Consider the following 57671-nt stretch of genomic DNA (forward strand, 5'->3'; position numbering starts at 1 on the left):
CCCGCCGTGCGAATCCGTTTCATGTAATAAAGCACCTTCAGTTCCACTTCAACGTGGTTCCGAAGGTGCTTTTTGTTTGGTTCTCCATTGTTTCCCTCCGCTTTAATGAACGGGCGTCCGCTTGCCCGCTTCGCTTCGCGCGGCAGACAGCCGGCAGGCATGCCGGATCGCGGCGGTGCGCGCCAATTTGCGCAAATCCTGCTCTCCGCAGCACAAGAGCTCCGGATCGCCCGACAACTCCAGGAGCGCGCCGATGCTGGCATGTTCGGCATCGGCATCGTTGCCGAGCAAGTAATGGGCGATTTGATAGCAGTAATGCTCCAGCGATCGCAGCCGCTCCACCTTGGCAGCAAGCGTTGGACTCATAGCAAAACAACCCCCTCTTTCTGCTGACGCCCCGCCCCCGGGAGGCGCCGATATCCCAACAATAGCCGATAATTGTATCCAAGTCGTTTCAAAATCGTAACAATTTACCCGATAAATTAAATTTCTTAAAAAGAGCCGAAAGAGAAGGAATTTTATTTTAGGTGGCGAATTATCTTTTCAGAGTGGTGGAAAGTGGGACGAAGTGGGGAATTTGGGGGAAGGAGTGGACCGGCCGATGTTCATGGGCGAATATCAGCACAGCATTGACGATAAAGGCCGGCTCATCATTCCTTCCAAGTTCCGCGAATCGCTTGGCGCGCGGTTCGTCGTCACCCGCGGTCTTGACAACTGTCTGTTTGTTTATCCGATGGAAGAGTGGAGCCTTCTGGAACAAAAGCTCAAATCGCTGCCGCTTATGAAATCGGACGCTCGCGCCTTCACCCGTTTTTTCTTTTCCGGGGCGACGGAATGCGAGCTGGACAAGCAGGGCAGGATCAATGTGCCGAACCACCTGCGTGAATACGCCAAGCTGGACAAAGAGTGCATGGTGCTCGGCGTTTCAAACCGCGTTGAGATTTGGAGCAAAGAAACATGGGCACAATACTATCAACAATCGGAAGAGACGTTCAATGAAATTGCCGAGAAGTTGGTCGATTTCGATTTTAACTTCTAGTTCGCTTTCATCATCAGGGAGGGCTGCCGCGTGTTTCAGCACAAGACGGTACTCAGGGAAGAAGCGGTCGACGGCCTGGCCGTCAAGCCTGACGGTATCTACGTCGATTGTACGCTCGGGGGAGCGGGGCACAGCGAGCTGATCGCTTCGCGGCTGACATCCGAAGGACGATTGATCGCTCTCGATCAGGACGAATGGGCCCACGAGCATGCCCGCAGCCGGCTAGCCCCATATTGGGATCGCGTTACGCTCGTAAAAAGCAATTTCAGATTTCTCGAGGAGGCGCTGCGGGGCGCCGGAGTTCCGGCGAACGGCAGCGGGGTCCCGGCCGTCGACGGCGTTCTGTTCGACCTCGGCGTGTCGAGTCCGCAGCTGGACGAAGCGGAACGCGGCTTCAGCTACAATCATGATGCGCCGCTCGATATGCGGATGGACCGCTCTTCCGGATTGACGGCTTACGATATTGTGAACGGCTGGGAGGAGAAGGAGATATCCCGCATCCTCCACGTCTACGGCGAAGAGCGGTTTGCCCGATCGATCGCCCGGCGCATCGCGCAAGTCCGGGCGGCAAGGCCGGTCGCGACGACCGGGGAGCTGGCGGAATTGATCAAAGAAGCGATTCCGGCGGCGGCAAGACGGACCGGGCCGCATCCGGCCAAACGGTCGTTCCAGGCGCTGCGCATTGCGGTTAACGACGAGCTCGGCGCCGAAGCGGAAGCGCTGGAACAGGCGATCCGCTGCCTCAAGCCGGGAGGGCGCATCGCGGTCATTACGTTCCATTCGCTTGAGGATCGGATTTGCAAGCAAACCTTTGCCCGATATGCGGGGACGTGCACTTGTCCGCCGGATTTTCCGGTCTGCGTATGCGGCGGCAAAGGCGTGCTGAAACTTGTCAACCGCAAGCCGATTACCCCAAGCGAGGAAGAGCTGAAAGACAATCCGCGGGCGCGGTCGGCCAAGCTGCGCATCGCCGAAAAACGCGCCGAAGACTGACGGATATATCGATGTGTAACCAAAGAACGAGTTCATGGGAGGGGAAATGAGCCTTGGCTTACAGTAATGGAAATTTGGCGCTGCAGCCGAAACGCAAACCGGAAGACCGCGCTGTCGTAAGGGAAAAGAAGAAGATCGTCGTCAAGCGCAAATCGCTGCCGGTACAAGAGAAGCTTCTGTACTTGTTCACGGTGACGGTATGCGTGATCGTGGCCGGGGTCATCATTTTTCGTTATGCCCAAATCTATAAAATGAATTGGGAAATCAAGCAGCTGACGAATCAATATCAGGAGCTGGCTGTCGAAACGAAAGAGCTGCGCAAGCAAGTCGAAATGCTGGCCGATCCGGAACGCATTCGCGAGCAGGCGCTGGCGCAAGGGATGGTCGAAGCGGATCAGGCCGGCATTCCCGTCAAGCCGGATTCGGAGTCCGAGACCGCAGCATCCGCCGAATAGGTGACCGGCTATGAACAAACGGATCAAATTGCGCTCGCTGTTTGTCGGAGGGATCATCACCCTCCTTTTTGTTATTCTGCTCGGCCGCGTTTATTTCGTACAGGTCGTCAAAGCCGATTTCTGGTTCGAGAAAGCGCGCGAGACGTGGGCGGCATACGATCATCTCGAGCATAAGCGGGGCACGATTACCGACCGTCAAGGACGGGTGCTGGCGATGGACGCGCTGGCCTATACGGTGGCGGTCAACCCCCAAGTGATCAACAAGCTGGGCATCGCGGACGAGGTCGTCGCCCGGTTGCATGACATTTTGGGCAAGTCCGAGAAGGAGCTTCGCGATCTGGTAACGGCAAAGCGCAAGAACGGGACGTATTATGCGCAGCGCGAAATCCGCCCGGAGGGCTGGAAGATCGACAAGGCGCTCAGCGATCAGGTGGCCGCTTTCCGGGATGAGCTGAAGGCGAGGCTGAAGGAGCAGAACGTCGGCATCTATCTATTGAGCGGCCAGAAGCGGTTTTATCCGAAAAAAACGCTGGCGTCGCATCTGCTCGGCTTCGTCAACAAGGAAGGAAACGCCGTATACGGACTCGAAGCGAGCTTTGACGACGTCATCGGCGGCGAAGACGGGGCCATCAAATATCAGCGGGACGGCAAGCAGGTGCAGCTCGCGCAAGGGGAAGTGGAATACAAGCCGGCCCGAGATGGGAAAAATATTACATTGACGATCGATTCGGAAATTCAGCATTATGTGGAGGAAGCGATCGGCGAGGCGCAGCGGGAATATAATCCGAAAAGCATCACGGCGATCGCCGTCGATCCGAACACGATGGAAATATTGGCGCTGGCGAATACGCCGAACTATGATCCGAATACGTATTGGTCCGCGAAAACCGCCAATTTCTACAACCATGCGATCCAATCGCTGTACGAGCCGGGCTCGACATTCAAAATCGTCACGCTGGCGAGCGCCGTGCAGGAAGGACTGTTCAATCCGAACGCGACGTTCATGTCCGGTAACATCCGTATCGGCAAGGATTCGGTTAAAGATCACAACGGAGTGGGCTGGGGCGAAATTTCGTACCTGGACGGGGTCAAGCATTCCAGCAACGTGGCGTTCGTCAAGCTCGGCCAGGCGCTCGGACCGGAGAAGCTTCGCGACTACATCACGGCTTTCGGCTTCGGCCAGAAGACAGGCATCCAGCTGCCGGCGGAAGTCGCCGGGAGCGTAAATTTCAGAAGCAACATTCCGATCGAGGTCGCGACCGTCACGTTCGGACAAGGGGTCGCGGTAACGCCGATCCAGCAAGTCGCCGCGGTCGCCGCGGTGGCGAACGGCGGCAAGCTGCTGCAGCCGCAGCTCATCAAACAAATCGAGGACCCGGTGACGAAGCAGGTGACGAAGGTCGAGCCGAAAGTGGTGCGGCAGGTCATCTCGCCGGAGACGTCGCGCAAGGTCGGCGAATATTTGGAACAGGTCGTCTCCGACCAGAAGATCGGAACGGGCCGGAACGCCTATATCGAGGGCTACCGCATCGCGGGGAAAACCGGTACCGCCCAGAAGTGGGACAACGCGAAACGAGGATACTCGAATGACAAATACGTCGTATCCTTTATCGGTTACGCGCCGGTCGAAAATCCGAAAGTGCTGCTCTACGTTCTTCTGGACGAACCGGACGTGCCGTACGCGGGCGGCGGCTCCGTCGCGGCGCCGATCTTCAAGTCGATCATGCAGAAGACGCTGCGCTACCTCGGCATTCCGCCGAAGCTGTCGGACGCTGCGGTGAAGGATGCGAGCCAGGACGCGACCGTCGAAGTGCCCGATGTAACGGGCAAGGCGGTCAACACGGCGAAGAGCGAACTCAGGCAGCTGGCGCTGAGCTACGAGACGGTCGGCAAAGGCGGCAAGGTGCTGCAGCAAATTCCGCAGGCCGGCGCCGTCATCCAGCCGTCCCAGCGCATCTATCTCGTGACCGAATCGCGCGACAAGCTGGCGGTTCCGAATATGCGGGGACTATCCTTGCGGGACGCGATGGAAATCTGCTCCCTGCTCGGCATTCGCATCGTCGCCGAAGGCGAAGGATATGTCGTATCGCAAATGGTAGCGAAGCAAAACGGAGAACGCGTCGTGAAAATCGTCCTGAAGCCGTCCGCGCCGTCCGCCGGCGAAGAGAACCGGAACGGGACGGATGGCGCAAAGAAAGAGACGGACGAACCGGCAGAATGAACGCAAGGCGGCCGTCGGCCGGCGTTCTTGTGCCGCGCATGTCCGGACCCGGGCTTGTTCTAACCCCCACTTGTCCCGAATAGGCTGAGAATAACGGTTAATCGGAAACGACCGCTTCATTCTGGCCTGGTCGGAAGGGGGAGCAAGATGAAAGTATCGAGTGTGACGTTAAGGCGCCGGCTGTTCACGGCGCTTCTGCTGGCCGGCGCGGCATTCGCGGCTTTGCTGTTCCGCCTCGGTTACGTCCAGCTTTGGATCGGGGAGGAGCTGTCCGCGAAAGCCGAAGAGTCGTGGCGCCGGGAAGTGCCTTTCGCGGCCAAACGCGGAGAAATTCTGGATCGAAACGGAATCCGCCTGGCCTACAATATCAGCTCGCCGTCCGTCATGGCCATCCCGGTGCAAATCAAGGAGCCGGAGCGAACGGCGCGGGAGCTGGCAAGCGTGCTCGGCATGACCGAAGACAAGCTTTACAAGCTGCTCACGAAGAAGGAAAGCATCGTCAGGCTGAATCCGGAAGGGCGCAACATTACGCCGGAGAAGGCGGAGCAGGTGCGGAAGCTGGCGCTGCCGGGCATCGTCGTGGCGGAGGACAGCAAACGCTACTATCCGTTCGGCAGCCTTGCCGCCCATGTGCTCGGCTTTGCCGGCGTCGACAAGGGGCTCGCCGGCGTCGAAGCGAAATACGATTCGCTGCTGAAAGGGATAAACGGCAGCGTGTCGTATTTGGCCGACGCGGCGGGCCGGCAGATGCCGGGCTCATACGACACGTACCGGGCGCCGCGCGACGGGCTGAACCTGCAACTGACGATCGACAAGCAGATTCAGGCCGTCATGGAGCGGGAGCTGGACGCGGCGATGAGCAAGTTCAAGGCGGACCATATGATCGCGATCGCGATGGACCCGGACAACGGCGAAATTCTCGGCATGGCCAGCCGGCCGACCTACGAGCCGGACAAATTCCGCGAGGTGCCTGCCGAGGTATACAACCGCAACCTGCCGATCTGGATGACCTATGAGCCGGGATCCACCTTCAAAATCATTACGCTCTCCGCGGCGCTGGAAGAAGGCAAGGTCGATTTGAAAAACGAGCGCTTTTTCGATCCCGGTGCGATCGAGGTGGGCGGCGCCCGGCTGCGGTGCTGGAAAAAAGGCGGACACGGCAGCCAAACGTTTCTTCAGGTGGTGGAAAATTCGTGCAACCCCGGATTCGTAACGCTTGGACAGCGGCTTGGAAAAGAGAAGTTGTTCGATTACATAAAGAACTTCGGATTCGGGGCCAAAACCGGCATCGATATGGCCGGCGAAGCGACCGGCATTTTGTTCAAGCTGAACCGCGTCGGTCCGGTGGAACTGGCGACAACCGCGTTCGGCCAGGGCGTATCCGTAACGCCGATCCAGCAGATTACGGCGGTATCCGCCGCGATCAACGGCGGAACGCTGTATAAGCCTTACGTCGCCAAGGCATGGATTCATCCGGAAACCGGCGAAACGGTGAGCGAGATCGAGCCGGAGGCGGTAAGGCAGGTCATCTCCCCGGAAACGTCGAAGCAGGTGCGGGAAGCGCTCGAAAGCGTCGTCGCCAAAGGAACGGGGCGCAACGCCTTTATCGACGGCTATCGCGTCGGAGGCAAAACCGGCACGGCGCAAAAAGTGGTGAACGGCCGCTATTCGCCGAACGAGCATATCGTGTCGTTCATCGGCTTCGCCCCGGCGGACGATCCGGAAATTATCGTCTACGTCGCGGTCGACAATCCGCAGGGCATCCAGTTCGGGGGAGTCGTCGCCGCGCCGATCGTCCGGAACATTCTGGAGGACGCGCTCGACATCCTCGACGTGCCGCCCCGCAGCAACCAGCTGCCGCGTGCATACAAATATGGAGAGACGCCGATCGTTACCGTCCCGAATCTCGTGGGCAAAACCGTATCGGACATCTACGAGGATATGAACATGAATTTCAATTTGTCGTCCGCAGGCACCGGTTCGACTGTCATCCGTCAGGCGCCGGCGGCCGGCACGAGGGTGGAGCGCGGATCGACGATTCGCATCTATCTCGGCTCGGATGCCGATTTGCCCGGCGATGTTGAAAAACATGACCATGGATCATAATGGAAAATAAGGACTAACCGGTGCCGATAAATGTAAGGAGGAACCGCAGATGAAAATGGAGCAATTGGCCGGTTTGCTGCTGACGGCCCGCCTGGAGGGAGACGGGAACGTGTCCGTCTCCAGCCTGGAGACCGATTCCCGTCAGGTGAAGCCGGGGGCATTGTTCATCTGCCTGCCCGGCCATACGGTCGACGGGCACGACTTCGCCGCGGAAGCCGTGGAGCGGGGGGCGGTCGCCATCGTGGCCGAGCGCCGTCTCGATGTCGGCGTTCCGCAGCTGATCGTGCCGGAAAGCCGGCTGGCGATGGCCGTGCTGGCCGACGCATTCTACGATCACCCGAGCGACAAGATGAAGCTGATCGGCGTAACCGGTACGAACGGCAAAACGACGACAACCTACTTGATCGAGCGGATTTTGCTCGATGCCGGCCACAAAGCGGGCGTGATCGGCACGATCGAAATGCGGTACGCCGGCTTGACCGTGCCGGTGTCGGGCACGACGCCGGAGGCGCTCGAACTGCAGAAGCGGCTCGCCGACATGGCGCGGGCGGGCACCGAATATTGCGCCATGGAGGTATCGTCCCACGCCCTGGAGCAAGGGCGGGTCAAAGGCTGCAAATTCCGCACCGCGATCTTCACGAACCTGACGCAGGACCATCTCGATTATCATGTGACGATGGAGCGGTACAAGGCGGCGAAAGGGCTGCTGTTCGCCCGGCTCGGCAACGGCTACCCGGCTTCTGCGGAGGAGCGGAGCTACGCGGTGCTCAATGCCGACGACGAAGCGTCCGAAACGTTCCGGCGCCTGACGGCGGCCGAGACGATCACCTACGGCATCGACCGCGATGCGGATGTGCGCGCCTCGAATATACGCATTACGTCGCAGGGCACATCCTTCCATGTCCGGACGTTTCGCGGCGAAGCCGACGTCACGCTGCGGATGGTCGGCAAGTTCAACGTGTACAACGCGCTGGCGGCGCTGACGGCCGGTCTGATCGAAGGGCTGGAGCTCGGCGCGATCATCCGCAGTCTGGAATCGGTCCCCGGGGTGCCGGGACGGGTCGAGGCCGTTTCCGCGGGACAGCCGTTCGCCGTCATTGTCGACTACGCGCATACGCCGGACGGCCTGGAGAACGTGCTCAAGGCGGTGAAGGAATTCGCCGAAGGGCGGGTAATCTGCGTCTTCGGCTGCGGCGGCGACCGCGACCGGACGAAGCGTCCGATCATGGCCCGCATTGCAGGTCAATATGCGGATTATGTCATCGCCACGTCGGACAATCCGCGCACGGAAGACCCCGAGCGGATTCTCGACGATGTGGAAGAAGGATTCCGCTCGTCGGGCGTCGGGAAAAGCCGCTACGAGCGCATTGCCGACCGCCGTCTGGCGATTCAAAAAGCGGTTGAAATGGCAAGCCCGGGGGATGTAGTATTGATTGCGGGGAAAGGCCACGAAACGTATCAGATCGTCGGCGGCGTTACGCATCCGTTCGACGATCGGCTCGTGGCCCAAGAAGCGATAAGGGGACTGCTGACGTGATAATACGCAACATGGAACAGATCGCCCGCATGTGCGGCGGGCGATTGGATGAGCGGAGCGGCTCGGCCGTCGTTCGAGGCGTATCGATCGATTCCCGGACGATCGCGCCGGGGGAACTGTTCGTGCCGCTCGCCGGCGACCGCTTCGACGGTCACGATTACGTGGAAGCGGCTGTCCGGGCCGGCGCGGCCGGCGTGCTGTGGCGGGAAGACCGCCCGGTGCCGGAAGCGCTGCGCGCCGCCGGGACGCCGGTCGTGCGCGTCGCCGATACGTTAACCGCTCTTCAGCGTCTTGCCGGCGCCTACCGGGACGAACTCGGTCTGTTCGTCATCGGCATTACCGGCAGCAACGGCAAGACGACGACGAAAGATATGACGCATGCGCTGCTCGGAACGAAGTTCCGTACACGCAAAACCGAGGGCAATCTGAACAACCATATCGGACTGCCGCTTACGATATTGCGGCTCGGCGAAGAGACGGAGGCGGCCGTTCTGGAAATGGGGATGAGCGATTTCGGCGAGATCGAGTTGCTTGCCTCCATCGCCAAGCCCGATATCGCCGTCATTACCAATATCGGCGAGGCCCATCTTCAGCAGCTCGGCTCGCGGGAAGGCATCGCGCAGGCGAAGCTGGAGATTGCCGCCGGGCTGAAGCCGGGCGGACTTCTGCTCTACAACGGCGACGAGCCGCTGCTGCGCGAAGGGGTGAAACGGACGAAGCTCGCGGACGGCGTCCGTCTGGAAACGTTCGGCCTCGGCGAAGGCAACGACTGGACTGCGACCGACATCGAATTGTCGGCGCAGTCATCCGCTTTTGCGGTGCGTGCGCGCGGCGGCGCGTTGGCAGCGGAAGCTGCGGCGATCGGCAGACCGGCCGTCGCGGCGGCCGGCCGCCACAACGTCGCCAATGCGCTGGCCGCTGTCGCCGCCGCGCTTCACGCCGGCGTGCCGGGGGCGCGCATACGGGAAGGGTTCGCTTCCCTGAAACTGACGTCGATGCGGATCGAGCCGACCCGGGCGGCTTGCGGCGCTGTCGTGCTGAATGACGCGTACAATGCCAATCCGACGTCCGTCCGCGCAGCGATCGACCTTGTCGAGCAGCTTCAGGGCTATCGCCGCAAATGGCTCGTGCTCGGCGACATGCTGGAGCTCGGTCCGGACGAGGCGGCGCTGCACCGCGGCATCGGCGAATATGTGACGCCGCAGAAGGCGCAAGGGCTGCTGACGTACGGTCCGTTGTCCCGCCATACGGCGGAAGGCGCGGCGGACGCTTTCGCGGCTGCCGGCTTCGGCGATGCCGTGCGCCACTTCGCCGACAAATCCGAGCTTGCGGCATGGCTGAAGCGGCGGCTCGGTCCGGACGATCTCGTGCTCGTGAAAGGCTCGCGCGGCATGAAAATGGAAGAAGTCGTCCGGGCGCTGGAAGAATGACGGGGGTGAGCTGATGGACATCAAGGTCATTCTGTTAACGATCGCCGTTTCCTTTTTGCTTGCGGTTTTGCTCGGGCCTTTGTTCATCCCGCTGCTGAGGCGCCTGAAGTTCGGACAGCAGATCCGGGAAGAAGGGCCGCAGAGCCACCAGAAGAAGAAGGGAACGCCGACGATGGGCGGCATCATCATTTTGCTGGCGATTCTGTTGTCGTTCCTTCGCTTTTCCGACAAGACGGGCGACTTCTGGGTGCTGCTTGTCGCCGCTCTCGGCTTCGGACTGGTCGGGTTTCTGGACGACTACATCAAAATCGTGTTCAAGCGCTCGCTCGGATTGACGGCCAGACAGAAGCTGTTCGGCCAGTTGCTGTTCGGCATCATCGTCTGCGTATTGCTGTACCGGACAGACCACAGCACGGCCATTTCCGTGCCGGGTACGGACTGGTCGTTCGATCTGGGCTGGTTCTATTACGTTTTCGTCATCATTATCATGTTCGCTACGAGCAACTCGGTCAATTTTACCGACGGCCTCGACGGCCTGCTGGCCGGTACGAGCGCCATTGCGTTCGGGGCGTATACGATTATCGCCATGCGGATGACGGAGCATGAATCGGCGGTGTTCTCCGCGGCGATGGTCGGCGCCGTGCTCGGTTTTCTTATTTTCAACCGGCATCCGGCCAAAGTGTTTATGGGGGATTCGGGTTCGCTCGCGATCGGCGGCGGCCTGGCCGCCGTGGCGATTTTGACGAAGACGGAGCTCCTGCTGATCGTGATCGGTGGGGTTTTCGTGATCGAAATGCTGTCTGTAATTATCCAGGTCACCTCGTTCAAGCTGCGGGGCAAACGGATATTCAAGATGAGTCCGATCCATCATCATTACGAATTGTCCGGCTGGTCCGAGTGGCGGGTCGTCGTCACGTTCTGGACAGCCGGTCTTGTGCTGGCCGGTCTTGGCCTTGCGCTCGCGAAAGCAATGTAACAAACGCGATATTTGACACCAGGAACGCATTGTCGAAGGAGATGGCAGTTATGAATCATCCGGCCTCGTACAAGAACCGTCGCGTCGTCGTATTGGGGATGGCGAAAAGCGGCTTCAGCGTGGCGAGCCTGTTTTGCCGCTACGGCGCGAATGTCGTCGTGAACGACAAGAAAGACCGGGACCAGTGCCCCGAAGCGGACGAGCTGGAGAGGCTCGGCGCGACCGTCATATGCGGCGGACATCCGGACGACCTGATCACGCCCGACACGGCGCTGCTTGTCAAAAACCCCGGCATTCCATACCGCGTGCCGCCGGTTGCGAAAGCGGCGGAGCTCGGCGTAGAGACGGTGACGGAGATTGAAGTGGCGTACCATCTGTCGCCCGCGCCCATTATCGGCATTACCGGCTCGAATGCGAAGACGACGACGACGACGTGGGTCGGCCAACTGCTGGAAGCGGCCGGGATGAACCCGATCGTCGCCGGCAATATCGGCCGCCCGCTGTGCGACGCCGCTCAGGAAGCGGCGGCCGACAATTGGCTCGTCGCCGAATTGAGCAGCTTTCAGCTCAAGGGGACGGCGTCTTTCCGGCCGCGGGTCGCCGCGCTGTTGAACATTGCGGAGACGCATCTCGACTATCACGGCGATATGGACGACTACATCGCGTCCAAGATCAAGCTGTTCGCCAACCAAACGGAAGGCGATTGGGCGGTGTTGAACTGGGACGATCCGGTTTGCCGGCAGGTCGCCCAATCGGTGCGCTCGCAAGTTTTGCCGTTTTCGATTCGCGAGCGGCTGGAACGCGGCCTGTTTGCGGAGCCGCCGTATCCCGCGGACGGAGCCGCCTTGGAGGCGGAAGGCCATGCGCCCGTCAGGACGATCGTATGGCGCGACGGACGGGGCGGCGAAACGACGCTGCTGCGGGAGGACGAGCTCGGCGTGCCCGGCGCGCACAACACGGCCAATGCGATCGCTGCCGCCGCCATATGCATCGCCGCGGGTGTCAGCCCGGAGCAGCTGTCCGGGCCGATGCGGAGCTTGCGGGCGGTGGAGCACCGGCTGGAATTCGTTCGCGAGCGGAACGGAGTGAAATATTACAACGACTCCAAAGCGACGAATTGGGCGGCGACCGCGATCGCCCTGCGCTCGTTCCGGGGCGGCGTCGTTCTCATCGCCGGCGGGCTTGACCGCGGCTCCGACTATATGGAACTGCTGCCGGTGCTGCGCGAACGGGCGAAGGCGCTCGTCGCGCTGGGCGAGACGCGCGGCAAGCTGGCCCGCGTCGCAGAGCTGGCAGGTTTAGCCGCGATCAAAATCGTCGAACCTGAGAAGGACGCCGAATCGACGCTCCGCAAGGCGGTGCGCGAAGCGGCCCTTCTCGCCGAACCGGGCGATACGGTGCTGCTGTCGCCTTCCTGCGCGAGCTGGGATATGTTCGCATCCTATGAAGAACGGGGGCGCATTTTTAAAGATTCGGCGCATAACTTGTAAGTAGGGGGCTCGTCCCTACTTTCGCAGGCAAGAGGTGTCGATATCTATGGCTAAAGCCCGCTCCGCTCCCGACGTGTTCATGATCGCGTCGATCGCGCTGATACTCGCCATCGGCATAGTTATGGTGTACAGCGCCAGCGCCGTGCTCGCCTTTCACGAATTCGGCGACAAATTTTATTACGTGAAGCGTCAGCTGCTGTTCGCCGCGCTCGGCATCGGCGCGATGATATTCACGATGAACACCGATTACTGGATATGGAAAAAATGGGCCAAGCTCGGCCTGCTCGTTTGTTTCGGGCTGCTCGTCATCGTGATCGTTCCCGGCATCGGCGTCGTGCGCGGCGGCGCGCGCAGCTGGCTCGGGATCGGCTCGTTCGGCATTCAGCCGTCCGAATTCATGAAGCTGGCGATGGTCATCTTTCTCGCCAAGCTTCTCGCCGAACGGCAGCAGCAGGTCACGCAGTTCGCGCGCGGGCTGCTGCCGCCGCTCGGCCTGCTCGGCCTTGCGTTCGGACTGATCATGCTGCAGCCGGACCTCGGCACCGGCGCGGTCATGTGCGGCGCCTCGCTGCTCGTCATCTATGTGGCCGGCGCCCGCCTTTCGCATCTCGCGTCGCTCGCGGCGGTCGGGCTGGCCGGATTGGCCGGGCTTATACTGGCCGCGCCTTACCGGCTGCAGCGGATTACCGCATTTCTGGATCCGTGGCAGGACCCGCTCGGGGCCGGCTACCAGTCGATCCAGTCGCTGTATGCGATCGGGCCGGGGGGTCTTGTCGGGCTCGGCCTCGGCATGAGCAGGCAGAAATACAGCTATTTGCCGGAGCCGCAAACGGATTTCATCTTTTCGATACTGGCCGAGGAGCTGGGCTTCATCGGCGGCGCGGCCGTCATCCTGCTGTTTCTTATTCTGATATGGCGCGGCATGAAGACGGCGGTGGCGGCGCCGGATGCGTTCGGCAGCTTGCTCGCCACCGGCATCGTCGGCATTATCGGCGTGCAAGTGCTGATCAACATCGGCGTCGTGATCGGCCTGATGCCGGTTACCGGCATTACGCTGCCGCTCGTCAGCTACGGCGGATCGTCGCTTACGCTGCTGCTTACAGCGCTCGGCATTCTGCTTAATATATCCCGTTATTCGAGGTGACGTTCATGCGAATCGTATTGACCGGCGGCGGAACGGGAGGACATATCTATCCCGCCATCGCGGTCGGCAAGCAAATGATGCGCGAGCATCCGAACGCCAAGCTTCTCTATATCGGCACGGAACGGGGACTCGAAAGCCGGATCGTGCCGGAGGCGGGCATCCCGTTCGAGTCGATCGACATCACCGGCTTCAAGCGCAAGCTGTCGCTAGACAACGTGCAGACGGTGATCCGATTTCTGAAGGGCGTTCGCCGCTCGAAGGAGCTGCTCCGCCGCTTCAAGGCGGATGCCGTCGTCGGTACCGGCGGGTACGTCTGCGGCCCGGTCGTCTATGCGGCGGCCCGTCTCGGCATTCCGACGCTCATTCACGAGCAGAACGTCATCCCCGGCCTGACGAACAAGTTTCTGGCCCGGTACGCCGACTGCGTAGCCGTCAGTTTTCAGGAATCGCTCGCCCATTTCGGCAAAGCAAAACGGACCGTTCATACCGGCAATCCGTGCGCGACGCATGTTGCGGCGGCGAACCGGAACAAAGGCTACGCCGCTCTCGGCTTGCCGGAAGGAAGCCGGATCGTGCTGGTGGTCGGCGGTAGCCGGGGAGCGAAAGCGATAAACGAAGCGATGGTGGACATGGCGCCGCTGCTCGGGCGGCTGCCAGGCGTCCACTTTGTGTTTGTGACCGGAGAGACTTATTTCGAGCGAACGATGGAGCGCATCCGGCAGGTTACGCCGATCGTCGCCAATTATTTGCACGTGCATTCCTATCTGCACAATATGCCGGAGGTGCTGGCCGCCACAACGCTCGTCGTGGGACGCGCGGGCGCATCCTCGCTGGCGGAGATTACAGCGCTCGGCCTGCCGTCGATTCTCATTCCGTCGCCCAATGTGACGAACAATCACCAGGAGGCGAACGCCCGCAGTCTGGTCGAAGCGGGGGCCGCGGAGATGGTGCTGGAGAAAGATTTGCGCGGAGCGGAACTGCTCGACAGGATCGACGCCATCCTGAGCGACGAGCATCGTCTCCGTTCGATGCGGCGAGCGTCGGAGGGGCTCGGCATGCCCGATGCGGCGGAGCGGATCGCGGCGGAGCTGAACCGCCTGACGCGGCGAGGCTGATCGCGTGAGGAGCGGAAACCTGACGTGCCGGCTGCAGCGGTCTGGGCGTTTGTCACACCCGCATCGCATGCGGCATAAGATACCGTATAAATCGTGACTGCCAACCAGGCGGCCCGGTTTGACGAATCCAGACGCCGCTGGCGGCCGGACGCAAGAAGCGCTCGGATTCCGGCACAGACGAAGCAACAAGGAGGTTCGACCACATGAGGCAAACGATATCGCAACTGGAATCGCTCGGGCAAGTCATGTACGACGAACCGCTCGCGCCATATACGACATGGAAGATCGGTGGGCCCGCCGATGTTCTCTTTATTCCCGGCGGCAAAGATGAGCTGGTGTCGGCCATCCGTCTGCTTAATCGGCATGGCGTCCCGTGGACTCCGCTCGGCCGGGGCTCCAACATGCTCGTCAGCGACAAAGGGATTCGCGGCGTCGTCATCAAAACCGGGGATTCGCTTGATTACATTCGCTTTGAGGATGAACTCGTTCATGCCGGAGCGGCGTATTCCTTCATTAAATTATCCGTAATGGCGGGGAAGGAAGGGCTGACCGGACTGGAATTCGCGGGAGGAATTCCGGGCACGGTCGGCGGAGCCGTCTATATGAACGCGGGCGCCTTGGGATCGGATGTGTCACGTATTTTCCAATCAGCTGAAATTGTACTGGGAACAGGGGAATTGGTTCGATACGAAGCGGAGGATATGAAGTTCTCTTATCGTCATTCGATATTGCAAGAACAGCCGGGCATCGTCGTGGAAGCGACATTCCGGCTGGCGCGGGGGGACAGGAAGACGATCGCCGCGGCGATGGCGGCGCACAAGGCCAGACGGCTTGAGACGCAGCCGCTGCAGATGGCCAGTGCCGGAAGCGTATTCCGCAATCCGCCGAACGACTATGCCGCCCGGCTGATCGAAGCAGCAGGTCTGAAAGGCTTCCGTCACGGAGGCGCTGAAATTTCCGCGCAGCACGCCAATTTCATTGTCAACACCGGGCAAGCGACAGCTGAAGACGTTCTCGCCCTCATGACGCATATCCGGAAAACCGTGAAAGACAAATTCGGCATCGAACTGGTACCGGAAGTATTGGTGATGGGCGAACGGTAATTCGGAGGTGGTGATACATTGGATAAACTGGTGATTGAAGGCGGGAAACCACTCTCAGGAACCATTGCCATCCATGGAGCGAAAAATGCCGCATTGCCGATATTGGCTGCCAGCGTGCTGGCTTGCGGAACCGTCACAATCGACCATGTGCCCAAACTGCTGGATATCGAGGTGATGCTCGATCTGCTCCGGGAGCTGGGCTGCCGGGCTTGGCATGAAGGCGAAACCGTCGTGCTCGATACGGCGCCCGCGCATACATCCCATGTACCGGAAACGCTTATGCGCCAAATGCGCTCGTCGATCTTTCTGATGGGACCGCTGCTGGCGCGATTCGGAGAAGTACAGGTTTATCAGCCCGGAGGCTGCGCCATCGGCGAACGCAAAATCGATTTGCACCTGCAGGGGCTCGAGGCGCTCGGCGCGGAAGTGATCGAGCTGGGCAACCGGATTATTTGCCGCGCTCCCCGTTTGATCGGAAACGATATCCATCTCGCTTTCCCGAGCGTCGGCGCAACGGAAAATATTATGATGGCCGCCGTTCTGGCCGAAGGGCGGACGACGATTACGAATGCCGCGCGCGAGCCGGAAATTCAGGATTTGCAGCGATTTCTCAACAAGATGGGCGCGAAAATTATGGGCGCCGGAACCGATACGATTACGATCGAAGGCGTCAGGAAGCTTGAGCCCTGCCGTTACGAGGTTATTCCCGACCGGATCGTAACCGGCACCGTTATGGTGGCCGCCGCCGCAACCCGCGGGCAGGTGACGCTGCAGAACACCAATCCGGCCCATCTGACGTCGCTCATTCATGTGCTTCGCCGCTGTGGTGTTCAAATCGCCATCGACGGTGATATAATGAAAGTTAGCAGTTCCGCAAGGCCGAAGGCGATCGAGCGCATCGTCACGTCTCCGTATCCGGCCTTTCCGACCGATCTCCAGTCCCAGTTGATGGTGCTGCTGGCGGTCGCGGATGGAACGAGCATCATGAAGGAAACGATTTTTGAAGGCCGCTTCAAGCATGTGGAAGAATTGACCCGGATGGGGGCGGACATACGCGTCGATATGAACGCGGCTTTCATACGGGGCGTTCCGAGACTGTACGGCGCGACCGTAGAAGCGACCGATTTGCGGGCGGGGGCAGCGCTCGTCATCGCCGGTCTTGCGGCTCAGGGCCGCACGATCGTCGAACAGGTGCATCACATCGACCGCGGCTATGACCGGATCGAGCAGATGCTGTCGCGACTGGGCGCCCGTATAACGAGATATTCCGCCGTACCCGACAACCGGGTCGTTCCCGGATAACCGAAAGGCGGTTCACTCCCGGCTCCCGCCTCTTAAAGTGGGAGCGGATGTTTTTACGAAAGAAGGGACAAGCCATGTCTGAACCGATTCCGGTCCTCCGGGAGCCGGAGCGAAAGCGAAGGGGCAATCGGAAAGTACTGGCCGTGCTCCTGCTTCTGTTCGTCGTGCTGCTCGCGGTATTATTTTTCAATTCTTCTATCAGCAAAATTTCGTCTCTGGTCATAGAGGGTGAAATGTATTTGACGGCCGCGGAAATCCGGGAAGCTTCGGGGCTTGCGGTCGGGGACGCTTTCTTCGGCGCCGGAGCGGCGACGATCGAGAAACGCGTCAAAACGTTGAAGCCTGTCAAGGAGGTCGAAGTGACGAAACATTTTCCCGGCGTCGTGCGCATCGCGGTGCAGGAATACAACGCGGTGGCGTTCGAACTGTCCTCGACCGGGGAGTTGACCGCGATCTTGTCGAACGGCGCGAATATTCCGGTCGGCGGCGGCAGCATCGTTGCGGACAAGCCGGTGCTGACGGGCTGGAAACCGAACGATCCGGTCAAGGCCGAGCTATCCAGGCAGTTGGCTCGCATACCGGCCAAGGAGCTTTCGGACATATCGGAAATTACCCCGTATCCGTCGAAGGCGTATCCCGACCGGATCAAAATATATACGCGCACGCGGTTCGAAGTCGTGACGGCGGTGTCGGTGCTGAAGGACAAAATTCCGATGCTCAATGCCGTCGTCGAGACGCAGCAGCCGGGGCGCGTGACGATGCTGCTGGCCGACACCTATGAGCCTTACGAGCAGGAGACCGACGAATTAGAGACTACTCAATAGCAACAAAAAATGGTAGTATTTTATGAGTAAAGCCGCGTTTGGGCCTTTCGTTTCGACGGATTCGGAGAAATTGCCAATTACTTCATGTATGAAAAATTTGTAGAAAAAAGAGGTTTCGTCAATAACGCGTTGAATATGATAGAAATGCATTTATTTTATAACAAAGAGATGCGATTTTCATGCAAAGCGCATGATACATGCAATCGTGAAACGGGAGGTGCCGCGGGTTGAGCAACAGCGACATCATTGTCAGTTTGGACATCGGTACGTCCAAGGTTCGTGCTATTATTGGCGAAATGAAAAACGGAGCCATTAATATTATTGGAGTTGGATCTGCCGACTCGGAAGGAATACGAAAAGGAGCCATCGTGGATATCGACCAGACCGTCACATCGATACGCAAAGCCGTCGATCATGCGGAACGGATGGTCGGCATTGAAATAACGGATGTGTACGTCGGAATCCAGGGCAACCATATCGCCTTGCAAACGAACCATGGTGTAGTGGCGGTTTCCAATGAGGACCGCGAAATCGGCGAAGAAGATATCGAGCGGGTGCTGCAGGCGGCCAAGGTCGTTGCGCTTCCGCCGGAACGCGAAATTATCAATCTCGTCCCGAAGCAGTATTTGGTGGACGGGCTTGAAGGCATATCCGATCCTCGCGGCATGATCGGCGTCCGCCTCGAAGTGGAGGCGACGATCGTCACCGGAGCGAAGACGGCGATACATAATTTGATGCGCTGCGTAGAGAAGGCGGGGCTTCAAATTTCCGGCGTCATTCTGATGTCGCTCGCTTCCGGCGTCATGTCGCTCACGAAGGACGAGAAATCGATGGGAACGGTGCTGGCCGATGTGGGAGCGGGCGCCACGACGGTCGCAATCTTCGATCAGGGCAGTCTGGCGGCGACTTCGACGCTGCCGATCGGCGGGGAATACGTCACGAACGATATCGCCTACGGTCTCAGAACCCAGACGGAGCAGGCGGAGAAGATCAAGCTCAAATACGGCTGCGCGCTCGTCAGCGACGCCGCCGAAGACCAGAAGTTCAAAGTTGTGCGGATGGGCACGAATATCGAGAAGGAATTTTCGCAAGTGGATTTGGCTAACATTATTGAGCCGCGCATGCAGGAAATTTTTCATCTGATTCGGGAAGAAGTCCGGCGACTCGGATACGGGGACAAGGTGAACGGCTATGTATTAACCGGAGGAACGGTCATGCTGCCCGGAACGCTGGGACTGGCCCAGATGGAGCTGGAATCGTCGGTTCGTATCGCGGTGCCCGACTATATCGGCGTGAGAGATCCTTCTTTCAGCAGCGGTGTCGGGATTATCCAGTACGTGTCGAAGCATATGAAGCTGCGCGGCGGCGGAGGCGGTTCCAAGAAGCCGGCTGGCCGCAAGAGCGGTGCGGCAGCTGCGCCGAAGCCCGGCATATTCGAACGGCTCAAAAATATGTTTAGCGAATTCATTTGATCGGGGGAATCATAATGTTGGAATTCGATTTTGATATGGAAACGATGGCCCAAATTAAAGTAATCGGGGTGGGGGGAGGCGGCAGCAACGCGGTGAACCGGATGATCGAGAACGGCGTCAAAGGCGTCGAATTCATTACGGTCAATACGGACGCGCAGGCGCTCAATTTGTCCAAATCCGAGCACAAGCTTCAAATCGGAGACAAGCTGACCCGCGGTCTCGGGGCCGGCGCCAACCCCGAGGTCGGCAAGAAGGCGGCCGAAGAGTCTCGCGATCTGATCAGTAATACGCTGAAAGGCGCCGATATGGTGTTCGTCACCGCCGGCATGGGCGGCGGAACCGGTACGGGGGCGGCTCCCGTAATCGCCGAAATCGCCCGCGAATGCGGCGCGCTGACGGTCGGCGTCGTGACCCGTCCGTTCACGTTCGAAGGGCGGAAGCGTTCCGCTCATGCCGAGATGGGCATCGAAGCGCTGAAGGACAAAGTGGATACGCTCATTACGATCCCGAACGACCGTCTGCTCGAAATCGTCGACAAGAAGACGCCGATGCTCGAAGCGTTCCGCGAAGCGGACAACGTGCTTCGCCAGGCGGTACAGGGCATTTCCGACCTGATTGCCGTACCGGGCCTGATCAACCTCGACTTTGCCGACGTCAAGACGATTATGACCGAACGGGGCTCGGCGCTGATGGGCATCGGCATCGCCTCCGGGGAGAACCGGGCGGCGGAAGCGGCCCGCAAAGCAATTATGAGCCCGCTCCTCGAGACGTCCATCGACGGCGCCCGCGGGGTCATTATGAATATTACGGGCGGCAGCAATCTGTCGCTGTACGAAGTGAACGAAGCGGCGGAAATCGTCATTGAAGCTTCCGATCCGGAGGTCAACATGATTTTCGGCGCGATTATCGACGAAGAGATGAAGGACGAAATCAAGGTGACGGTCATCGCTACCGGCTTCGATTCCAAACCGGATCAAAGCCGTGGCCGCGTCCTCAATCAGCAGCCGGCCGAGCAGCACACGGAACAGCGCCAGTCCGCGACGAATGTGAAGCCGTTCGGCAGCCATTCGAACGACCAGCTGGACATTCCGGCTTTCCTGCGCAATCGTCCGCGCGGCTGATTGTATCTTGCGCTCGTCATTATCGAACGATATCGAAACATAACAGGGAACCCCTTTCCGAAGCCTGTACGGCAGCGGAAAGGGGTTCCCTGTTTTGCTCCGGAGACTCGACAAAAAAAGATTGCTCCTGACGGCATGATTAGACAGACTTTGAAATAGTATTTTACTATACTAGTCTCAATCGCGCTCCAGCGCTTCGGCCTGACAGGCCTGCCGGGCGCCGCTTCAGGAAGGTGAAGCGATGGCAGTATATGTTGACGTCGTGTTCGCGATGAACCTGATGATTGACGGAAGCCTTTTGCTGATGACGGCATGGATACGGGATATCCGGGCCGTCTGGTGGAAGGTGCTGGCCGCTGCGGCGATCGGAGCGTCATATGTTATGCTCATGTTCGTTCCGACGCTATCGTTTTTGTTTACGTTCGCCATCAAATTCGTACTGTCGCTGCTCATGATTTGGACGGCGTTCGGGTTTGCGAGTTTGCAATCGTTCATACGCAACGTTGCCGCATTTTATGCGGTTAATTTTGTCGCGGCGGGGGCGGTGCTCGGGGCGCACTACATGCTGCAGGGCCGTTCGGAAATTTGGCAGGGGCTCGCATTTATCGAAGGAGGCGTCCGCGCCGAACTGAAAACCGGCATCGTGTTCGTGTTATCGGCCGTTTGCATCGGTTTGTATATTTACCGTTCCGTCGTCAGAGGGAGACGCGAACGGGAACTGCTGACGGATCATCTGGCCGAGGTATCGGTATTCATCGGCGAATGCGAGCGCCGCTGCATCGGCCTGATCGATACCGGCAATCAGCTGTACGATCCGTTGACGCGGACGCCGGTGATGGTGATGGAAGCGTCGGTATGGGAAGATGAGCTTCCGGCATCGTGGCTGGGTCATATCCGCCAGTCGCAGGTGGACCGTCTTGTAGCCGGAATAAGCGATGAAAAACCGTTCAAATGGCAAGACCGGCTGCGTCTCGTTCCGTACAGAGGCGTCAACCGCGGCACGCGCTTCATGCTGGCGCTGAAGCCCGACTCGGTCTGCATCGAGCGGGACGGGCGGCGGGAGGAAAGCCGCAAGGTGCTGGTCGCTCTCGATGGCGGAACGTTGTCGGCGGATGGGGCGTACCGGGCGATCATTCATCCGTCTTTGGTGCAGCAGCTTCATAAGGCTAATTAGACCGCGGAATATTACTGGGAGGGATGGACCGCATGTTCGTCAAATGGAAATTGATCCTGCAGTTATATTATTACCGTGTTTTATTTTTATTCGGGTTAAAGAGCGAAGAAATCTATTATATCGGAGGCAGCGAGGCATTGCCGCCGCCGCTCACCCGCGAGGAAGAAGAGTATTTGCTCGAGAAGCTGCCTTCGGGCGATTCCGCGATCCGGGCGATGCTCATTGAGCGGAATTTGCGTCTTGTCGTGTATATCGCCCGCAAGTTTGAAAATACGGGCATTCATATCGAGGATCTCGTTTCCATCGGCGCGATCGGTCTGATCAAGGCGGTCAACACGTTCGATCCGGAGAAAAAAATCAAGCTGGCCACCTATGCGTCGCGGTGCATCGAAAACGAAATTTTGATGTATTTGCGCCGCAACAGCAAGACGCGCACCGAGGTGTCGTTCGACGAGCCGCTGAACATCGACTGGGACGGCAACGAATTGCTTCTGTCGGACGTGCTGGGGACGGAGAACGATACGATCTACCGCAATATCGAGGAACAGGTCGACCGGAAGCTGCTGCATAAAGCGCTCGACAAGCTGACCGAGCGCGAACGGATCATTATGGAGCTGCGTTTCGGCCTCGCCGACGGCGAAGAGAAAACGCAGAAGGATGTCGCCGACCTGCTCGGCATTTCGCAATCGTATATATCGCGGCTTGAGAAACGGATAATCAAGCGTTTGCGCAAAGAATTCAATAAAATGGTCTGAGAGCGGCGCGGCCCTTCTCCATCCGGAGGAGGGTTGCGGTATTTGTCGGACGCTGTCGGATCAGGAATAAAAAAGGGGGCCGAGGAGATAATGTACAGTAATGTTTCTCCTTGGGAGGTAATCGCGTTGACCCGAAACAAAGTCGAGATCTGCGGTGTGGATACCGCGAAGCTGCCCGTCCTGACAAACGCTGAAATGCGCGAGCTGTTCACCGCTTTGCAAACGAGAAACGAGTGGTCGGCAAGGGAGAAATTGGTTAACGGAAATTTGCGCCTTGTATTGAGCGTTATCCAGCGGTTCAACAACCGCGGCGAATTTGTGGATGACTTGTTTCAGGTAGGCTGCATCGGTCTTATGAAAGCCATCGATAACTTCGATCTCAGCCAAAATGTCAAATTTTCCACGTATGCCGTCCCGATGATTATCGGCGAGATTCGCCGCTATCTGCGCGACAACAACCCGATCCGCGTCTCGCGGAGCCTGCGCGATATCGCTTATAAGGCGCTGCAGGTGCGCGATACGTTGACGAACCAAAATTCGCGCGAGCCGACGATTTTCGAAATATCGGAGGCGCTGAACGTGCCGAAGGAAGATGTCGTGTTTGCGCTTGACGCCATTCAGGATCCGGTTTCGCTCTTCGAGCCGATATACCACGATGGCGGCGATCCGATCTACGTGATGGATCAGGTGAGCGACGAGAAGAGCAAGGATGGCACCTGGATCGAGGAAATCGCCTTGCGGGAAGCGATGCACAAGCTGGGCGAGCGGGAAAAGATGATTTTGTCGATGCGATTTTTCGAGGGGAAGACGCAGATGGAAGTGGCCGAGGAAATCGGCATTTCGCAGGCGCAAGTGTCCCGGCTGGAGAAATCGGCGATTCAGCAAATGCAGAAGCATGTCAAAATATAACCTCGCGCGGACTTGATCCGCGGCGTGCGGCAATACCGGGCGGCGCTTGCAGGCGCCGCTTTTCGCGTGCCGGAAAACATGCGGACCGCCTGCCGCTCTTTTTCAAACAAACAGGACATTTTCCCATTCGGGCTCATATATTGGTTACTAAGGGCGGAAAGGGGGAGCGGACTTGAAAATATCGGACTTTCAGGCGAAGGACGTCATTAATATCGTGGACGGCAAAAAGCTCGGGCAAATCAGCGACATCGAGCTGGATTTGCGGCACGGACGGATCGATTCGATCGTCGTTCCGCATTACACGAAGTTTTTCGGAATGTTCGGCGGCGGGACGGACGTCGTCATTCCGTGGCGCAATATTGTGAAGATCGGGACGGACGTCGTGCTTGTCCGCATAGACGACGCCAAAGCTTACCGCCAGGAGAATGAGGAGGCCGCGCAGGAAGTGTAAGGGTCGCTCTCGCGCTTGGCGTTATGGTACACTGATAGCGGAGGTGCGACGAATTGATGGAACCGTTTCGTGAGCGAACGTCGGCGAATGGACCTTCGCTTTTTTTATTATCTTCTTGGGTAAAACAATATAAAGGGCTGACCGCCGGATTTACCGGAAGGAACGGCGGCGTCAGCGGGCCGCCCTGGAACAGCCTGAACGTCGGCCTGCATGTCGGCGACCGGCCCGAAGATGCCGTCCGCAACCGGCGCATCGTCGCGGAAGCGATCGGCTGGCCGTTCGAAGCCTGGACATGCGCCGAGCAAGTGCACGGCGATCGCGTGCATGCGATCGGAGCCGACGAGAAAGGCAGCGGACGCGAATCGACGGAATCGGCGATTCCCGCCACTGACGCCATCATGACGGCGGAGCCCGGCGTGCTGCTCGTCTCCTTCTATGCCGACTGCGTTCCGCTTTATTTCTACGATCCGGAGCGGGGCGTCATCGCGCTGGCGCATGCCGGCTGGAAAGGGACGGCGCTCGAAATCGCGAGCCGGACCGTCGAGGCGATGACGTCCGTATACGGCAGCCGCCCGTCGGCGATCCGCGCGGCGATCGGGCCGTCTATCGGCGGCTGCTGCTACGAAGTGGACGAACCGGTCATCGCGCGGATGGAGCCGCTCGTCCGCTCGCTTGCCGGCATATCCGGCATATCCGGCGACCGTCCGGCAATCATACCGGCGGGAGAAGGCAAGGCGAGGCTCGACTTGAAAGAAATGAACCGACAGATTATGATAAAAGCAGGAATTATGCCGATCCATATCGAAATGTCTCAATGGTGCACAGCTTGCCGTACCGACCTTTTTTTCTCTTTCCGGGCGGAAGGGGGCCGGACGGGACGGATGGCCAGCTGGATCGGCATCGGAATGGAGTGAAACGAATTTTGACGCTGCAGGACAGACTTGACGCGGTGGAACGCCGCCTGCAGGCGGCATGCGCACGCAGCGGCAGGTCCCGGGAAGAGGTCCGGATCATTGCCGTGACCAAATATGTCGGAACCGCAACGGTCCTGGAAGCGCTGCGCTGCGGCATCCGCCACCTGGGCGAAAACCGGTGGCAGCAGGCGGAACCGAAGTGGCGGGCGATCAGCGGACCGGACGCCGCCGCCGATTATGCGGTACAAGCCGTCTGGCATTTTATCGGCTCGCTGCAATCGAACAAAGTGAAAGACGTCATCGACAAATTTACATACATTCATTCGCTGGACCGGATGTCGCTCGCTCAGGCTATCGACAGGCATGCGGCGCGTCTCGGCATCGTCGTGCCGTGCTTCGTCCAGGTGAACGTATCCGGCGAACAGTCCAAGCACGGTCTCGCTCCGGAAGAGACGGAGCATTTCCTCAAGGAGCTTGCCGCGTTCCGCTCCATTCGCCCGATCGGACTGATGACGATGGCGCCGCATGAGGAAGATCCGGAAGCGACGCGGCCCGTATTCCGGCAGCTTCGCCTCCTGCGGGACGAGCTGAATGCCCGTTCGGCAACGGCGGAGCCGTTGACGGAATTGTCCATGGGAATGTCCAACGATTTTGAAATTGCGGTCGAAGAAGGCGCAACGTGGATTCGGCTCGGTACCGTACTGGTAGGAAAAGAGGAGGTATGAAGCGATGAGCGTCATGAACCGTTTTATGAATTTTCTGGGACTGCAGGAAGAAGAGGAAATTATCGAACGCGAAAAAGAAACGGAGCCGGCCGCGTACGAACAAGAAAATGAAACGCATCCGGCCGTGCAACGTAAAAGTATGAAAGGAAGCAATATCGTCAGCATTCATGCGCAGAAGAACGTCCGCGTCATTCTGAGCGAGCCGCGTACCTATGACGAGGCGCAGGAGATTGCCGACCATCTTCGCTCGCACCGGTCGGTGATCGTCAATCTGCAGCGCGTCAGGACCGATCTCGCCGTTCGGGTTGTCGACTTTTTGAGCGGTACGGTCTATGCGCTGAACGGCAGCATTTCGAAGGTGGGACCGAATATATTCCTTTGTACTCCGGATACGGTCGAAATTCAAGGCACCATTAGCGACATGCTGGCGGATGAGAACGACTACAAAAAAATGAGGTGACCTTGAGTTGGAGGCAATCGCAACCTGGATCTGGAATCTCGAAACGATATATACCTTTATGATCATCGGCTACGTTCTTCTTTCCTGGCTCCCTAACGCCCGCGAAAGCTTCATCGGCCAGATTCTCGGGAAGCTGGTCGAGCCTTACCTCGCGCCGTTCAGGCGCTTCATTCCTCCGATCGGCGGCATGCTGGACATCTCTCCGATCGTCGCGGTGTTCGCGCTGCAGTTCGTCGCGTACGGGCTGATCGCCGTCATCGAATTCTTTATTTAACCGGCGAACGATGGTCGTCAGAAGGATACGGATATGGCAAATAAAGAAATTTACGAGCATTTTCATCCCGACGAACGGCCGTTTGTCGACCGGGCGACGGAATGGGTGGAGCGGTCCGCAGAGCGCCATGAGGTGAGGCGGACCGATTTTCTTGATCCGCGGCAGCTTTATATTCTCGAGACGATCGCGAACCGCAATCCGGACGTGCGGCTGCGGACGGACGGCGGCTACCCGGAGGCCGAGCGCAAGCGCGCTTTGATCGCTCCGGACTACCGTTCGCTGGAGGATGAGCCGGCGGGCATCGTCGTGCTCTCCGTAAGCGCCGGCGGAACGGGCGGTACAGCTACAGCCGAGCTCGACCACGGCGATTACCTGGGCGCCCTGCTCGGCCTTGGCGTCAAGCGTGACCGGATCGGCGACATTCATGTCAGGGAAGACGGAAGCCATTGCCTCGTCGCCGAAGAAATCGCCGACTACCTGAACATCCATCTCCGGCAAGTCCATCGCGTCCATGTGACGACCGAAATTTTGCCGCTTGACGCTCTCGTGCCCGTCGTGCCGAAGCTGGAGGAGCTCGCGCTCACGGTCGCTTCCATGCGCCTGGACGGAATCGCCAGCGACGTGTTCCGGGTCAGCCGCTCCAAAATAACGGACCCGATCAAAGTCGGACGGTGTCGGGTCAACTGGAAGACGGAGGAGGAGCCGTCGAAACCGCTCAAGGCGGGCGACGTGGTATCGTTCAAGGGGCTCGGCCGTTTCAAGGTGCTTGATGTCGAAGGCGTGACGAAGAAAGGGAGAATCCGCGTCAGAATCGGCAGATTTGTTTGAACGTTTGCAGGATTTTGCTTATGGATGTCGAATTGTTTGCTTTACTAAATCTTTGTTCGTCATATATTTGTTTAGGAGGTGCGCCAATGCCGCTGACGCCATTGGACATTCATAATAAGGAATTCGGACGGAGACTGCGCGGATATGACGAGGACGAAGTCAACGAGTTTCTCGATCAGGTCATCAAAGATTACGAAGCGCTGATCCGCGAGAATAAGGAACTGCAAAACCAACTGCTCGCGATGCAGGAGAAGCTGGATCATTTTGCGAATATCGAAGAAACGCTCAGCAAAACGATCATCGTGGCGCAGGAAGCGGCGGATGAAGTCAAAAACAACGCGAAGAAGGAAGCGCAGTTGATTATTAAGGAAGCGGAGAAGAACGCCGACCGGATCATTAACGAGGCGCTCGCCAAATCCCGCAAAATCGCCCTCGAGGTAGAGGAGCTGAAGAAGCAGGCGTCCATCTACCGGGCGCGTTTCCGGACGCTGGTCGAAGCCCAGCTGGAATTGCTCGGCGTCGAAAGCTGGGAAGCGCTCGAATCCGGCGCCAGAGACAAGGAAGATGCGGCGCTAAAGGTGGAGCATTCCCACAGCATGTAGCGGAAGCCGCGCGCATCGTTCCGGCAGCTGCCCGTTTGACAACGGGGGCGCGATTGCGCTATAACTATAACTGACAGCAATTTATAATGCCAATGAGATTCGTTGACGAGAAGGAGTACGCTGCGGGAGCGTTCCCCAGAGAGCCGGCGACATGCTGCAAGCCGGTGTTCGAGCCCCGGCGGAAAATCATCTCCGAGAAGCGGTGCCGAACCACGGCCGGCGAAGCGGCGGACGGAAAGCGCGCGAGGCGCATTTTCGGACAGCCGGGCGCTGTCGGCCGGTGCAAGTAAGTGCCGACGGCTTTCCCCCGTTATCGGGAACGCGAATGATGGTTCGCGACAAAGGCGCCGCGGCGCGTCTGTCATCGGTCTGGAACAGGATTGGGCCGATGCGGCGAAAACGCTGCGGAACAAGGGTGGTAACGCGAGACAACCTCGTCCCTTTACAGGGCGGGGTTTTTATTTTTTGCAGGAAAGGGTTGGATAAGGGCATGAACAGGGTAAATGTAAAAGAGAGCGCCCGCAGCCGCGAGCTGCGCGTGCTGGCCAAGTGGAAGGAGCAGAACACGTTCAAACGGTCGATCGAGAACCGCAGCGGCAAGCCGAATTTCGTCTTCTACGAAGGGCCGCCGACCGCCAACGGGGCGCCGCATATCGGCCATGTGCTCGGGCGCGTGATCAAAGATTTCATCGGCCGCTACAAGACGATGTCCGGTTACCGCGTCGTCCGCAAAGCAGGCTGGGATACGCACGGCCTGCCCGTCGAGCTCGGCGTGGAGAAGCAGCTCGGCATTTCCGGCAAGCAGGAAATCGAAAATTACGGCATCGAGGCGTTCATCAAGAAATGCAAGGACAGCGTCTTCGAATACGAGCGGCAATGGCGGGAATTGACTGAAGCGATCGCGTACTGGACCGATATGGACGATCCGTACGTCACGCTGCACAACGACTACATCGAAAGCGTCTGGCATATTCTGTCGACCATTCACGGGAAAGGGCTGTTGTACCGCGGACATCGGGTCAGCCCGTACTGTCCGTGCTGTCAGACGACGCTCAGCTCCCACGAAGTCGCGCAAGGCTATGAAGATGTCAAAGATTTGAGCGCGACGGTCAAGTTTCGGCTGAAGGATACGGGCGAAGCGGTGCTCGCCTGGACGACGACGCCGTGGACGCTGCCGGCGAACGTGGCGCTGGCCGTCCATCCGGAGCTTACGTATGTGAAGGCGCGGCAAGGGGACGAAACGTATATCGTCGCGGAAAATCTGGCCGAGCAGGTGCTCAAGGAGAACTACGAAATCGTCGGCCGCGTCAAAGGAGCGGAGCTTGCGGGCTTGCGCTACGAACCGCCGTTCAACTACGTGCCGGTCGAAGACGGACATGTCGTCATCGCCGCCGATTTCGTCAGCGACTCGAGCGGTACGGGCATCGTTCATATCGCGCCGGCGCATGGTGAAGACGACTACAAGGCGGCGCGGGCGAGCGGCATCGGCATGCTGAACGTCGTCAATTCGGCCGGACGATATGTGGACGCGGTGACCGATTTGGCGGGCCGGTTCGTGAAGGACTGCGACGTCGATATCGTGAAGATGCTGAGCGAGAAAGGGCTGCTGTTCGCGAAAGAGAAATACGAGCACAGCTATCCGTTCTGCTGGCGCTGCAAATCGCCGCTGCTCTATTATGCGACGGAAAGCTGGTTTATCAAGACGACCGCGGTGAAGGAACAACTGATTGCCAACAACAACGGCGTTGACTGGTATCCGGGGCATATCCGTGAAGGCCGCTTCGGCAAATTTCTGGAAGATCTGGTCGATTGGAACATCAGCCGCAACCGGTATTGGGGAACGCCGCTCAACGTATGGGTGTGCGACAGCTGCGGGGGCGAATGCGCGCCGGGCAGCCTGCGCGAACTGCGCGAGCGGGCGATCGGCGAAGTGCCGGCGGATCTGGAACTCCACAAGCCTTACGTCGACGAAGTGAAGCTGTCCTGTCCGCACTGCGAGGGCGGAGTCATGACGCGCACGCCGGAAGTGATCGACGTCTGGTTCGACAGCGGCTCGATGCCGTTCGCCCAGTATCATTACCCGTTCGAGAACAAGGAGCTGTTCGAGGAGCAGTATCCGGCCGACATGATCTGCGAAGGCATCGACCAGACGCGCGGATGGTTTTTCAGCCTGCTCGCCGTATCGACGCTGTACAACGGCAAGGCGCCTTACAAGGCGGTCATTTCCACCGGCCATATTCTCGACGAGAACGGCCAGAAGATGTCCAAGTCGAAAGGCAATGTCATCGATCCGTGGGAAATTATCGAAGCGTACGGCACCGACGCCTTCCGCTGGGCGCTGCTCGCCGACAGCGCGCCTTGGAACAGCAAGCGGTTCTCGAAAGCGATCGTGGCCGAAGCGAAATCGAAGGTCATTGACACGATCGTCAATACGCATGCGTTCTTCGCGCTATACGCCGACATCGACGGGTACGATCCGGCAGCCCATCCGTACGAGCCTTCGGCGAACAAGCTGGACCGCTGGATCGTGTCGCGGCTGAACTCGCTTGTCGCCGCCGTCGTCAAAGGGCTCGACGCCAACGATTTCCTGAACTCCGCCAAGGCGATCGAGCAATTTGTCGACGAGCTGAGCAACTGGTACATCCGCCGTTCCCGCGACCGCTTCTGGGGCAGCGGGCTGACCGAAGACAAACTTGCCGCATACGGCACCTTGCGGCATGTGCTGCTGACGCTTTCCCGTCTGATTGCGCCGTTCGCGCCGCTGCTCGCCGACGACGTGTACGGCAATCTCGGAGGCGGGGAGAGCGTCCATCTGGCCGACTATCCGACGGCGGACGAGTCGGCGATCGACCCGCAGCTGGAACAGGATATGGAAACCGCCCGCCGGATCGTCGAGCTGGCGCGCAACGTGCGCAACGAAACCGGCATCAAGACGCGCCAGCCGCTCGCCGAGCTGATCGTATCGCTGGACCGCGAATTCGATGTCGCGGCCTACGAGGACATTATCCGCGACGAGATCAACGTCAAGTCGATTCGCGTAGAGACGAGCGACAGCGGATTTGTCGATTTCGCGCTGAAGCTCAATCTGAAGGTTGCCGGCAAAAAGTACGGCAAACAGGTCGGTCCGATCCAGGCGCATTTGAAAGAACTGTCGCCGGAAGGCGCGCGCCGGGCCGTTCAGAACGGCGGGCTGACGTTCACGACGGCCGACGGCGAGGAGCTGTTCATTTCGCTCGATGAGCTGCTCGTCGAGAAACGGGCCAAATCCGGTTTTGCGTCGGCTTCGGGATACGGGCTGACGGCGGCGCTCAATACGGACGTTACGCCGGAGCTGGAGCAGGAAGGCTGGGTGCGCGAGGTGATCCGTGCCGTGCAGGATACGCGCAAGAAGCTCGACCTGCCGATTGAGCAGCGCGTTAAGCTGACGCTGGACGTCGACGACGAGCTGCGGTCCGCGCTCGATGCGTTCGAGCGGCTGCTGTACGACAACGTTCTGATCAGCGGTGTAACGTACGGCAAGGACGATGCGATGGAACGCGTCCGGCTTGGAGACAAAGAAATTGGAATTTTGATCCGGGCGTAAGGTTATGCTAGAAACAGCGGGAAACAGACGGGACCTTCGCGCCGTCACCCCGCCGCCCTTGCGGCGGCACCGGGCGGCGCATAGGCTCGTCTGTTTTGCCATATATCTCGAATGATGGAGGGATGTTCATGAACGAAAAGAATCGGGAGCTGGACAAGCTCCGTCAGTCGCTCGATCTGGTTGACCGGCGGCTGCAGAAGATGGCCGCAGATATGGAACGGTCGCATATTGCCGATTATGTCGATTTGCTCAACCGCCCTTTTTCGCTCCTGTGGCGGAATTTGCTGGCCGGCACGGCGCGGGGCGTCGGCATCGCGATCGGCTTTACGTTTTTCGCCGCCACGATTCTGTATGTGCTGCGCATCCTCGGCGCCTTGAACTTGCCCATTATCGGCGACTATATCGCCGATATCGTCCGCATCGTGCAGATCCAGCTGGAAGGCAAAGCTTATTGAACGCTGTTGGACGCGGACGCGGATGGCGGTCCCGGCGAGCGACGTGTCGTGTGGTGGACGGTCAAACCGCATCCCCGTCAGAGCGGAGGTTACGGCTCCTCGGAAACTTCGAGCGCGCGGTCGCCTTCGCGGCGCTCCAAATAATCGCGGTATTCGCGATTGCGGACGACGCTGATATGGCGGCCGGTAATATCGGTGGCCAAGAAGCTTTCGAGCGGCTCTACATAGCCGTCGCTTTCGTCGTTTTCGACGGACATGTCGTCATAGCTCGCGTCATTCGGATTTTCGGCCAGGGCCGGCGAATCGGAATTGCCCCATGACTCGACGATTTGCCAGGCGTCCTCGCCGTCGAAGCCGTTATAGGACGATTCCTCGTCCATGCTGCTGCGCCCGAACGGATTGTCCAGCATATCCTCTTCCGCCGGACGGCGCAAGGACACCTCCTGCCGGGGCGAATGCTTTTTGCAGTACAGCGTGTCCGGCACCGCTTCGAGCCGTTCGTAAGGAATCGCCTCCCCGCATGTCAGACAGCGGCCGTACGTCCCTTCGGATATCGCATGGAGAGCGGCGTCGATGCGGCGCAGCCGGAGATCGTCTTTTTCCAGCAAGGCGACGTCCTTGCCTCTCTCGAACATTTCCGAACCGACATCGGCCGGATGATTGTCGATCGCCGACAGCTCGCCCGTCTCTTCCCGCAGCGAATCGGCGAGGCCGTAATGATCGTTGCCCGCAAGTCTTCGCTCGGCTTCGGCTTTGGCCGCCTCGAGGCGGGAGCGCAGCTCCGCCAGCCGGGCTTCGCTTAAAGTCGTAGTCACGCGACATCACCTTCCTTTATAATCGGTTAAACGCCTTGCCGGTTTAGTTTGAGCGGACGGCCGCTTTTTCAACAATGGTCATCTATGGAAACGCGCACTGGTAGCCGGAACGGGCTTATGCTACAATAGTCGCGACAAGGGGGAAATGTGGATGAGATATTATTCGTACGGGATCGCGTTGTTCATCTTTATTGTCGATTTCATTACGAAAAAATGGATTGAAAACAACCTCGAGCTTTACGAAAAAATAAACGTTATCGGCACCTTTTTTCAAATTACATCCATTCGCAATACCGGTGCCGCCTTCAGCATTTTGGAAAATCAGCGCCTTTTCTTTTTGATCGTGACGGTAATCGTCGTCGGAGGCTTGATCTGGTACATACAGTTTAACCGCAAAACCGGCCGGCCGCTGATGATGATCGCGCTCGGGCTGGTGCTCGGAGGCGCGTGCGGCAATTTTATCGACCGGCTGTTCAAAGGGGAAGTCGTCGACTTTTTCCAATTTAATTTCGGAAGCTATACGTTTCCGATATTTAACGTAGCGGACATCGGCATCGTATGCGGCGTCATTCTCATCCTGCTGGACTCCTTCCTTACCCGCGAACCTCAAGACGGCGTCGTGTCGGCGGACGGCGGACAAGCGTCGGAACAGCAGACAGATGAAGAAGGGAACGGACAGCATGAACGGCAACAGCGATTACCATGAAGAAGAACCGTTGGAATTCGTCGTCGGGGCGGACGAAGCGGGGCAGCGTCTCGACAAATTAGCGACGGACTGCATCGCGGACGAGGCGGTATCCCGTACCCAGGTTCAGGATTGGATCAGGTCGGGCGCCGTCAAGGTGAACGGGCAGACGGTCAAGCCGAACTACCGGACGGCCGACGGCGATATCGTCGTCATTCAGCCGCCCGAACCGGAGCAGACGGCCATATTGCCCGAAGATATCCCGCTGAACGTCGTGTATGAAGACCGAGACGTCATCGTCATCGACAAGCCGCGCGGCATGGTCGTCCATCCTGCGCCCGGCCATACGTCGGGGACGGTCGTCAATGCGCTGATGCATCACTGCCGCGATCTGTCGGGCATTAACGGCCAGCTCCGGCCCGGCATCGTGCACCGGATCGACAAGGACACTTCCGGCCTGCTGATGGCGGCCAAGAACGACCGGGCCCATCTGTGGCTTGCCGCCCAGTTGAAGGCGCATACGGTATCGCGGGTGTACATTGCGCTGGCGCACGGCAATATCCCTCACGACCGGGGGACGATCGATGCGCCGATCGGCCGCGATCCGAAAAACCGGAAGCTGTTCGCCGTAACGGACCGTAACGGCAAAGATGCGGTCACCCATTTTGCCGTATTGGAGCGGTTCGGCGACTTCACGCTGCTTGAGCTGCAGCTCGAGACGGGCCGGACGCACCAGATCCGCGTCCATATGAAGCATATCGGCCACCCGCTGGCGGGCGATCCCGTATACGGTCCGTCGCGCACCGTCAAGCTCGGCGGCCAGGCGCTTCATGCGGCGACGCTCGGCTTCGTCCATCCGGCTACGGAGGAGTATCTTGAATTTTCGTCCCCCGTCCCGCCCGACATGGAGCGGGTCATAGCGGAATTGCGCAGCCGATAGCGGCGAAACCGGCTGTATGGTCTGGCGAAAAGTGCAAACTTTTTGCATTTTCCTGCATTAATGTCGGCCACGAAAGTAGGTTATCCTTATATCAGCGCGGAGCCGGGAGCCGTCCCGGCTCTATTCGTTGATTAACCACTCGACGGGAAAGGTGGAGCTTATCGTGACCAACATTAATCATCATTATCTGGAACTGCAGGGCAGCTACCTGTTCTCCGAAATCGCCAAGCGCCGCACGAAATTTGTGCAAGAACATCCGGATGCGCAAATTATTTCGCTCGGGATCGGCGACGTCACGCGCGCTTTGCCGGAAGCGGTCATTCAGGCGATGCACGCCGCCGTCGATGAAATGGCGAGACCGGAGACGTTTCGCGGATACGGACCGGAACAAGGATACGATTTTCTGATCGAGGCCATTATCGAGCACGACTACAAGGCTCGCGGCATCGATATTCAATCCAATGAAGTGTTTGTCAGCGACGGATCGAAATGCGACGTCGGCAACATTCAGGAGATTTTTAGCGCCGACAGCGTTGTGGCCGTACAGGACCCGGTGTATCCGGTCTATGTCGATACGAATGTGATGGCGGGACGATCCGGCGCATTCGACAAGACGGAAAACCGGTACACCAATATCGTCTATCTGGATTGCAACGCGGAGAACGGCTTCAAGCCTGCGCTGCCGGACCGCAAAGTCGATCTGATCTATCTGTGCTACCCGAACAATCCGACCGGCATGACGCTGAGCAAGGACGAGCTGAAGAAGTGGGTCGATTACGCGCGGGAAAACGGCTGCATCATTTTGTACGATTCGGCTTACGAAGCGTTCATCCGCGAGAAAGATGTGCCGCACAGCATATATGAAATCGAAGGCGCCAAGGAAGTGGCGATCGAATTCCGCAGCTTTTCCAAGACGGCCGGCTTCACCGGCATCCGCTGCGCGTACACGGTCGTTCCCCGCGAGCTGAAGGCGTACGACCCGCAAGGCAACGCGCATCTTGTCAACGATTTGTGGAATCGACGGCATTCGACCAAATTCAACGGTGTCTCGTATGTGACCCAGCGGGGGGCGGCCGCCATTTATTCGCCGGAAGGCAAGGCGCAGATCGCGGCGCTCGTCGATTATTATATGAGCAACGCGGCCATTATCCGCGAAGGGCTCGCTTCGCTCGGCCTTGACGTATACGGCGGCGTGAACGCGCCTTACATCTGGCTCAAAACGCCGAACGGACTCGATTCGTGGGCGTTCTTCGACAAGCTGCTGTCGGAGGCGCACATCGTCGGCACGCCGGGCGTCGGCTTCGGCCGGAGCGGACAAGGCTACTTCCGGCTGACGGCGTTCGGCAGCCGGGACAATACGGAAAAAGCGGTCGAGCGCATCCGCAAGCTGAGCCTGTAAACAAAAATACGAAAGCTTGAATAGGCCGAACCGGGAACCCGCGGTTCGGCCTATTGACATCTTTTGTCGAACATGGGATAATGCTTTTTAATAAAAGCAGTACCTTTAATTCAGTCCCGAGAGGCTGGCAAGGTAGCGTGAATAAACGATCGATCCGACGGATTCCGCAGAAGGAATGACGCCAGAGCGCGCTTGACGTGCGCCCGAAGGCGGTTCTCTGTCTGCATCCGGGTCGGTAAAGCTCCTTGCGGCACGAATCGCAAGGAGCTTTTTTTGCACGCTACGAATGAGGCGGCAGTAGCGGACACGGAAGGAGGATTGCGGCTGTGAGCACCGATAAACGCGTCATTATGGATGAAACCGCGATTCGCCGCGCGCTGACGAGAATCGCGCACGAGATCGTGGAGAAGAACAAAGGGATTGACAACTGTCTGCTGGTCGGCATCCGCACCCGGGGCATCTATCTGGCCCGGCGCATCGCCGAGCGCATCCGCGACATCGAGCAGCGCCCGGTGCAGGTCGGCGAACTGGACATTACGTCTTACCGGGACGATCGGAAAACGAAATCGTCCGCCCGCGATGCGGCGGTACTGAACGTGGAAGAGAAGCGGGTCATATTGTGCGACGACGTGCTGTATACCGGAAGGACGATACGCGCGGCGATGGACGCCATTATGGATTGCGGCCGTCCGCTGTCCATACAGCTGGCTGTGCTCGTCGACAGGGGGCATCGCGAACTGCCGATCCGTCCCGACTACGTCGGGAAAAACGTACCGACCTCCAGGCAGGAACAAATCGAAGTGTCGCTAACCGAAATAGACGATACCGACCAAGTCACGATCATTCATTGAACGGGAGGCCAGTTGAAGATGACAGCGACCAAGCTGATGCAGCGGAGCCTGTTGGGATTGAAGGACTTAAGCCGCGACGAGATCGAAGCGATACTCGATCGCGCGGCGTACTGGGAGAGCCGCCCGAACAAGATCGAGCCGGTGCTTCAAGGGAAGTTTGTGGCGAACATGTTTTTCGAAAACAGCACGCGGACGCGCTTTTCCTTCGAGATGGCGGAGAAGCGGCTGGGCGCCGAAGTGCTCAATTTCACCGCGGCGGCTTCCAGCGTGCAGAAGGGCGAGTCGATCTACGACACGGTGCGTACGCTGGAATCGATGGGCATCGACGCCGGCGTCATCCGGCTGAAGCCGATCGGCGTGCTGGCGGAGCTGGCGGAGTCGGTACGGGTGCCGCTTATCAATGCCGGCGACGGAAACAATGAGCATCCGACCCAGGCGCTGCTCGATTTGTATACGATGCGCAAACATTTCGGACGGCTGGACGGGCTGCACGTCGCGATCGTCGGCGACGTCCTGCACAGCCGGGTGGCGCGCTCGAACTTGTGGGCGCTGCATAAGTTCGGCGCCAAAGTTTCGTTCTGCGCGCCTCCGAACATGCAGGCGCCGGAGCTCGATGCGCCGTATGTGAGCTTCGACGAGGCGCTCCGGGCCGATGTCGTCATGATGCTGCGCGTGCAGCTGGAGCGGCACGAGAGCGGCATGCTGAAGTCGGCCGAGGAATATCGCGAGCATTACGGCCTGACGGCGGAGCGTGCCGGCCGGCTGGCGCCGCACGCGATTATTATGCATCCGGCGCCGGTCAACCGCAACGTGGAGATCGACGACGAGCTGGTCGAGCATCCGCAGTCGAAAATATTTGCGCAGATGGAGCACGGCGTGCCGATCCGGATGGCCGTTATCGAGCGGGCGATCCTGTAAAACAACCGGATGATCAGCCGAAAGGAGCGGAATAGATATCGTATGGCAATCTGGATTATAAACGGCAATGTATGGAATGACGAGGCGGAGCGGCTGGAGAGGAAACATATCCGCGTTGACGGCGGCATCGTGACGAATATCGAAGACGGGGAAACGGCGCCCGATACGGCCGGCTGCGAAGTGATCGATGCGGGCGGCAAGCTCGTTTCGGCCGGTTTCATCGATATGCACGTTCATTTGCGCGACCCGGGATTCGAATACAAGGAAGATATCGCCTCCGGGACGCAATCGGCGGCCAGAGGCGGGTTTACGACGATCGCCTGCATGCCGAATACCCGTCCGGTGACGGATACGCCGGAGACGGTTCAATATATTAAAGACAAGGCGAAGCGCGAAGGGGCCGTACGGGTGCTTCCTTACGCGGCGATTACGAAGAACGAGCTGGGACGCGAGCTGACCGATTTCGCCGCCCTGAAGGAAGCCGGCGCGATCGGCTTTACCGACGACGGAGTCGGCGTGCAGAACGCGCAGATGATGAAGGACGCGATGGCTTTGGCCCGCTCGTTAGACATGCCGATCATCGCCCATTGCGAAGACGACTCGCTCGTCAAGGGCGCGGCTGTCACCGATGGCGCGTTCGCAAGAAAGCATGGGCTCAAAGGAATCCCGAACGAATCCGAAGCGATTCATGTCGGGCGGGATATTCTGCTCGCGGAAGCGACAGGCGTTCATTATCATGTATGCCATGTCAGCACCGAGCAATCGGTGCGGTTGATCCGGCTGGGCAAGCAGCTCGGCATCCGCGTGACGGCGGAAGTATGCCCGCATCATCTCGTATTGTCCGACGAAGACATTCCGGGGCTTGACGCCAACTGGAAAATGAATCCGCCGCTGCGGACGCCGCGCGATGTCGAAGCGGTCATCGAAGCGCTCGAAGACGGCACGATCGACATCATCGTCACCGACCACGCGCCGCACAGCGCGGAAGAGAAGGCGAAAGGGATGGAGCTCGCGCCGTTCGGCATCGTCGGCTTCGAGACGGCCTTTCCGCTTCTGTATACGAAATTCGTACGTACCGGCCGCTGGTCGCTCGGCTTCCTGCTGCGGCGGATGACGGCTGACCCGGCCCGCGTATTCGGGCTGCCGTCGGGCAAGCTCGCTCCCGGAGCGCCTGCGGATCTGACGATTATCGATCTGGAGAAAGAGCGGAAAGTCGATCCCGACACGTTCGCTTCGAAAGGAAGGAATACGCCGTTCGCCGGCTGGACGCTGCAAGGCTGGCCCGTGCTGACGATGGTCGACGGCGCCGTCGTCTGGTCCGGAATATGAGATAGCATACGAACATCTGAGGAGTGATACGGATGCAAGCGAGACTGTTGTTGGAAGATGGCACACTGTTTACCGGCCTGGCGTTCGGCGCGGAAGGGCAGACCACCGGCGAGGTCGTTTTCAATACCGGCGTGACCGGATATCAGGAAGTCATTTCCGATCCTTCGTACTGCGGACAGATTGTGACGATGACGTACCCGCTGATCGGCAATTACGGCATCGCCCGCGACGATTTCGAATCGGCCCGCCCGTTCGTCCACGGCTTCGTCGTGCGCCGCCACGAGCCGGTGCCGAGCAACTGGCGCGGCGAATATTCGCTCGACAATCTGCTTAAGGAATACGGAATACCGGGCATCAGCGATATCGACACCCGGATGCTGACGCGCAAATTGCGCCATCACGGCACGATGAAAGGCATTCTGACGACCGGCAACGAGCGGCTGGAAGAACTGCAGGAGCGGCTGGCGGCCACGCCGCTGATGCGCGATCAGGTGGCGCGCACCTCGACGAAGCAAATGTTTTCGAGTCCCGGCGGAGGCGAGCGCATCGTGCTGATGGACTTCGGCGCCAAGAGCGGCATTTTGCGGGAGCTGACGAAGCGAGGCTGCGACGTCGTCGTCGTGCCGCACGATACGACCGCCGATCAGATCCGGCGCCTGAAACCCGACGGCATCCAGCTGTCTAACGGCCCCGGAGACCCGAAGGACGTGCCTCATGCGGTCAAAACGATCGCTTCCCTGATCGGCGAATTTCCGATCTTCGGCATCTGCCTGGGCCACCAGTTGTTCGCGCTGGCCTGCGGCGCCGATACGACGAAGCTGAAGTTCGGCCATCGCGGCGGCAACCATCCGGTCAAGGATTTGGCGACGAACCGCTGCTTCATTACATCTCAAAACCACGGCTATACGGTGCTGGAACAATCGGTGAAAGGAACGCCGCTCGTCATAACGCAAATCAACAACAACGACAAGACGATCGAAGGGCTGAAGCATGAGAAATACCCCGCTTTCACCGTTCAGTACCACCCGGAGGCGTCGCCCGGCCCGTACGATACAAGCTATCTGTTCGACGAGTTTCTGGAAATGGTCCGCGCCCATAAAAGCAGCAAGCCGCGCCGGCCGTTGCAAGCCCGCCATGCAGAGGAAGCGGGGGCGTTGAAAGGAGAATTGCAGTATGCCCAAAAATAACGAACTGAAAAAAATTCTCGTCATCGGCTCCGGCCCGATCGTCATCGGACAGGCTGCGGAATTCGATTATGCCGGAACGCAGGCATGTCAGGCGCTCAAGGAAGAGGGGCTGGAGGTCGTACTGATCAACAGCAACCCGGCGACGATTATGACCGATACGAATATGGCGGATAAAGTGTATATCGAACCGATTACGCTCGACTTCGTCACCCAGATTATCCGGCAGGAGCGCCCGGACGGTCTGCTGCCGACGCTGGGCGGCCAGACCGGGCTGAACATGGCGGTCGAGCTGGCCCGCGCCGGCGTGCTGGAGCGGGAGAACGTCAAGCTGCTCGGCACCCAGCTGAGCGCCATCGAGAAGGCGGAAGACCGCGATCTGTTCCGCGATTTGATGCGCGAGCTCGGACAGCCGGTTCCCGAGAGCACGATCGTGACGACGGTCGAGGAAGCGGTCGATTTCGCAAACGAGATCGGCTATCCGATTATCGTGCGTCCGGCCTATACGCTGGGCGGTACGGGCGGCGGCATCTGCGCAAGCGAGGAAGAGCTGCGCGAGACGGTTGCGTCCGGCATCCGCTACAGCCCGATCGGCCAATGCCTGATCGAGAAATCGATCGCGGGCATGAAAGAAATCGAATACGAAGTGATGCGCGACGCGAACGACAACTGCATCGTCGTCTGCAACATGGAAAATTTCGACCCCGTCGGCGTTCATACGGGCGACAGCATCGTGGTCGCGCCGAGCCAGACGCTGTCGGACCGCGAATATCAGATGCTCCGTTCGGCTTCGCTGAAAATTATCCGCGCCCTGAACATCGAAGGGGGCTGCAACGTCCAGTTCGCGCTCGATCCGCACAGCTATCAATATTATGTCATCGAGGTCAACCCGCGGGTCAGCCGCTCGTCGGCGCTTGCGTCGAAGGCGACCGGCTACCCGATCGCGAAGATGGCGGCGAAAATCGCCATCGGCTACACGCTGGACGAAATCGTCAATCCGGTAACGGGCCAAACGTATGCGTGCTTCGAGCCGACGCTCGACTATATCGTATCGAAAATTCCGCGCTGGCCGTTCGACAAGTTTACGACGGCCAACCGCAAGCTCGGCACGCAGATGAAGGCGACGGGCGAAGTGATGGCGATCGGGCGCACGTTCGAGGAATCGATTCTGAAGGCGGTGCGCTCGCTTGAGATCGGCGTTCACCGGCTGCATCTGAAAGGGGCGGAAGCGATCGACGACGAGACGCTCCGCGGGCGGCTTGCGAAGCCGGACGACGAGCGGCTGTTCCTCGTCGCCGAAGCGTTCCGCAGAGGATACAAGCTGCAGGACATTCAGGATATTACCCGGATCGACTGGTGGTTCCTCGATAAAATTCAAGGGATCGTCCGTTTCGAGGATCGCATTCGCTCCGAAGCGGCGCTGTCCCGGGAAACGCTGTATGAAGCGAAGCGCATGGGCTTCTCCGATCGTTCGATCGCGGAGCTCCGCCGGGAAGGACAACCGGGAGGCAGCCATACGCAGGAGGACGAAGTCCGGGCTTTGCGGCTGGAGTACGGCATTAAGCCGGTTTATAAAATGGTCGACACCTGCGCCGCCGAATTCGAGGCGTCGACGCCGTATTATTATTCGACCTACGAGACCGAGAACGAAGTTGCGGAAACTGAGAAGCCGAAAGTGCTCGTGCTCGGCTCCGGCCCGATCCGCATCGGCCAGGGCATCGAGTTCGACTACTCGACCGTCCATGCCGTATGGGCCATTCAGAACGCGGGCTACGAAGCGGTCATTATCAACAACAACCCGGAGACGGTATCGACCGACTTCAACACGTCCGACCGGCTCTACTTCGAACCGCTGTTCTTCGAGGACGTCATGAACGTTATCGAGCAGGAGAAGCCGATCGGCGTCATCGTCCAGTTCGGCGGGCAAACGGCGATCAACCTGGCGGCGCCGCTGGCCAAGGCGGGCGTCCGCATTCTCGGCTCCAGCCTCGACAGCATCGACGCGGCGGAGGACCGCAAAAAGTTCGAAGCGCTGCTGCGCAAGCTGAACATCGCCCAGCCGAAAGGCAGCACCGTCACGTCGGTCGACCAGGCGGTGGAAACGGCCGGCGGGCTCGGATATCCGGTACTTGTCCGTCCTTCCTACGTGCTTGGCGGCCGGGCGATGGAAATCGTCTATTCCGATCAGGAACTGCTCAGCTACATGGAGCAGGCGGTGAAAATCAATCCGGAGCATCCGGTGCTGATCGACCGCTACATGCTCGGACGCGAAGCGGAGGTCGACGCGATCTGCGACGGCGACACCGTGCTCATTCCGGGCATTATGGAGCATGTCGAACGCGCGGGCGTCCACTCCGGCGACTCGATAGCCGTCTATCCGCCGCAGTCGCTGTCGGCGGAAATCAAGGCGCAAATCGTCGATATCACGATGAAAATCGCGAAGGAATTGAAAGTCATCGGTCTGGTCAATATCCAGTTCGTCATCCACAACGAGCAGGTGTACGTCATCGAGGTCAATCCGCGCTCGTCGCGGACGGTGCCGTTCCTGAGCAAAGTGACGAACGTGCCGATGGCCAATCTGGCGACGCGCGTCATCCTCGGCGAGAAGCTGGCCGATCTCGGGTACACGGACGGTCTCTGGCCGGAAGACGAATACGTCTCCGTCAAAGTGCCGGTCTTCTCCTTCGCCAAGCTGCGCCGCGTCGACCCGACGCTGACGCCGGAGATGAAATCGACCGGCGAAGTGATGGGACGGGACGTGCAATACGCCAAGGCGCTCTATAAAGGACTCGTCGGCGCGGGCATGCGCATTCCGCAGTCCGGCGCCATCATCGCCACGGTCGCCGACAAGGACAAGGAGGAAGCGACCGAGCTGATGCGCGGGTTTTACGAGCTGGGCTATAAAATTATTGCTACGGGCGGCACCGCCGACAAGCTCGAGTCGGCAGGCATTCGCGTGAAGCGCGTCAACAAGCTGAGCGAAGGATCGCCGAACATTCTCGATCTCATCCGCAGCGGTGAAGCGCAGTTCGTCGTCAATACGTTGACGAAAGGCAAGACGCCGAACCGCGACGGCTTCCGCATCCGCCGCGAGGCGGTGGAGAACGGCGTCGTCTGTATGACGTCGCTCGATACGGTGCGCGCGCTGCTCAATATGCTGGAGACGATCAACTTCTCCTCGCGCGCGATGCCCGTCATCGAAGCGAAATAAGGTGGGAACGGCCGGCGTCCGCCGGCAGCCGTTTTCGCGGCGCACCGGCGGACGGACTGGCCGTCTTCGCTGTTAGGGAGCTCGCGAAGCGGACTTTTCTCGAAAGGGGCCGGAATACAACATGCTGACAAGAGAGCAGGCGGCGGAGCGCATTATGGTGGCGCTCGACTACCCCGGAACGGAACAGGCGGAGAAACTGCTGAAGCAGCTCGACGGCATTCCATGCTATATCAAGGTCGGCTTGCAACTGTTCTACGCTGCGGGCCCTTCGTTCGTCGCCCGATTGAAGGAGCGCGGCTACCGCGTCTTTCTCGATGTGAAAATGCACGATATCCCCAATACGGTGCGGGGAGGCGCGAACAGCGTAACGAAGCTTGGCGTCGATATGTTCAACGTGCATGCGGCGGGCGGCGTGCGCATGATGGAAGCGGCGCTGGAAGGCGCCGATGCGGCATTGGCCGGCGGCGCGAAGCGGCCGACCGTCATCGCCGTGACGCAGCTGACGAGTACAAGCCGTGAAGTGCTGAACGAAGAGATCGGCATTGCCGGTTCGACGGAAGAAGCGGTTATCCGATACGCGCAGCTGGCGAAGCGTGCCGGATTGGCCGGCGTCGTCGCGTCGCCGCTCGAAGTGCGGACCGTCAAGGCGGCCTGCGGTCCGGCATTTCAGACGGTGACGCCCGGCATTCGCCCTTCCGGGACCGATCCCGGCGACCAGTCCCGGATCATGACGCCGAGGGAGGCGCTGGCGCAAGGCGCCGATTACATGGTCATCGGCAGACCGATTACCGCCGCGGCCGATCCGAGAGCGGCGATCGAATCGATCATGGAGGAGCTGATACAAGGATGAGCAATCCTTTACTTGAGCAGTTGCCGCGCCGCATTGCGGGCGACCTGCTGAGCATCGGCGCGGTCGCGCTGCGTCCGAACGAGCCGTTCACGTGGACGTCGGGTCTGAAATCGCCGATTTATTGCGACAACCGGCTGACGATGTCGTATCCGGACATCCGCGACCGGATCGCCGAAGGCTTCGCGGCGGTCATTCGCGAACGTTACCCGGATTGCGAGGCGGTGGCCGGCATTGCGACCGGCGGCATTCCGCATGCGGCATGGGTGGCGCAAAAGTTGAATCTGCCGATGCTGTATGTCCGGGACAAAGCGAAAGGGCACGGCAAGACGAATCAGATCGAAGGCCATTATCAGGCGGGACAGAAAGTGGTGCTGATCGAGGATTTGATTTCGACCGGCGGCAGCTCGTTGAAAGCGGCGCTCGCCGTACGCGAGGCGGGCTGTAAGGTGCAAGGCGTCGTGGCGATCTTTACGTACGAGTTTCCGCAAGCGGCGGAGGCGTTCAAGGCGGAAGGCATCCCGCTCGACACGCTGTCCTGCTACTCGGCGCTGATCGAAACCGCGCTCGAGCAAGGCGCGGTCAAGCCCGAAGATATCGGCCTGCTTCAATCGTGGCGCGAAAATCCGCAGTCGTACGGCCGCTAAAGGCGTGTCGGCCACGATCTTCCCTCCGGTCCGGCGGATGGCGATATTTTTTCCGTCGCACATATTGCCTCTTGGAGGGAATGATGGTAATATGTTACATCAAACGGAAGGGTTTCTAGGGATCCGACGGACCGGAAGGCGCGGGCGACGCGCCGAGGGACGGGCGAACCGAGCGAAACCGGCGCCCGCACCGCGCGACTTGCGAATCGTTGGCGCTACACCGTAAGGGATAAAAGACCTTCGGCAAGTTCCGCCCTATCAGGGCCGGGCTTGCCGGAGGCTTTTTTGCTTTACCGGAAAGAAGGCGGACGCGGCCCAAAGAGGAGGAGACGTTATGCTGGCGCTGAGAACGGAAGGACTGAGCAAGACGTTCCGCGTGAAGCGGAAAAAGCCGGGATTCAGGGAGAGCGTCAAATCGCTGCTGCGGCCGGAATGGATCGAGAAGGAAGCGGTCGCCGGCATCGACCTGACGGTCGAGCGGGGCGAAACGCTCGCTTTTCTCGGGCCGAACGGCGCCGGGAAGTCGACGACGATCAAAATGCTGACCGGCATTTTGCATCCGACCGGCGGGCTTGCGGAGGTGCTCGGCTTTACGCCGTGGAAGGAACGCGAGAAGCTCGCTTACCGGATCGGCACCGTCTTCGGGCAAAAATCGCAGCTGTGGTACCATCTGCCGCCGGCCGACACCTTCGAGCTGATGAGCCGGATCTATGAGCTGGACCGGCAAGATTACGCGAAGCGGCGGGACGATCTGATCGGCCGCTTCGAGCTGGAGCGGCACTGGAGCACGCCGGTGCGGAAGCTGTCGCTCGGAGAGCGGATGCGCTGCGAGATCGCCGCCGCCTTCCTGCACCGGCCGCAGCTGCTGTTCCTCGACGAGCCGACGATCGGCCTCGATGTCGTCATCAAGCAGCGGATTCGCGAGCTGATAACGGAATTGAACCGGGAAGAAGGGACGACGGTGTTTCTCACTTCGCACGACCCGGGCGATATCGAGCTGCTGTGCCGGCGGGCTGTCGTCATTCATCACGGCGGCATTATTGTCGACGAACCTGTGGAACGGTTGAAGCGGGAGGTGCTCGCCTACAAGACGATTACGCTGCAGACCGATGAAACCGACCAAACGGAAATCGCCGATTGGAACGGTCCGGGCGTCCGCGTGCTGGCCGCCTCGCCCGGCATGCTGCGGCTTGCCGTAGACGTCGGCGTCACCGCGATCGAGCCTGTTCTCGCCTCGATCGTCGGCCGAATGCGCATTCGCGACGTGACGATCGAAAATCCGCCGATGGAAGAAGTTATCAAGCATATTTACGCGCGGGAGGCGGGGAGGAGGGAAGGGGCATGATCGGCGCAAAACTGGCCAAATACCGGGCGGTCGGCGTCATTACGCTGCGCCATCAGTTGGCTTATATGACCGATTTTTTGCTGCGGTCGGTATTCCTGCTTCTTATACTGTTCATCTTCGTTCAGCTTTGGAGCGCAGCCTATGCGGGAACGGGCGAACCGGTCGTCGCCGGGTTCACCTTGAAGCAGATCGTTTGGTATCTCGTATTCACCGAAGCGCTGACGATGGCGTTTCCCCATCTGTGCTTGCGGATGGAAGACGAGATCAAGCAGGGCGATATCGCGATACGGCTCGTGCGGCCGTTATCTTATATCGGCTATCACTATATGGCGTTTTTGGGCGAAGCCGCGCTGCGCTTTGTCGTTCATTTGGCGGCCGGCAGCGCGATCGCCTGGTGTTTCGTCGGTCCGCCGGCGTTCGGCGCCGGATGGGCGGGGCTTCTCGCTTTAAGCGCGGGCGCAATGACGGTCGCATTCCTGCTCAATGTAACGGTTGCGCTCTGCGCTTTCTGGGTCGAGGAAACGAGGGGGCTGGAGTTCGTGCTGCAGAAGCTGCAGTTTACTGTCGGCGGTATGCTGCTTCCGATCGATATGATGCCGGATTGGCTGCAGCGTGTTTGCGCCTGGCTGCCGTTCCAGGCGGTGCTGTATATGCCGGCCAGAACGGCGGTGGATTTCGCGGGCAGCCCGCTTGCCCGTTTTTTGGCCGTACAGGCGGCCTGGACGCTGGCGCTCGCGGCGCTGGCGGTTTTCATTTACCGGAGAGGAGTGAGGCGGCTTCATGTCAACGGCGGATAACGGAGACGGCTGTCACGGCGGTCCGGTTCGAACGAAGAATACCGGAGCGGGGCTAACCGAAGGCTCGCCGGAAACGGCGAGTACCGGAGCAGGGCTTGCCGAAGGCTCGCCGGGAACAACGAGTACCGGAGCGTGGTCTGCCGAAGGCCCGCCGCGAACGGCGAGTACCGGAGCGTGGTCTGCCGAAGGCTTGCCGCGAACGGCAAATACCGAAACGGGGACCGCCGAAGGCTTACCGCGAACGAAGTATACCGGAGCGGGGCCAACCGAAGGCTTGCCGCGAACGGCGAGTACCGGAGCGGGGTTTGCCGAAGGCTCGCCGGAAACGGCGAATACCGGAGCGGGGCCTGCCGAAGGCTCGCCGCGAACGGCGAGTACCGGAGCGTGGTCTGCCGAAGGCTCGCCGGAAACGGCGGATAGCCGCCGCGGGCGCCCGGCCGGAGTCCTGCGCTTCGTGCTGACGTGCTGGAAAATCAATCTGGCGGGTGCGATGGAATTTCGGCTGAGCTTCTTCCTGACGGCCGGCATGATGTTCATCAACAATTTCATGTGGCTGTTTTTCTGGAGTCTCTTCTTTCACCGGTTCCCCGCGGTGAACGGCTGGGAATTGAGCGACATCATGATGCTGTGGGCGGTCACCGCGGGCGGATTCGGCTGGGCGAACGTGCTGTTCGGCAATTTCAACCGGCTGGCGACGATTATTGCAACCGGGCAGCTCGACGTCTATCTGGCCCAGCCGAAGCCGGTGCTGCTCAACGTGTTGGCGAGCCGCATGTCCTTGACGGCGATCGGCGATTTGCTGTTCGGGTTTGCCGTTTACGGCATCGCCGGCGATCATTCGCTGCGCGGAGCGCTGCTGTTCGGGTTCGGGCTGCTGCTGGCGGGCACGATTATTATGTTTTTTACACTCGCCGCCAACACGCTCGCCTTTTTCATCGGCAACGCCGAAGGGCTTGCCTATCAGCTGTTCAACGGCTTTCTCGCGATTACGACCTATCCGACGGACATTTTCAAAGGCGCCGTCCGCATCGTCCTGTTTACCCTGGTGCCGGCCGGTCTCGTCAGCTATGTTCCGATCGGCTTGCTGCGCGACATGCGACCCGGTTTCGTCGCAGGCGCGACGGCGGCCGCGATCGTTTTGATGGCGCTGGCCATCGTTCTGTTCCGCTCCGGTCTCCGGCGCTACGGATCCGGCAATCAGCTGGCGCTGCGGCAATAGTTCGCCTATCCGTCCGCAGACGGAGTCCTGTTCCGTTCTCCGGACCGTTCATCCGGCTTTCCCCTTCCTTTATAGTGAAATACAGAAATAAAGAAAGGGTGAAAGCGGTGTGGGCACGAAAAGCGACTATGTGCTTGAAGTAACGGATTTGCACAAATCGTTCGGCACCGTCAAAGCGGTAGACGGTATCGGCTTCGCGGCCGAACGGGGCGAAGTGTTTACGATTATCGGCCCGAACGGGGCAGGCAAGACGACGACGCTGGAGATGATCGAAGGGCTGCAAAAACCGGACCGGGGCTCGATTTCGATTCTCGGCATGGAATGGGGCAAGGATACGGAAGCGATCAAAATGAAAATCGGCGTTCAGCCGCAGTCGAGCGCGCTGTTCGATCTGCTGACCGTCGAGGAAAATCTGGACGTATTTGCTTCCTTTTACGAAAAGCGGCGGCCGATCGAAGACATTATCGAGATGGTCAATTTGTCGGAGCATCGCGGCAAGCGGGTCAAGACGCTGTCCGGCGGCCAGAAGCAGCGGCTCGCGATCGGCCTTTCGATGATCAACGATCCGGAGCTGATCTTCCTCGACGAGCCGACGACCGGTCTCGATCCGCAGGCGCGCAGAAACATTTGGGATATCGTTCGCAAGCTGAAATCGCTCGGCAAAACGACTATTTTGACGACGCATTACATGGAAGAAGCCGAGCAGCTGAGCGACCGCGTCTGCATCGTCGATCAGGGGAAAGTTATCGCGATCGATTCGCCGCGCGCGCTGATCGGACGGCTGACGCGCGAACGCGAGGTGCGGCTGACGTTCGCGGGCGGAGCGGGGGCGGCAGCGGCTGCCGAAGGCGCCGCCCGGATCGGCGCTGCGGCTGTGCGGGTTGAGCGCGAGCAGGACCGGCTGACCATATGGACGGCGAATCCGGAAGAGACGCTGTACGCGCTGTTCCGTTATACCCATGAGGAAGGGCTTGCTGTCGAGCAGGTGTCGATTCGGGAAATGAGTCTGGAGGATGTCTTCATCGCCTTCACCGGAAAGGAGTGGCGGGACTGATGGGGAACAAATCCGGGATTCGCCAGTTCGGCAAGCTGTTCGGCGCTCACTTTAAGATGACGTTTCGCGAAAAGCAGGTTTGGTTTTGGTCGATCTTTTACCCGGTGCTGCTGCTGGTCATTTTTCTGCTTATATTCGGCAGAACGGGCAGCGACGATTTCTCCGCGCGGATTGCGGTCGTGGAAGGCGCGTCTACGCCGGCCGCCGCAGGGGTCAAAGAGGCGCTCGGATATGTGGATGTGCTGGAGCAGACCGAAGAGAAGCCGGCCAATCTGGACGAAGCGCGGCAGTGGTTGATCGACAAGGAGGTCGACGCGGTCGTCGCGCTGCCGGAAGCCGGCGGGGAGATCAAGCTGCTGCTGAACAAGGAGAAGCAAAATTCGGTAACCGCGCAGGCGGTATCCGGCATATTGAACCAGCTGGTCGTGCAGTCCTCCCTGGCGGCCGCAGGCGTCGAACCGCAGTTGACGATCGCGACGGAATATGTGTCGGCCGGCAGCGACAAGCTGTCGTACACCGACTTTCTGATGACGGGCATGATTGCGCTGGCCATCTCCCAGTCCGGCTTGTTCGGCATGATGGGCATGGTCGAAATGCGCCGGAACGGGCTGCTGAAGCGGCTGTTTCTGGCGCCGGTCGACTTGCGGATGTTCGGCCTCAGCAGCATGGCCGTACGCTTCCTGCTCAGCCTGATCCAGGTTGCGCTGCTGACGTTGATCGGCGTCCTGTTCTTCGGCGCCCATCTCAACGTCGATCCGCTAGGCTTCGCGCTCGTGTTTTTGGTCGGCACGCTGTCATTTGCCGGCATGGGCTTCCTGATCGCGGCTGTCAGCAAGTCGATGGACAGCTACATGGGCATCGCGAATCTGGCAAGTTTTCTCATGATGTTTCTGAGCGGCATTTTCTTCGATCTGGGCTCGCTGCCCGAGTATATCCGGCCGATTTCGCATGTTTTGCCGCTTACTTATTTTGCGGACGGCTTGCGGGATGCGATGGTGTACGGTTTCGGGATCGGGAGCGGGAACTTCTGGCTCAACCTGGGGATTATGGCGGTCTGGGGGCTGACGGCCTTTCTGATCGGGTCGCGGCTGTACAAGTGGAATAAAGCGTAGGACGCCCGGCGCGTCCTCGCCCGCATGCAAGACTGTCCGTTCGGGGCAGTCTTGCTTTGTCTTCGCGTTCGCAGCCGCAAGCTCCGTATTATTTCATATTGTTGCATAACGATGAAAACCCTTTTATTTCTTTGCCGCTTCCGCTGATTTATAATGTAGGCAAACGGGAGAGAGGTTGTGAGATTCGTATGAGCAAAACGTTGCGCTGGGGCATTATCGGCTGCGCGGGAATCGCCAAGCGGGCGATGATTCCGGGCATTCGCCATTCGCAAACGGGCGTCGTGGCGGCCATTGCGAGCCGCGAGCTGTCCAAAGCGCGGGAGACGGCCGAGGAGCTCGATATTCCGAAGGCGTACGGCAGCTACGAGGAGCTGCTGCTCGATCCGGAAATTGATGCCGTTTACATTCCGCTGCCCAACCATCTGCATATGGAGTGGACGATTCGCGCGGCGAAAGCCGGCAAGCATGTGCTTTGCGAGAAACCGATCGCGCTCAACGCGGAGGAAGCGCAGCGGATGGCGGACGAATGCGCCAAAGCCGGCGTCGTGCTGGCGGAAGCGTTCATGTACCGGCATCATCCGCGCTACGACCGGATCAAGGAAATTATCCGCTCCGGCGAAATCGGCGATATTCGCGGCATTCACAGCACCTTCACGTTCAACAGCGCAGGCCATAAAGGCAATGTCCGCTTCCGCAAAGACTGGGGCGGCGGCGCGATTTACGATGTCGGCTGCTATCCGATCAGCGTCGCCAGACTGCTGCTCGATGCCGAGCCGGAGGCGGCGACGGTCCATGCGCTGTTGTCTCCGGAGCATGACCATGTCGATATGATGGCGTCCGGTCTGGTAGAATTTCCGGGCAGCGTCGCCCTGACGTTCGATTGCGCGATGTGGGCCGCATTCCGCAATACGCTGGAAGTGCTCGGCACGGATGGACGCATCGAGGTGCCGTCCGCCTTTATCGGCGAGCCGCATTTCAAGGTGTATGCGAAGGACGGGGAGCGCGAGGAGCGGATGGAGACGCTCGACCAGTACGCGCTGCAGGCCGACGATTTTGCCCGGACCGTGTGGGGCGAGCAGCCGCAGCGTTTCAGCCCGGCCGACGCGGTGAACAACATGAAGGTCATCGACGCCTGCCTTCGTTCCGCAGAGACGCGCGAGCGCGTCGTCATTTCCTAAACCTAATCCAACACTGAAAGGGGAGCCCTTATGCGTTCGGTCAAAATCGAAGGGTTAAAGCAGGAAGTCGCTCCGCTCATTATGGGATCGGATTATTTTACGCCCGAAATATACGACTTGGTCAGCCAAAACCTCGACGCATTCGTCGCCATCGGCGGCAATACGATCGATACGGCGTTCATTTACTGCGGCGGAAAAAGCGAGCAGGCGATCGGCATGTGGATAGAGGAGCGCAACAATCGCGAGGACATTCTGATCTGGACGAAAGGCGCTCATCCGAACGAGAAGGGCAAGCGCGTCAACCGCGACGCCATTGCCGAGGAGCTTGCGATCAGCCTGGAGAGGCTGCGCACCGACTATGTCGACCTGTACGCCCTCCATCGAGACGACCCGGATGTGCCGGTCGGCCATATTTTGGAGGCGCTGAACGAGCATGTCGAAGCGGGACGCATCCACGCTTTCGGCGCATCCAACTGGACGTGGCAGCGGCTGGAGGAGGCGAACCGGTACGCGGAGGAACACGGATTGATCGGCTTCTCGTTCAACAGTCCGAATCTTAGTCTGGCCAAAGCGAAGGAGCCGTACTGGCACGATTGCGTCAGCGTGGACGACGAGATGCACGCCTGGCATGTCCGGACCGGGCTGCCGCTGTTCTCGTGGTCTTCGCAGGCGCGCGGCTTCTTCACCGGCCGTTATACGCCGGAAGACCGATCGAATGCGGATCTGGTACGGGTATTCTACAATGACGCGAACTGGGAGCGATACCGGCGCGCCGAGCAGCTCGCAAAGGAGAAGGGCTGCGAGACGATCCAGATTGCGCTCGCCTATGTGCTGAATCAGCCTTATCCGACCGGGGCGGTTATCGGCCCGCGCAATGAAGCCGAGCTGCGTTCGTGCCGGGAAGCGGCGGATATCGTGCTGACGCCGGAGGAGATCCGCTGGCTCGATCTGTCCGCCGACCGGGACGGAGCGGCTTGAATCCGGTGGCGGCCTGGGAACTGTTGTGGCCGGATGGCGCTCCGCTGGCCGAAGGAAATGGGGACGAAGACCGTCCCGCCATCATGCCTTTTCTGGCGGAGAGCGGAGCCGCTTCGGGTTCGCCGCGCGGAGCGATTGTCGTGTGCCCCGGCGGCGGCTATGCCGTCCGGGCTGCGCATGAAGGCGAGCCGATCGCGCGCTGGCTGAACGGCTTGGGCATATCGGCTTTCGTGCTGCGCTATCGGGTTGCGCCTTACCGTTATCCGGCGGCCCTGCTCGATGTGCAGCGGGCCATCCGCACCGTACGCAGCCGGGCCGCGGAATGGGGCGTCGATCCGCAGCGGATCGGGGTGCTCGGCTTCTCCGCCGGCGGGCATTTGGCCGCGATGGCCGGCACCCGCTTCGATGACGGCGATCCCGGGGCGGCCGATCCGGCGGACCGGGCATCCTGCCGGCCGGATGCGATGATTCTCTGCTATCCGGTCATTACGATGCGCGGACCTTACCGGCACGAAGGATCGCTCTGCAATCTGCTCGGTCCCGAGCCCGATCCGGATATGGCCGCATCGCTCAGCGGCGAGGCGCAGGTAAGCGCGAAGACGCCGCCCGCTTTCCTGTGGCATACGGCCGACGATCCGGTGGCCGTCGAGAACAGCCTGATAATGGCGGCCGCTCTTAGCCGGCACGGCGTGCCGTTCGATCTGCATGTGTACCAGCAGGGGCGTCACGGACTCGGGCTCGCCGAGCATGACGAGCATGTCGGCACGTGGACCGGTCTGTGCGCCATCTGGCTGAAGCGCAACGGCTGGCCGGCGTCCTCGCCCGTTTGATGCGCCAACCGGCCGGCACTCGTCCGTTCGTCCGTATCGGGGCGAACGGACTTTTTTGTGCGGCAATGGCTTTACGACGATGTCTGTGGTGTCCGTTTGGGAGACGTTTTGGGTGCTATTTGAGGTGCTATTTGAGGTGCCCGTTTGGGGGAGCGTTTGAAGGGGCGTTTGGAGGAACGTTTGGAGGGGCGTTTGGAGAGGCGTTTGGAGAGGCGTTTGGAGGAACGCTTGGAGAAGCGTTTGGAGGGCCGTTTGAGGTGCGGTCAGAGTTGTGTCCTCCTTTGTCCTTTGCTCGAAAGGCACTTTCCATTCTGGCATTCCGACCGTAAATGTAAAATAATTGCACTTTGTGCAACCAACCGCCGCTGCAGCTTCATTTTCGACCATTTCATTGTACAACGTGCAACTAAAATCGAATATGTGCCTCTCTTTCGGACGTTCCGGCCGAATTCAATGCACTTTGTGCAACCAACCGCCGCTGCAGCTTCATTTTCGACCATTTCATTGTACAACGTGCAGCTAAAATCGAATATGTGCCCTTCTTTCGGACGTTCCGGCTGAATTCAATGCACTTTGTGCAACCAACCGCCGCTGTAGCTTCTTTTCCGGCCAATTCATTGTACAACGTGCAGCTAAAATCGAAATATTGCCCTTCTTTCGGGCGTTCCGGCCGAATTCAATGCATTTTGTGCAACTATCCCGCCGCTGCAGCTTCATTTTCGGTCATTTCATTGTACAACGTGCAGCTAAAATCGAATATGTGCCCTTCTTTCGGACGTTCCGGCCGAATTCAATGCATTTTGTGCAACTATCCCGCCGTTGCAGCTTCTTTTCCGGCCAATTCATTGTACAACGTGCAACTAAAATCGAATATGTGCCCCTCTTTCGGACGTTCTGGCTAAATTCAATGCACTTTGTGCAACCAACCGCCACAGCAGCTTCTTTTTCAGCCAATTCATTGTACAACGTGCAACTAGAACGAGTTTGAAATACTTCTCCAGAGCAAGCCGCGACTTTCTTCAGTTTCCTCGCCACGGTTCTCTTTCTATGTAACGGTTCTTGACTCTTGCGATTTCTTCATCAAAGGCACGAAACGGACAGACGGGTAACGTGAGGGCTCCAATCGGATTTAGGCGGAGAGCCGGAGATCGGTGGAGAACGTCGAAAAGAGGCTTCTTCTCCAGACCTTGCTGATAGGCATCAACTATCGGTCTGCCCGAAAAAGTCATCTCGAATCGGGCGTACCACATCGGCAAGGGGCTAATCCGTTTCCCCGTTCATCGATTTCTGACGCACAATGAAATCAGCATCTTTGGGTCTGTTTGTATTGGAATATTGAACAACTTGCAGGCGGAAAATATTTGGTCAGCAGCAACTCGTTCTCTAAGTCGACGACTAAAAACGCTAGTTTGAAGGGGTGGCAAGAAATTGGCAATGCTGTTGATGGAGTTTCTGTAAAGTATGAGGTAATCAAAACCGTCAACAGCAAGGAAGTTTTATATGGTACAGGATATGTCAACAGACAAGTACCTGAGCGTCCTTCGTCTGATTGGTTTTACCTTGTTTACTCGGATGTTCCCGACGATAGTAGTTACCGCATCAAGTTTACCGACCTTAAAACTGTCGCAATCATTCGGTTTTGATCCTCTTCATTTCCCCTTTCTTCGACAAAAACCGCTTTAGCAAATCTTTATATGATGATTTCCAAATATTACGTAACTTTTTTTCGTCTTCATCCGTCTATACAGGTATATGAGAATTATTAAAATCTGCTAATGGGCGTTTCATAGACCGAAACGTAAGTTGAAAGCAGGACGACATGAGGGGGAGGAGCAACAATCGACGATGAAATGGGGCTTGAACTGGAGAAAAAAAGGTGCCGTTACGGCTGAAGCGCCAGGATCAGGGGAAAAAACGGAGGGGGCGAGCGGCGAATCCGCGCGTCCGGTTTCCGTTGCGGAGAATGGCGCTGTCTTTCCCGGCGGAACGACTTCGGGGGCGGACAAGTCGCCCGAAGCGGCCGAAGACGGCGGGCCGCGCAAGCCGATATTGCGAGTGAGCGGCGTGGAGCGGACGTTCCAGGTTGGCGGGCGGCCGCTGCATGTATTAAAGGGAATCGATATGGAGTTGCCGTACCGGAAACTGATTATGCTCAAAGGACGATCCGGCTCCGGCAAGACGACGCTGCTCAATTTGATCGGCGGTCTCGACCGTCCGACCAAAGGCGAAATCTGGTTTGGCGATTTGCCGTTTCATGAGATGAACGACGACAAGCGGACCCATATCCGCCGCAAGGAAATCGGGTTTATATTCCAGGCATACGCTCTTATGCCGATGTTGTCGGCGCTCGAGAATGTCGAGCTTTCCATGCGCATGGCCGGCACTCCTCGCTCCGAATGGAGGGAGCGGGCCGCCCGCTGTCTGGAGCTTGTCGGGCTGGAGAAACGGATGAAGCATCGCCCGTTCGAGCTGTCCGGCGGGGAGCAGCAGCGGGTCGCGATCGCCAAGGCGATTGCCCACAAGCCGCGGCTGTTGCTGGCCGACGAACCGACTGCCGAGCTCGATTCCCAGATGGCGGCGCAAATTATGGCTGTCTTCCAGAACATCATTCGAACCGAACAAGTGACGATCTGTATGACGACGCACGATCCTACGATTTTGGAGGTAGCAGACCATGTCTACGAAATGGTGGACGGAAAAATTAGCTAGAAAACGATTGGCGGTGCTGCTTGCGGCATCGCTTGTCGCCGCAAGCGGCTGTTCGCTTCTGCCGAAAGAGCAAGAGGAGGAGGTGTTGCCCGAAATTACGCCGCCGCAAATTTCGCAGAAGCCGGAATACGAGGTGACGACGACGACGCTGGAGACGCGGGTGTCGGCTTCCGGCAAGCTGATCTCGCTGCAGGAAGAAACGTTGTTTTTCACTTTGGACGGCAGGCGGCTGATGGAACTGAACGTCAAGGTCGGCGACACGGTGAAGGCCGGACAGGTGATCGGGCGGCTCGACGTCGAGGATCTGGAGAAAGATCTGCGCCAGAAACGGCTGCAGTTCAGGCGCGACGAGACGGCGATGAAAGAAACGCTGCGCAAGCGCGACGAAATGGACCCTGTCGATTTCGAGCAGGAAGTGATCAATTTCGAGGAAAAACGGCAGGCGATTGCCGATCAGGAAGCGGAAATCGCCAAAGCCGAACTGACCGCTCCGATCTCGGGCACGGTCGTGACCGTCAATGTGAAGAAAGGGGATCTGATCAAGGCATACGATCCGGTCGCCGTCATATCCGATACATCGCAGCTGGTGGCTGCGGTTAAGCTGACGAAGGATGATCTGGAGAAGGTGTCCGTCGGGATGCCGGTTACTGTCGATTTGAACAATGCCGGCAAGGTGAACGGTAAAATCAAGCAGCTTCCGGTTCCCGATACGGAGAACGGCGGCAACGGCAACGGCGGCAACGGCGGCAACGGCGGAACGGGCGGGCAGAACGATGCCGAACGGCCGGAAGATTTCCTGCTCGTGACGCTGGACAAAATGCCGAAAGGCGTGCAGCGCGGAACGCCGCTTTCGATCAGCATCGTGGTCAACCGCAAGGAAAATGCGATCGTCATTCCGCCGTCCGCCTTGCGGAGCATGGGCTCGCGAACTTACGTGCAGGTCGTTGACGAGAACGGCAAACGGGAAGTCGACGTCGAGGTCGGACAGCAGACCGCGACGGAAGTGGAAATTATTAAAGGATTGACGCCCGGCCAGAAAGTTGTAGGTCGATAGCCGATGGGACTGCCGCTTTTTCGCTTTTTGTTCCGCAAAATGTGGAACACCCGCTGGCTGACGCTCAGCACGCTGGCAGGCCTCGTCATGGCGGTGGCATTCGCCACCAGCATTCCGATGTACGCGGACGGGGCCTTGAAGCGCGTCGTCGCCGAGTCGCTGAAGCAGAAGAGCACAGGGCTGCCCGCCGGTTCTCTGCTGATGCGTTACCAATCCCAGGGCGGCGCGAAGACCGATGCCGCGGCGCTCGATGAAGTGGACCGCTACATACAAGAAGACGTACCCGGGATGATCGGATTCCCCGATCAGACTTTCGTTCGCAGCTATTCCATCCGCGGCACCGAAATCATTCCCGAAGATTCGTCGAAAATCGACGCAAGCCGCGTCCGTCAGGCGACCCTGATGGCGATGTCGGGATTGAAAGACAAGGTCGAGCTGACGCAAGGCCGCTGGTTTTCGGACACGGAGTCCGAGGACGGGCTGATCGAGGTCGTCATGATGGAAGAGGCGATGTACCGCAATGACGTGCATATAGGCGACATCTATGAGTATCCCGTTTTCGGCGGACTCGACCTGACGCTTCGCGTCCATGTGGTCGGCGCCTTCAAGCCGCTTTCCGACACCGATCCGTTCTGGTATCAGGGAATGGAAGGTCTGATGAATACGCTGCAAGTAAGCGAAAGCGTATTTGTCGACGGCTTGCTCGGCAGCCGGGGCATTCCTGTCGCGAACGCGAACTGGTTTTACGTTTTCGATCTGAGGGAAATCAAGACGAGCCAGATTTCGCCGCTCAGACAGACGCTTGAGCGGTTGAACGTGGAGCTGTACCAGAGGCTTCAAAACACGAAGGTGGAAATATCGTTCGCTTCGACGCTCGACGAGTTCCGCAAAATGAGCCTGCAGCTGCAGACGATGCTGTTTACGCTGGCTGCGCCGATGATCGCGATGGTGTTTTTCTTTATTGCAATGAACGCGCGGCAGGCGCTTGACAAGCAGCGCAGCGATATCGCGGTGCTGCGCAGCCGCGGCGCCGGAACGAAGCAAATCATTTGGATCTACACGCTGGAGGGATTGCTGCTCGGCGCCGTCGCGCTCGTTGCCGGCCCTCTGC

At 59.2% G+C, this 57671-nt stretch carries 53 protein-coding genes (1 of these 53 only partly in view); 51 read left to right on the forward strand and 2 right to left on the reverse strand.

Annotation, left to right across the window (positions count from 1 at the left end):
- Positions 1–102 precede the first annotated feature (102 nt).
- Entirely contained in the window at positions 103–366 is a 264-nt protein-coding gene (locus ABEV74_RS16845) for a hypothetical protein (protein ID WP_062492390.1), read from the reverse strand.
- A gap of 235 nt (positions 367–601) precedes the next feature.
- Between ABEV74_RS16845 and mraZ the strand changes: the two genes are divergently transcribed.
- The 29 genes from mraZ (at position 602) to ABEV74_RS16990 (ending at position 31458) form a co-directional block, all read left to right on the forward strand.
- Complete coding sequence (gene mraZ, locus ABEV74_RS16850; protein ID WP_062492391.1) at positions 602–1039, forward strand: division/cell wall cluster transcriptional repressor MraZ; 438 nt, start codon at positions 602–604, stop codon at positions 1037–1039.
- Between the two features lie 30 nt (positions 1040–1069).
- Positions 1070–2032, forward strand: a complete 963-nt coding sequence (rsmH, locus tag ABEV74_RS16855; protein WP_062492392.1) for a 16S rRNA (cytosine(1402)-N(4))-methyltransferase RsmH — start codon at positions 1070–1072, stop codon at positions 2030–2032.
- Between the two features lie 53 nt (positions 2033–2085).
- On the forward strand, positions 2086–2487 hold the full coding sequence (gene ftsL2, locus ABEV74_RS16860) for a cell division protein FtsL (RefSeq protein ID WP_430147769.1): 402 nt from the start codon (positions 2086–2088) through the stop codon (positions 2485–2487).
- Between the two features lie 10 nt (positions 2488–2497).
- Positions 2498–4708, forward strand: coding sequence for a penicillin-binding transpeptidase domain-containing protein (locus tag ABEV74_RS16865; protein WP_430147772.1), 2211 nt, complete (start codon positions 2498–2500; stop codon positions 4706–4708).
- A gap of 147 nt (positions 4709–4855) precedes the next feature.
- Positions 4856–6814: a stage V sporulation protein D gene (locus ABEV74_RS16870; RefSeq protein WP_430147774.1), complete on the forward strand. Its 1959-nt coding sequence runs from the start codon at positions 4856–4858 to the stop codon at positions 6812–6814.
- A gap of 49 nt (positions 6815–6863) precedes the next feature.
- A complete protein-coding gene (locus ABEV74_RS16875) occupies positions 6864–8351 on the forward strand; it encodes a UDP-N-acetylmuramoyl-L-alanyl-D-glutamate--2,6-diaminopimelate ligase (RefSeq protein ID WP_430147777.1) in 1488 nt (495 codons plus the stop codon).
- Complete coding sequence (locus ABEV74_RS16880) at positions 8348–9781, forward strand: UDP-N-acetylmuramoyl-tripeptide--D-alanyl-D-alanine ligase (protein ID WP_430147780.1); 1434 nt, start codon at positions 8348–8350, stop codon at positions 9779–9781. Before ABEV74_RS16875 ends, ABEV74_RS16880 begins: the two co-directional genes overlap by 4 nt.
- A 13-nt stretch (positions 9782–9794) precedes the next feature.
- Positions 9795–10757, forward strand: a complete 963-nt coding sequence (gene mraY, locus ABEV74_RS16885; RefSeq protein ID WP_430147783.1) for a phospho-N-acetylmuramoyl-pentapeptide-transferase — start codon at positions 9795–9797, stop codon at positions 10755–10757.
- A gap of 50 nt (positions 10758–10807) precedes the next feature.
- Positions 10808–12247 (forward strand): UDP-N-acetylmuramoyl-L-alanine--D-glutamate ligase, encoded by a 1440-nt coding sequence (gene murD, locus ABEV74_RS16890; protein ID WP_430147786.1) that lies wholly within the window; start codon positions 10808–10810, stop codon positions 12245–12247.
- Positions 12248–12293: 46 nt separating this feature from the next.
- Complete coding sequence (gene spoVE, locus ABEV74_RS16895) at positions 12294–13391, forward strand: stage V sporulation protein E (RefSeq protein WP_062492400.1); 1098 nt, start codon at positions 12294–12296, stop codon at positions 13389–13391.
- Positions 13392–13396: 5 nt separating this feature from the next.
- A complete protein-coding gene (gene murG / locus ABEV74_RS16900) occupies positions 13397–14506 on the forward strand; it encodes an undecaprenyldiphospho-muramoylpentapeptide beta-N-acetylglucosaminyltransferase (protein ID WP_062492401.1) in 1110 nt (369 codons plus the stop codon).
- A gap of 203 nt (positions 14507–14709) precedes the next feature.
- Entirely contained in the window at positions 14710–15609 is a 900-nt protein-coding gene (murB, locus tag ABEV74_RS16905) for a UDP-N-acetylmuramate dehydrogenase (RefSeq protein ID WP_430147789.1), read from the forward strand.
- 18 nt (positions 15610–15627) lie between these two features.
- Positions 15628–16911 carry a UDP-N-acetylglucosamine 1-carboxyvinyltransferase gene (gene murA, locus ABEV74_RS16910; RefSeq protein ID WP_430147792.1) on the forward strand — a complete coding sequence of 428 codons (1284 nt, stop codon included), beginning with the start codon at positions 15628–15630 and terminating at the stop codon, positions 16909–16911.
- Between the two features lie 74 nt (positions 16912–16985).
- Positions 16986–17735, forward strand: coding sequence for a cell division protein FtsQ/DivIB (locus tag ABEV74_RS16915; RefSeq protein ID WP_430147795.1), 750 nt, complete (start codon positions 16986–16988; stop codon positions 17733–17735).
- 227 nt (positions 17736–17962) lie between these two features.
- Positions 17963–19207: a cell division protein FtsA gene (gene ftsA, locus ABEV74_RS16920; protein WP_430147798.1), complete on the forward strand. Its 1245-nt coding sequence runs from the start codon at positions 17963–17965 to the stop codon at positions 19205–19207.
- A 14-nt stretch (positions 19208–19221) separates the two neighbouring features.
- The gene (gene ftsZ / locus ABEV74_RS16925; protein WP_062492406.1) at positions 19222–20328 is read left to right on the forward strand and encodes a cell division protein FtsZ; all 1107 of its coding nucleotides are present in this window, start codon (positions 19222–19224) and stop codon (positions 20326–20328) included.
- A gap of 241 nt (positions 20329–20569) precedes the next feature.
- On the forward strand, positions 20570–21502 hold the full coding sequence (gene spoIIGA, locus ABEV74_RS16930; protein ID WP_430147801.1) for a sigma-E processing peptidase SpoIIGA: 933 nt from the start codon (positions 20570–20572) through the stop codon (positions 21500–21502).
- 32 nt (positions 21503–21534) lie between these two features.
- A complete protein-coding gene (sigE, locus tag ABEV74_RS16935) occupies positions 21535–22257 on the forward strand; it encodes an RNA polymerase sporulation sigma factor SigE (RefSeq protein WP_062492408.1) in 723 nt (240 codons plus the stop codon).
- Between the two features lie 126 nt (positions 22258–22383).
- Complete coding sequence (gene sigG, locus ABEV74_RS16940) at positions 22384–23166, forward strand: RNA polymerase sporulation sigma factor SigG (protein ID WP_062492409.1); 783 nt, start codon at positions 22384–22386, stop codon at positions 23164–23166.
- A 172-nt stretch (positions 23167–23338) separates the two neighbouring features.
- Positions 23339–23617, forward strand: coding sequence for a YlmC/YmxH family sporulation protein (locus ABEV74_RS16945; RefSeq protein ID WP_430147804.1), 279 nt, complete (start codon positions 23339–23341; stop codon positions 23615–23617).
- A 56-nt stretch (positions 23618–23673) separates the two neighbouring features.
- A complete protein-coding gene (pgeF, locus tag ABEV74_RS16950; RefSeq protein WP_430147806.1) occupies positions 23674–24531 on the forward strand; it encodes a peptidoglycan editing factor PgeF in 858 nt (285 codons plus the stop codon).
- A gap of 8 nt (positions 24532–24539) precedes the next feature.
- Positions 24540–25256: a YggS family pyridoxal phosphate-dependent enzyme gene (locus tag ABEV74_RS16955; RefSeq protein ID WP_062496689.1), complete on the forward strand. Its 717-nt coding sequence runs from the start codon at positions 24540–24542 to the stop codon at positions 25254–25256.
- A gap of 4 nt (positions 25257–25260) precedes the next feature.
- Entirely contained in the window at positions 25261–25716 is a 456-nt protein-coding gene (locus ABEV74_RS16960; protein ID WP_062492412.1) for a cell division protein SepF, read from the forward strand.
- 7 nt (positions 25717–25723) lie between these two features.
- On the forward strand, positions 25724–25990 hold the full coding sequence (locus tag ABEV74_RS16965; RefSeq protein ID WP_256364517.1) for a YggT family protein: 267 nt from the start codon (positions 25724–25726) through the stop codon (positions 25988–25990).
- Between the two features lie 33 nt (positions 25991–26023).
- Positions 26024–26818: a YlmH family RNA-binding protein gene (locus tag ABEV74_RS16970; protein WP_062492413.1), complete on the forward strand. Its 795-nt coding sequence runs from the start codon at positions 26024–26026 to the stop codon at positions 26816–26818.
- 86 nt (positions 26819–26904) lie between these two features.
- Positions 26905–27420: a DivIVA domain-containing protein gene (locus ABEV74_RS16975; RefSeq protein ID WP_062492414.1), complete on the forward strand. Its 516-nt coding sequence runs from the start codon at positions 26905–26907 to the stop codon at positions 27418–27420.
- A gap of 92 nt (positions 27421–27512) precedes the next feature.
- On the forward strand, positions 27513–27710 hold the full coding sequence (locus ABEV74_RS16980) for a hypothetical protein (protein ID WP_062492415.1): 198 nt from the start codon (positions 27513–27515) through the stop codon (positions 27708–27710).
- Positions 27711–27910: 200 nt separating this feature from the next.
- Positions 27911–31003, forward strand: a complete 3093-nt coding sequence (gene ileS, locus ABEV74_RS16985) for an isoleucine--tRNA ligase (RefSeq protein WP_430147810.1) — start codon at positions 27911–27913, stop codon at positions 31001–31003.
- Between the two features lie 122 nt (positions 31004–31125).
- A complete protein-coding gene (locus ABEV74_RS16990) occupies positions 31126–31458 on the forward strand; it encodes a DUF5665 domain-containing protein (RefSeq protein WP_430147813.1) in 333 nt (110 codons plus the stop codon).
- Between the two features lie 89 nt (positions 31459–31547).
- On the opposite strand, the gene ABEV74_RS16995 is transcribed toward ABEV74_RS16990, so the two are convergent.
- Entirely contained in the window at positions 31548–32273 is a 726-nt protein-coding gene (locus ABEV74_RS16995) for a TraR/DksA C4-type zinc finger protein (RefSeq protein ID WP_062492418.1), read from the reverse strand.
- A 151-nt stretch (positions 32274–32424) separates the two neighbouring features.
- On the opposite strand from ABEV74_RS16995, the gene lspA reads away from it, so the two are divergent.
- The 22 genes from lspA to ABEV74_RS17105 all read left to right on the forward strand — a co-directional run.
- Entirely contained in the window at positions 32425–32979 is a 555-nt protein-coding gene (gene lspA / locus ABEV74_RS17000) for a signal peptidase II (RefSeq protein WP_430147815.1), read from the forward strand.
- On the forward strand, positions 32933–33898 hold the full coding sequence (locus tag ABEV74_RS17005; RefSeq protein WP_430147818.1) for an RluA family pseudouridine synthase: 966 nt from the start codon (positions 32933–32935) through the stop codon (positions 33896–33898). Before lspA ends, ABEV74_RS17005 begins: the two co-directional genes overlap by 47 nt.
- Before the next feature lie 163 nt (positions 33899–34061).
- Positions 34062–35297: an LL-diaminopimelate aminotransferase gene (locus ABEV74_RS17010; RefSeq protein ID WP_062492420.1), complete on the forward strand. Its 1236-nt coding sequence runs from the start codon at positions 34062–34064 to the stop codon at positions 35295–35297.
- 326 nt (positions 35298–35623) lie between these two features.
- On the forward strand, positions 35624–36148 hold the full coding sequence (gene pyrR / locus ABEV74_RS17015) for a bifunctional pyr operon transcriptional regulator/uracil phosphoribosyltransferase PyrR (RefSeq protein ID WP_062492421.1): 525 nt from the start codon (positions 35624–35626) through the stop codon (positions 36146–36148).
- A gap of 18 nt (positions 36149–36166) precedes the next feature.
- On the forward strand, positions 36167–37066 hold the full coding sequence (locus ABEV74_RS17020) for an aspartate carbamoyltransferase catalytic subunit (protein ID WP_430147822.1): 900 nt from the start codon (positions 36167–36169) through the stop codon (positions 37064–37066).
- A gap of 42 nt (positions 37067–37108) precedes the next feature.
- The gene (locus ABEV74_RS17025; protein WP_430147824.1) at positions 37109–38395 is read left to right on the forward strand and encodes a dihydroorotase; all 1287 of its coding nucleotides are present in this window, start codon (positions 37109–37111) and stop codon (positions 38393–38395) included.
- Positions 38396–38427: 32 nt separating this feature from the next.
- Positions 38428–39582, forward strand: a complete 1155-nt coding sequence (locus ABEV74_RS17030; RefSeq protein WP_430147827.1) for a carbamoyl phosphate synthase small subunit — start codon at positions 38428–38430, stop codon at positions 39580–39582.
- Complete coding sequence (gene carB / locus ABEV74_RS17035; protein ID WP_430147830.1) at positions 39569–42790, forward strand: carbamoyl-phosphate synthase large subunit; 3222 nt, start codon at positions 39569–39571, stop codon at positions 42788–42790. The genes ABEV74_RS17030 and carB overlap by 14 nt, the downstream gene beginning before the upstream one ends.
- Before the next feature lie 121 nt (positions 42791–42911).
- Complete coding sequence (pyrF, locus tag ABEV74_RS17040; RefSeq protein ID WP_430147833.1) at positions 42912–43640, forward strand: orotidine-5'-phosphate decarboxylase; 729 nt, start codon at positions 42912–42914, stop codon at positions 43638–43640.
- Complete coding sequence (gene pyrE / locus ABEV74_RS17045) at positions 43637–44284, forward strand: orotate phosphoribosyltransferase (RefSeq protein WP_062492427.1); 648 nt, start codon at positions 43637–43639, stop codon at positions 44282–44284. The genes pyrF and pyrE overlap by 4 nt, the downstream gene beginning before the upstream one ends.
- A 334-nt stretch (positions 44285–44618) precedes the next feature.
- Positions 44619–45629 carry an ABC transporter ATP-binding protein gene (locus tag ABEV74_RS17050; RefSeq protein WP_430147837.1) on the forward strand — a complete coding sequence of 337 codons (1011 nt, stop codon included), beginning with the start codon at positions 44619–44621 and terminating at the stop codon, positions 45627–45629.
- Positions 45626–46426, forward strand: coding sequence for an ABC transporter permease (locus ABEV74_RS17055; RefSeq protein WP_430147840.1), 801 nt, complete (start codon positions 45626–45628; stop codon positions 46424–46426). Before ABEV74_RS17050 ends, ABEV74_RS17055 begins: the two co-directional genes overlap by 4 nt.
- On the forward strand, positions 46410–47645 hold the full coding sequence (locus tag ABEV74_RS17060) for an ABC transporter permease (protein WP_430147843.1): 1236 nt from the start codon (positions 46410–46412) through the stop codon (positions 47643–47645). Before ABEV74_RS17055 ends, ABEV74_RS17060 begins: the two co-directional genes overlap by 17 nt.
- 109 nt (positions 47646–47754) lie before the next feature.
- A complete protein-coding gene (locus ABEV74_RS17065; protein ID WP_430147846.1) occupies positions 47755–48699 on the forward strand; it encodes an ABC transporter ATP-binding protein in 945 nt (314 codons plus the stop codon).
- Complete coding sequence (locus ABEV74_RS17070; RefSeq protein ID WP_213529013.1) at positions 48699–49811, forward strand: ABC transporter permease; 1113 nt, start codon at positions 48699–48701, stop codon at positions 49809–49811. The genes ABEV74_RS17065 and ABEV74_RS17070 overlap by 1 nt, the downstream gene beginning before the upstream one ends.
- A 188-nt stretch (positions 49812–49999) precedes the next feature.
- Positions 50000–50989: a Gfo/Idh/MocA family protein gene (locus ABEV74_RS17075; protein WP_062492429.1), complete on the forward strand. Its 990-nt coding sequence runs from the start codon at positions 50000–50002 to the stop codon at positions 50987–50989.
- Between the two features lie 30 nt (positions 50990–51019).
- A complete protein-coding gene (locus ABEV74_RS17080) occupies positions 51020–51967 on the forward strand; it encodes an aldo/keto reductase (RefSeq protein ID WP_062492430.1) in 948 nt (315 codons plus the stop codon).
- Positions 51964–52797 carry an alpha/beta hydrolase gene (locus ABEV74_RS17085; RefSeq protein ID WP_430147850.1) on the forward strand — a complete coding sequence of 278 codons (834 nt, stop codon included), beginning with the start codon at positions 51964–51966 and terminating at the stop codon, positions 52795–52797. Before ABEV74_RS17080 ends, ABEV74_RS17085 begins: the two co-directional genes overlap by 4 nt.
- Before the next feature lie 1361 nt (positions 52798–54158).
- A complete protein-coding gene (locus ABEV74_RS17090; protein WP_430147852.1) occupies positions 54159–54440 on the forward strand; it encodes a hypothetical protein in 282 nt (93 codons plus the stop codon).
- A 202-nt stretch (positions 54441–54642) separates the two neighbouring features.
- Positions 54643–55506 carry an ABC transporter ATP-binding protein gene (locus tag ABEV74_RS17095; RefSeq protein WP_235593394.1) on the forward strand — a complete coding sequence of 288 codons (864 nt, stop codon included), beginning with the start codon at positions 54643–54645 and terminating at the stop codon, positions 55504–55506.
- Complete coding sequence (locus ABEV74_RS17100) at positions 55472–56560, forward strand: efflux RND transporter periplasmic adaptor subunit (protein WP_430147855.1); 1089 nt, start codon at positions 55472–55474, stop codon at positions 56558–56560. The genes ABEV74_RS17095 and ABEV74_RS17100 overlap by 35 nt, the downstream gene beginning before the upstream one ends.
- 3 nt (positions 56561–56563) lie before the next feature.
- A protein-coding gene (locus ABEV74_RS17105) for an ABC transporter permease (RefSeq protein WP_430147858.1) crosses the window boundary here: on the forward strand, positions 56564–57671 show its start. 1805 nt of this gene lie beyond the right edge of the window; only the first 1108 of its 2913 coding nucleotides appear in the window; its start codon is at positions 56564–56566; its stop codon lies beyond the right edge, outside the window.

Origin of the sequence: Paenibacillus cisolokensis (genome assembly GCF_050481165.1) — a bacterium.
Lineage (GTDB): Bacteria > Bacillota > Bacilli > Paenibacillales > Paenibacillaceae > Paenibacillus_AH > Paenibacillus_AH cisolokensis.

Bases quoted from the DNA above. Each gene is read 5' to 3' on its own strand.
- spoVE (WP_062492400.1), top strand. From the start codon at position 12,294: ATGGCTAAAGCCCGCTCCGCTCCCGACGTGTTCATGATCGCGTCGATC.
- ABEV74_RS17025 (WP_430147824.1), top strand. From the start codon at position 37,109: ATGGCAATCTGGATTATAAACGGCAATGTATGGAATGACGAGGCGGAG.
- ABEV74_RS16970 (WP_062492413.1), top strand. From the start codon at position 26,024: ATGGCAAATAAAGAAATTTACGAGCATTTTCATCCCGACGAACGGCCG.
- ABEV74_RS17050 (WP_430147837.1), top strand. From the start codon at position 44,619: ATGCTGGCGCTGAGAACGGAAGGACTGAGCAAGACGTTCCGCGTGAAG.
- pyrF (WP_430147833.1), top strand. From the start codon at position 42,912: ATGCTGACAAGAGAGCAGGCGGCGGAGCGCATTATGGTGGCGCTCGAC.
- ABEV74_RS17095 (WP_235593394.1), top strand. From the start codon at position 54,643: ATGAAATGGGGCTTGAACTGGAGAAAAAAAGGTGCCGTTACGGCTGAA.
- pgeF (WP_430147806.1), top strand. From the start codon at position 23,674: ATGGAACCGTTTCGTGAGCGAACGTCGGCGAATGGACCTTCGCTTTTT.
- murG (WP_062492401.1), top strand. From the start codon at position 13,397: ATGCGAATCGTATTGACCGGCGGCGGAACGGGAGGACATATCTATCCC.
- mraY (WP_430147783.1), top strand. From the start codon at position 9,795: ATGGACATCAAGGTCATTCTGTTAACGATCGCCGTTTCCTTTTTGCTT.
- mraZ (WP_062492391.1), top strand. From the start codon at position 602: ATGTTCATGGGCGAATATCAGCACAGCATTGACGATAAAGGCCGGCTC.
- carB (WP_430147830.1), top strand. From the start codon at position 39,569: ATGCCCAAAAATAACGAACTGAAAAAAATTCTCGTCATCGGCTCCGGC.
- ileS (WP_430147810.1), top strand. From the start codon at position 27,911: ATGAACAGGGTAAATGTAAAAGAGAGCGCCCGCAGCCGCGAGCTGCGC.
- ABEV74_RS17080 (WP_062492430.1), top strand. From the start codon at position 51,020: ATGCGTTCGGTCAAAATCGAAGGGTTAAAGCAGGAAGTCGCTCCGCTC.
- ABEV74_RS17030 (WP_430147827.1), top strand. From the start codon at position 38,428: ATGCAAGCGAGACTGTTGTTGGAAGATGGCACACTGTTTACCGGCCTG.
- ABEV74_RS16870 (WP_430147774.1), top strand. From the start codon at position 4,856: ATGAAAGTATCGAGTGTGACGTTAAGGCGCCGGCTGTTCACGGCGCTT.
- pyrE (WP_062492427.1), top strand. From the start codon at position 43,637: ATGAGCAATCCTTTACTTGAGCAGTTGCCGCGCCGCATTGCGGGCGAC.
- ABEV74_RS17075 (WP_062492429.1), top strand. From the start codon at position 50,000: ATGAGCAAAACGTTGCGCTGGGGCATTATCGGCTGCGCGGGAATCGCC.
- ABEV74_RS17060 (WP_430147843.1), top strand. From the start codon at position 46,410: ATGTCAACGGCGGATAACGGAGACGGCTGTCACGGCGGTCCGGTTCGA.
- ABEV74_RS16960 (WP_062492412.1), top strand. From the start codon at position 25,261: ATGAGCGTCATGAACCGTTTTATGAATTTTCTGGGACTGCAGGAAGAA.
- ABEV74_RS16845 (WP_062492390.1), bottom strand. From the start codon at position 366: ATGAGTCCAACGCTTGCTGCCAAGGTGGAGCGGCTGCGATCGCTGGAG.
- ABEV74_RS16990 (WP_430147813.1), top strand. From the start codon at position 31,126: ATGTTCATGAACGAAAAGAATCGGGAGCTGGACAAGCTCCGTCAGTCG.
- ABEV74_RS16975 (WP_062492414.1), top strand. From the start codon at position 26,905: ATGCCGCTGACGCCATTGGACATTCATAATAAGGAATTCGGACGGAGA.
- ABEV74_RS16915 (WP_430147795.1), top strand. From the start codon at position 16,986: ATGTCTGAACCGATTCCGGTCCTCCGGGAGCCGGAGCGAAAGCGAAGG.
- murB (WP_430147789.1), top strand. From the start codon at position 14,710: ATGAGGCAAACGATATCGCAACTGGAATCGCTCGGGCAAGTCATGTAC.
- ABEV74_RS17070 (WP_213529013.1), top strand. From the start codon at position 48,699: ATGGGGAACAAATCCGGGATTCGCCAGTTCGGCAAGCTGTTCGGCGCT.
- murD (WP_430147786.1), top strand. From the start codon at position 10,808: ATGAATCATCCGGCCTCGTACAAGAACCGTCGCGTCGTCGTATTGGGG.
- ABEV74_RS17100 (WP_430147855.1), top strand. From the start codon at position 55,472: ATGTCTACGAAATGGTGGACGGAAAAATTAGCTAGAAAACGATTGGCG.
- spoIIGA (WP_430147801.1), top strand. From the start codon at position 20,570: ATGGCAGTATATGTTGACGTCGTGTTCGCGATGAACCTGATGATTGAC.
- ABEV74_RS17005 (WP_430147818.1), top strand. From the start codon at position 32,933: ATGAAGAAGGGAACGGACAGCATGAACGGCAACAGCGATTACCATGAA.
- ABEV74_RS17055 (WP_430147840.1), top strand. From the start codon at position 45,626: ATGATCGGCGCAAAACTGGCCAAATACCGGGCGGTCGGCGTCATTACG.
- ABEV74_RS16875 (WP_430147777.1), top strand. From the start codon at position 6,864: ATGAAAATGGAGCAATTGGCCGGTTTGCTGCTGACGGCCCGCCTGGAG.
- lspA (WP_430147815.1), top strand. From the start codon at position 32,425: ATGAGATATTATTCGTACGGGATCGCGTTGTTCATCTTTATTGTCGAT.
- sigE (WP_062492408.1), top strand. From the start codon at position 21,535: ATGTTCGTCAAATGGAAATTGATCCTGCAGTTATATTATTACCGTGTT.
- ftsZ (WP_062492406.1), top strand. From the start codon at position 19,222: ATGTTGGAATTCGATTTTGATATGGAAACGATGGCCCAAATTAAAGTA.
- ABEV74_RS17020 (WP_430147822.1), top strand. From the start codon at position 36,167: ATGACAGCGACCAAGCTGATGCAGCGGAGCCTGTTGGGATTGAAGGAC.
- ABEV74_RS16980 (WP_062492415.1), top strand. From the start codon at position 27,513: ATGAGATTCGTTGACGAGAAGGAGTACGCTGCGGGAGCGTTCCCCAGA.
- ABEV74_RS16865 (WP_430147772.1), top strand. From the start codon at position 2,498: ATGAACAAACGGATCAAATTGCGCTCGCTGTTTGTCGGAGGGATCATC.